The sequence below is a fragment of the Desulfothermus sp. genome (assembly GCF_053993635.1).
Genome location: NZ_JBMYBT010000073.1, coordinates 1 through 43987, shown reverse-complemented (window position 1 = coordinate 43987; position 43987 = coordinate 1). Strand labels below are relative to the sequence as shown.

The window sequence follows — 43987 nt, the reverse complement described above, 5'->3', positions numbered from 1 at the left end:
GCTGTGTTGAGAGGAAAAGAGCTAATAAAGAGTGCCAAGGAGAAAAACTTTTTTTCTAAATTACAAATGGTAGCCTCAGCCCAACTTACCTATTTAGAAAGAATGGGAAGATATGCAGGGGATATCTCAAATCCACCAGATGGAATCATAGATGATAATGATAAGGCTTGGGATGAATTAGAAAAACAGCAACTTGTCCAGGAGAATGATAAAAGACATATATTTAATGGGGAATTTTCCTTTGAAGGAGGTGCTAGACCTTATCAAAATTATAATAGAATCGTTGCCACCAGAGTTCCAGCCTGGGTAGCCCAATCAATTGACCAAAAAATTGATGATGGTAATGCCCAAAAGGGAAACGTAAGATGGCAAGGAGGCAACTATGATTCTGTTAGAGACGTAAATAATGCAAATACACTTTATTGGTGGTTCGATAGATAAAAAATTAAGTTATGGATGTGATTATGGTATCTTGTAGGAATAAAGCTGGTTTTAGCCTTTTAGAAATGGCCTTAGTGTTGGTTGTAGTTGGGCTATTGCTTAGTCTTTCGCTCAACTTAATGTTTAATCTCTCAAAAACAAATCGCATTAAAAGGTGTGAAAACAAACTAGAGCTTGTAAAAGACGCTCTTGAGGGATTTCTTATAAAAAATGGACATTTACCTTATGCTGATAGTAATGGTGATGGAAAAGGAGACACATTTAGTGGCTTCGTTCCTTATCACGACCTAGGGCTCCCAAGGGCAGATGTTTCGGATCCCTTTGGAAAAATATTCCACTATGACGTTGCAGGAAGTCCTAGTGCGCAGGGCAGTCTTACCGATACCACTCCTCAAAACATCTGTCACCAATTAGGCGCATATATGAACCAGATTAATACCTCCACAACCCGAATTAGTGTTGATAGTGGATCTAACTGGACAGAAGTGCCCTTTGTGATTTTAGCATCAGGCATTAATAAACAATTTGATGGCGAAAATAATGATGGAGATAGAGATTACGAGACCCAAAATCCAGATATTGACGATATAGTAAAATGGGAAATCTTTGCATTTTTATACAATAAACTCGGGTGCGGCAAAGAATTTTATCGTCTTTATAATAAAAGCGGTGTTGATATCTGGGTGTTAGGTGGAGATAATTATACATCTTGTACAAAAATCCCAAATGGAACAGGAGCATTTGTTCAAAAAGCAACCAAGGGTTATTTAGATAATGCTTGTTCAACCTCACCTATATTCTCTTTTTCAGACTGCGAAAAGGCAGACTTTGGAGGCGGTAATAGAGATACATGTGTTGAATGGAATGGCTTAAGTGTTAAGGACTCTCAATGTCATTCCTAGGGAGTCCCCAAAATCCTGTACACGGTAACCTCTAATGAAGAGGATGCGGCAAATGTAGATAGATAGTAAGAGTGACGAACTTAACCATAATTAAAATTGAAAATTTCTCTAAATTTATCTATTTTTTGTACACCATCTTCTATTTTTTATTTCATCACATTTTACACATCCTCTTAAGAGCTGACAATTAATAATTGCCTTTTAACGGCCATTTTGTTATTTTTGGCTAAAAATTTGGAGGGGACCTAATGCAGGAAGTAACTCATGGAAAAGTTAAAGAAAAAGAAAGGTCACCCAAAAGATTAGGGGATGTTCTTTTAGCCAGGGGACTGATTACACCTGAACAGTTAAAAATTGCCTTGGAGATTCAAAAATCTACCAATAAATTACTGGGTGAAATCTTATTGGATTTAGGTTTTGTTGATCAAGGAAGTATCTCGTCTATTTTAAGCGATAATTTAGAGGTAAAATATCTATCCTCTTTAGAAGACATAGTACCAGATCCCCAAGCCTTATCTTTAGTGCCTCAAGATATAGCACAAAAATATAAAGTAGTTCCCCTCCATGTTGAAGAAAATGTCTTAACAGTAGTTGTAGCTGATCCCTTTGATATTGTATCCGTAGATACCCTTAGAAACTTAACAGGTAAAACAATAGAAACTGTTTGCGCTCCTGAAGAAGAGATAAATAAGGCCATTGATCTCTGGTATACTGAAACAGAAACATTTGATGATGTAGTTAAAAAGGCATTAGAAGTGGCTGGTGTTGCAGATTTAGGACTTGAGGAACCTCCAGTGATTAAGCTAGTTAATTACATCATTGTTACCGCCATAAAAAAGAGGGCAACTGATATACATCTAGAACCTGAAAAAAATGTCTTGATGGTGCGCTACAGAGTGGATGGTATCCTACATGTTTGGAAATTGCTTCCAAGAGAACTTACAAGGAGTATTGTATCCAGGATAAAGATAATGGCCAGTTTAGATATTTCTGAGACCCGTGTTCCCCAGGATGGAAGAATTGGATTTTACTTTGCTGGAAGACATATAGACCTGCGTGTTTCTACCTGCCCAACTGCTGAAGGGGAAAATATAGTATTAAGGATTTTGGATAAATCCAAACTTATTACAAAAATTTCAGATATTGGGTATTCCCCTAAGCAACTGGAAACATTTCATAGGATCTTGTCCCATAATTATGGACTAATACTAATTACAGGCCCAACAGGGTCAGGTAAAACCACCACTCTTTATGCAGCGTTAATGGAAAAAAATTCCACACAAATTAATATAATGACAATAGAAGACCCAATTGAATATAAACTTCCATTTATAAGACAATCTCAAATAAATCCAAAATCAAATTTTACCTTTGCTAAAGGGCTACGGGCCCTTATGCGCCAGGACCCTGACGTAATTTTAGTTGGTGAAATCAGAGATAGTGAAACTTTAGAAATTGCTTTGCATGCTGCATTAACTGGCCATCTAGTCCTTTCTACCTTACACACCAACACGGCCATTTCTGCTATTTCAAGACTTCTCTATATGGGTGCGAGTCCATATATTCTTGGCTCCTCATTGGCTGGTATTGCTGGCCAAAGACTTGTCAGGATGATATGCCCATTTTGTAGAGAACCATATAAACCATCTGAACATGAAATAAAGGTCATAGAGCAATATATAAAATTGGAATCTGATTCAGAAATTACCCTTTATAAAGGAAAGGGATGTGAAAAATGCAATCATACGGGATATCTAAAAAGAACGTGTGTGAGTGAGATATTTGAAGTTACTCCTGAAGTAACTGACCTGATTGTAAAAAGAGAAGAAGAATCAAAAATTGAGGCCTTAGTGAGAGAGCAGGGATTTATCTCAATGCTAGAAGATGGGCTTTTAAAAGCTGTCAAAGGAATTACCACTGTTGAAGAAGTCTTGAGGATAGTCTAATGGTCATGTTTTCTTATCAGGCCATAGATAAAGATGGAAATTTGATAAAGGGCATAGCTGAATTTCCAGATGAATATTCCCTTTATAAGTGGGTACAAGATCAAAACCTGCTTTTAATTAAAGTAGGGCGCTCTTATCTTAGGTCTCTATTTAAGCCACGCATAGGTCTTGAAGACCTTATAGAATTTTCTAGACACATGAACTATATCTTAAGAAGTGGAATCCCTCTTTTTGAAGGATTAAAAGACCTTGAAGAAAATTTAAAAAATCACACATTTAAAAAGGTCTTACAAGCAGTAAGAAGGGAAGTGGGAGCAGGACTTTCTCTAACTGAAGCCCTATCCCATCACTCATACGTGTTCCCAAAGTCTTATACATCTATTATTGCAGCAGGAGAAGCCTCTGGTAGTTTAGATAAGGTATTTTTAGAATTGGCAAAATATCTATCCTGGGTACATGAAACTCAAAATAAAATAAAGCACGCATTACTATATCCCATTATTGTCAGTGTCCTTATCATCATTACATTAATCATTTTCATTGTTGTAGTTATTCCCCAATTAACTAAATTTTTGACAGAACTTAACATGCCTCTGCCTCTACCAACACGATTACTTATTAAATTTAACAATGTTATGACACACTATTGGTATATCTTTATCGTCCTGCTATTTTTATTCATCTGCTCTATTTTTTTTGTTAGATCTTCTCCAAAGCTCCTCTACTATTGGGATAAATATAAGTTAAGAATTCCTTATCTAGGAAAGATATTCTTAAATCTTATTTTGGCAAGATTCACCCAATATATTGGACTTCTTTATCAAGCAGGAATTCAAATCTATCAAACATTAGATGTAGTAAAAGAAGTGGTAAGTAATCGATTTTATGCAAAAAAAATTGAAAGGATCAAATACCTTTTAGAAGAAGGAGAACAATTGGGCACAGCCATAGAATTAGCTAAAGATTTTCCATCTTTATTAGTGAGGAGCATTAAAATAGGTGAGACAACTGGTAATCTGGAAGAAACATTTAAGGAATTAAATACATATTTTAATGATGCATTAGAAAGGGATGTAAAAAATATTACAACCATTATTGAACCTGCTCTTCTTATATTTGTAGCTTCGATAATTTTAATTATTGTTATATCTGTTCTATGGCCAATCTATAACATGCTTGGAAAGATTACATAGTGATTTAAAGTTCAATGTTCAAGATTCAAAGTTCAACGTTAAAAAAATATTTTATATTAAGATATCTCTCTAAGATGGAGGGTATTTTTTCTATTTTTAGCAAAAAAAAGAACAAAAAAATAGACACACAAAGATATCTTTTATATTGGCAAAAAGATAAAATATTTATACAAAAAAAATCACAAATAGAAGTAATACCATTAAATGAATTTTTAAAGTCTCCACCAAAAGGAAAGGGTTATTTATTAATTTCTGAAGAAGATATAAAATCAAAAGTGGTGTCTCTAAATAAAACTAAAGGTATGAAGATTCCTCGTATCATGAGATACGAGGCATTGGAATTGGTCTCAGAAAAGAGTTTAGAGTCGTTAAAAACAGATTATATTGTTAACTGGCGAGCTTTATGGAAAAAACAAGATGGACCAATAACACAAATAGCATTTCTTCTCTTTGTTGCCAGACGAACTCCTATTGAATCATTTTTAACTACACTAAAGACAAATGGTCTAGAAATTTTGGATGTTTTTCTAGATATTGATTTGTTAATCAAAATCGGTGAAGACTATGCAACACATGATGAAGACTTTGTTCTATTTTTTTTCCAAAATAAAGTCTATTTTTTGGCCTTTCAAAATAAAATATATACATTTCATCGCAAATTCCAATTAACCACTTCATTTCTTGACTCTGAAGAATTCCAGCAAACCAGTTGGCAATCAGAGTTGGACATGGAATTTAGAAGATCAATATTTTACGCAAAACAAAAATTTAAACTAGAAGCAAAATACATAACTCTTTTCTCTGATTCTGAAGAGGTTTATAATTTTTTTAAAGAACGTAAACAAGAACTTTATCTTGATCTAAATTTACCTGCCTTAAAATTTAGAGAAAAAGATAGATGTCTTATCTTAGATCTCTGGTCTATTCATCATTATCTTGACATAACTTCTCTTCTTCCTCCTGAATTTGTCTTTGAAAGACGTATAAAAAAAACTTCTCTTTTTTTTCAAGGTATTGCCTTAATTCTCTTTTTGATTACTCTTAATACCATTTTAAAATATTGTTCAAATTATAATATAAAAATGGACAATTTAAATAAAATACTCTATCAGGCAAATCTTGTAAAAAAAAGAGTAATAAAATATCCTAGAAGCGAAATAAAAAAGGCAATAAAAATGATGATAACACCAAGGTATCGACGTGAACAGCTCTCAACTAAAAAAAATTATGAGCTATTTTTCACTCTAAAGGTCTTACCATATTTAGTACCTTCTAAAATAGTTCTTACTCGACTGTTTTGGGAAGATTCTCCTGGAGCAAATAATATTTTAATTGAAGGAAAGGTCTTAACTCCTGACGTATTACAGAGAAACAAAATTTTTGAAAAATTTATCTATAATTTAGATCATTGTATATTAATACAAAAAATAAATGATATGGATACCTCTAATCTTCTTGAAAAAGGCACATTTATATTAAATTTAAATTTATCGCGTATATTAACTGCAAAATCAAAAAATATTAAAAGTAAGTAAATTTTATGAAAAGGATCCAAATCTTTCTAAGACACTTTTATATAGTCATCTTTCTCTTTATTATCTCTATTTTCAATATTTTTTTTATTTTTAATATTCAAGATAAAATCTGTAAAATTTCCAATATTGAAAAAGATATTGAAAGAGAACTTAAAAAACAGAATAATTTACTGCAAAAATTGAAATTATTAGATAAAATTAAAGAAAGAAATAGTATCGAAGGTTTTAAAAATAGCATCGAAGCAAAGGCATCTTTATTAAATTATCTCAATTTAATAGCTAAAAAACACCATGCAAGACTCATACGTTGTCAATTAAATCCTATAGTAAATCAAACCAATAGTATGAATAGAGGACCTTCATTAAATCCATCTTCTTTAAACAAAACTTCCAAGATGGGTATATTAATGGAGACAAGATTTACTAGATATGCATATTTACAAGATTTTTTAAATGAGTTATTCCCCCCAATTAAAAAACAAGAAAATGATATTATAATGTCAGATAAAGGTAAAATTGGATTTTGGAACATAAATGAAATGAGAATCCAAAAATCAGGTATGAATCTCTTGGTATTTTTAAAGTGTATTTACTATTATCATATTGAGGAGCAATAATTTGAAGCTCTTGTTAAATAAATTAAATATATCTTATCGGTCCATACTTTGTGTATTTCTGATGACTTTAATTTGTGTAATTTATTATTATTTTATTAAATTCTTTAACCATTCTATTATTGTGGAAGAGATGGTTAAAGAACCACTTTCTCTATTTGAAACACCCATTCCTTCAAAAAAAATTGAGTCTGGCACACATATGTTAACTTTTGCACAAGTAAAGAAATATCTTGATTCTCTTAGAAAAAGATCAAAATATAGAGAACCATTTCTTTCACAAAATGAGGTAGAGATAAAAACTGCTCTTTTTAAGACAACTCTTCCAAGAATACATGGTATTATAAAAATAGGAAACATATGGATGGCTATCATAAATGGAAGAACAGTTTTTGAAGGAGAAACTATAAAAGGATATTTAATACAAAAAATAACACCTAAAGTCGTTATTATTAAAAAAGGGAAACAAATTTATCACCTTTCGCCTTAGTTAGGAGTTAATATGCGATATCTAATTTATTTTTTAATGCTTTTATTATTAGGATGTGCTACTTCCCAAAATTTTCCTAAGGATATGGGAAATAAAAATAAAGTTCGAATAAAAAAACAGAAAATAATACATAACCAACCAAAAAAAAATTTATGGGTTCCACCGCCTGTAATCGAGGCCAAAAGACCATCAAATTATCCTAATCTAAGTACACCAGTTTCTCTTACCCTTAAAGATGCCAGTCTAAAAGAAGTTATTCTTTCCTTGGCTAAACAAGCCGGAGTGAACATTGTTTTTGATGAGGATGTAGAGGATTCAAAGGTAAGTGTAAATTTAACAAATGTCCCTCTCTCTCACGCCCTTCGAGCTATCCTTACAGCCCATGACCTTTATTTTAAGCCTTATCCTTATTACATAAGGATTTCTAGAATGTGTACTAAATTCTTTCATATTGATTATATAGTAAGTGTTAGAGAAGGTAAGAGTAATACTAACATTTCTCTTAGTTCTGGCTCTGGAGGTGGGACATCAGAAGGAAGTAGTAGTGTATTAAAACAGTCTTCAAACAGTGGAAATATTTCCATTGCCAGTAGCGAAGTAATCAATTTCTGGGAAAATTTTGAAAAAGACCTAAAAGAAATACTTAAAGATCCTTTATATAACGTACTCCAGAGTGAATACAACCGCAAAGTGCTTAAACAACAAATAGACCTATTACCTTATCAAACTCAATATCAAAAGGAAATTCAAAAGCAACAACTGGAAATGCTCTCCATTCACAAAGAAATTTTAAAAAAAGAGCTTGCTGAGGGAAATGTGCCTAATTTCTCAACTTTCTCCACTACTCAAGGACAGACTACTACATCTACATCTTCAACAACGAATGGTAATACTGGTGGAACTTCTGAAACTACAAATCAGCTTATTGGGACATATACCATCAATCCTCAAACAGGCACTGTAGTAGTAACTACTACACCTGAGCTAATGAAAAAGGTTGAGGAATTTATTTCCAAAGTAAAAGAAAACCTCTCCCTGCAGGTGCTTATAGATGTCCAAATCTTTGAAGTAACTTTAAACAGGGGACATGAAGTAGGAATTGATTGGAGCAAATTTCCAGGTTTATTAGAGATTTATAAAATGCCTCAACTTCGTCAAATAATAAATACCCAGATGACATCCCAGGCAACACAATCTTCTTCTGGTGGCTCCACGTCTACTTCAGGTCAAGGCGTTACCTCGCCCTTGGCAACATCACCTTTTCCTTCTGTCCCTGGAGGAAATCTCCAGGTAGGGATTTTACATTCACTTACTTCCACTGTTGCTTATCAGTGGAATATTGACTCGTTAATCTCCTTTTTAAAGACTCAAGGAACAGTTAAAGCAATATCCAGGCCACAACTTATGACTTTAAACAATCAACCTGCTATTGTTTCTGTTGGCACAAATGATTTTTATATAACCTATGAACAGACCACTACATCCGCTCAAGCAGGACTAGCTACCAGCAGCGTTACCAGTAAACTTAATCCCTTATTCGTAGGAATTACTTTAAATGTGACACCCCAAATTAGTTCATCAGGAGAAATCATCTTGAAAATCGTCCCTACAATTAACAAAAAGGTAGGAGAAAAAAGCGTCCCTACAGGCATTCCCTCGGCACCTTTACAAAATATACCAATTATGGAAACAAGAGAAACGAGCACTATTGTTAAGGCCCAGGACGGACAGCCTATAATCATTTCAGGACTCATTCAAGAAACAACAAATAAAACAACTAACAAGGTTCCTGTTCTAGGGGATTTGCCTATCTTAGGACATATTTTTAGCTATAACTCAGACTCTAAAAATTACTCTGAACTAGTTATGGTAATTGTTCCGCACCTTACAGGAAAAAAAGACTTGAAAAGTCTAGGTTATAAAAATATACAAACAAATATCAAATAATACCGAGCACCAAATTATAAGAGAGTAAAAATGTATAAAGAATTTTACGGGTTAATAGAAAATCCCTTTAAATTATCTCCTTCTGTCCAAAATTTTTTTATTACCCCAAAAATAAAAAACATTATTACAACTCTACATTATGGATTAAACCAAAATATAGGTTTTATGGTGATAACAGGTGAAGTTGGAGTGGGCAAGACCTCATTACTGCGCTATTTTATGTCTCTTCTAGATTCCAATGTAGAAAGGGCTTACTTGTTTCATCCTACATTTACCCATTCTGAAGACCTTCTTAGATTTTTATTGATGGATCTAGAATTTAATAAGGAAGTTGGAGAAGACATAGACAATATAAGTAAGGCACGCCTCCTCCAAAAAATATACCAATTTCTACTCAGAAAGTCTCAGGAAAATAAAAAGGTATTACTAATTGTTGATGATTCCCAGTCCTTATCTCCAAATATGTTGGAAGAACTGCGACTTCTATCAAATTTTGAAACCAATGAAGAAAAATTGATCCAGATTTTATTAATAGGTCAACCAGAACTAAGGCAAAAGCTAAAACAAAAATCTTTAAGACAACTTGCGCAACGAATTGGAATTCAAATTGAAATGAAACCCTTTAGTCTTGATGAAACTTGTGCCTATATTAATCATAGACTGCTTAAAGCAGGAACCCAACACAATCTTTTTGACCAGAAAGCTATAAAACTTATTCATAAAAAGAGCAAAGGACTTCCAAGGGTCATTAATTTACTTGCAGAGAGGTCATTGGTTGCAGGTTATCTAAATTCTAAAGCAACCATAGGAAAACAAGAAGTAAAACAGGCGATTAAGGAATGTAACTTATGAGTCTTATTGAAAAGGCGCTTACTAAAAAGGAATCTGAATCTCAAGGGAATAAATTTGAACCTGCAGAAAATAAAAAAGGAGGAAAATTTAGTGAGTTAGAGCCAGATTCCCAAATATTTCATTCAATAAATAGTAAAACTAAGCGGTGGAGAAAGATATTAATAATCAGTCTGGGAATATTTTTGATTTTAGGGATTTCACCTTTTATCATAGGCCATTTAAAAAAAATCGTCTCTACAGGGAAAACGGTTCCATTAGTTACCAAATCATCATCAAAGCAAGTAATTACAAAAAAGGATAAAGATAGACACATAGCACAGTTAAAAAAGGACAATCATACTAAAAAAACGATTGTTACTAACAATAAAGAAACCAACATAAAAACAAGCAGAGATATAAAAAAAACAAAGGTAACACCTTCTTCTAAAAGAAAGTCCTTAACTAAGAAAAATTCAACTAAAAGCAAAAATTTTTCTAAATTTCAAAACTACTATACTGTCCAAATTGGAAGTTTCAGATATCTTAAAAACGCAAAAGCTTTTTTAAAAACAATTTTTACTTCAAGAAAGGATATTTGCCCTCACGGCCGAATAGAAAAGATAGGAGGTATATATGCAGTGAGATGCGGTCTCTATAAAAAAAGACAAAAAGCAATTTTACTAAAAAAGACATTGCTTAAACAAGGAAGGCTTAGCGGCATTTATAATGCATTGGTTATTTCAACTCTATCCCCCACAGAGATAAATAAAAGGGTAATTCCCCCCTTAAAAACCCCAAACAGGGCCAAAACAATTCCTAAAAAAAATATAAAAAGGAAAATAAGAAAAAAAATAGACCATAAGCCAAAAAAAAATATAGACTTTTCTTTTCTTTTAAAAGAGGCCTACTCTTATCTAAAAAATGGGGACCTTAATAGGGCCCTTATATTGTATAATCAAATCCTGGAAACAGATCCATCTCTAGTAGATGCATTAATCAACAGAGCTATTATTTGGCAGAGAATAGGAGAACTGGAAAAGGCCAAAAAAGACCTTAAACTAGCTCTAAACATTGAGCAAAATAAGAAAGATCCCATAGTATTAAATGCGCTGGGAGTAATCTATTTCAAACAGAATAGGTATCAAAGGGCAAAGGAATATTTTCTAAAAGCAGGCGACACCAAGGCCATGATTAACCTTGCCATTCTTTTCTGGGAAAAGGGTGAATTTAAAAAGGTCATTGAGTATTTAAATAAGGCATATTTACTAACTCCTGATGACCCTTACGTTCATTACTACCTTGGACTATATTATCAACAACAACATGAAAATTCAAAGGCAAATAAAGAATTTGCTATCTGCAAACAACTTGCAGAGGAAAAGGGAGCATTTGATATATTAAAAATGTTGAAAAGATAAAAAGGCACAAAATGTTAACTAAAGTCTCATTTAAAGGCAACAGAAAAAATTTATTATCAGGTATTTTAATAGGAAATAACCAGCCATCTAAAGACTCAACGGCCTTAATTGTATGTCATGGATTTTCTGGGACAAAAGAAGGTGGTGGAAAGGCCATATCCATGGCAAAATACTTTTCTTCCCACAATATAACCACCCTGTTATTTGATTTTTCTGGAAATGGTGAGAGCCAGGGGAGATTTGAAGATATAACTCTAAGCGGACAGATACAAGACCTAAATGGCGCTGTTAATTTCATAAAAGACCTTGGCTTTAATAAGATTTTTATCATGGGAAGGAGTTTTGGGGGCACCACTGCAATATGTTATACTGGATATCACAAACCTGACTATGTGAAAGGGGTAATCTGCGTAAATTCCGTAGCCAGACCTTATGAATTATTTTCTAAGGTTAAGACCAAAAGGCATGGAGACAAAGTCATTCTAATGGCAAATGAAAAGGAGGTTATTATTAAAAATGATTTTTTTAAAGATTTAAAAAAATGGGATGTATTATCCATGGCAAAAAACATATCACCAATACCTCTATTGATTATACAGGGAGATAGAGATGAGGTAGTTGATCCAAATGAGGCACATATGTTATATAAAAGTGCAAGATGTCCAAAAGAAATAAAAATAATAAAGGGTGGCGACCATACACTTACTGATAACTATAAGCCCATGTGGGAAGCAACCCTTAAATTTATTTTAAACGTTACATAAACATAGCTTCCCTGTTACTGACATAAATAAAAGACAAAACAAGCACAAATACAGTATGCACTCCAAAAGCTCCTACAATAGGTGGAACTACTCCATGTTTTCCTAAAATTGTTCCTACTACAAATAGCCCATAAAATACAAAGGTAATAACCAATGAGATTGCAAGATTTACAGGAAGGATTTCACATCTTCTACCAATATACACAGATAAAATTCCCAGAACAATCAAAGACAAACTATATGATATTTTAGAGTACCACACTGTAGTTATTGATTCAACATTAGTACCTGTTATTTTTAATTCTTTAATAAGTCCCCTTAATTTCCATAATGGAATTGATTCAATATCCTTAGATGTTATATTTAATATAATGTCCATGTCTTTGTCATATATCACAAAAGAATCTCTGTTCTCCACAAAAAATTCATTGGGACGAGATAATAACACCTTTGATAAAGCTAATTTATCTTTTAATATTTTCACTTTTTTTGCTAAAAAAGCAGTTTTTATATTTGAAAAATATGGATCTATTTCATAGATTTCTATGTGGGTACCCTTTCTTTTATTTAAATCTAAGATACCAATATGTCCTATATACTTATCTTTTCTAAACCAAAAATCTTTTATAATCTTATTTTCCCTGATTTTCTTCTTCCCAAGATTATCCCATATTGCATTTGTTTTATTAGCTGCAATTACTCCAACATACTGGGAAAAAAATATATGGATCATAGAAAATAAAAATGAATAAAATAGAACAAATAAAATTATATTCCCAATAAAAACACCTCCCCCCTCTAATGCATCCCATTCCCTGTTCTTTTTCATCAAAGTAAATTGAATAATCAATGTTATGAAAAACACCAATGGAAATATCTGGGATATTATTAATGGTATTTTCCACAAAAAATATTTTATAATAATTTCAAAAGGAGCAGATTTGTTTAAGAAATTATCCAATCTATCAAATATATCAACTAAAAGATAAATTGATAGGCAGGATAAAAGACATATACCAAGATAAGAAAGGTTATTTTTAATAAGGTATTTGTGTATAACTCTCATCCAAAAAATCAATCCCTAGTTGAAAATTTAACTCTCTCTTTTTCTGCAAAATAAAAAAGTAAAATAGTAAATACAAAAAATAAGACATTCGGCGTCCAGATTCCAACTGAGGGTATTAAAACACCTCCTTCCACCAGACTCTTACCCAGGGCAAAAAGTGCATAATAGATAAAAAATACAAATACAACAATTATAGTTCCATAAAACTTCTTTATCCCCTCTAAAATCCAACCAAGGGGTATTGCCAAAAAGCCAAGTATAAAGCACGATACTGGAATTGCTATTCGCTTATGTTTTTCTTCTATAAGTTCAGTGTAATAACTGGATTTACTCTTGGAATATTTTGATATCTTTTTTTGCAATATATGATAAGACATGTATTTTGGCTTATCTGTATGGATCTTAAAGGACTTTAGCACCCGGTTTAAATCCAGCCTGATCTCATATTTCCCAAATGAAATATATGACGCTTTCCTATCAAATAGTTTTTCATATATCTTACCATTTAAGATAGAAAAATATAAGACCTTTTTCTTGGGAAACCACTTTAAAAAGCCATTTGGAGCAACAATTATTACTTTTTTCTCATTATTCAGTCCCTGTTTAATAAATATATTTGTCAACACCTCGCTGTCTTGTGAGACATTTTGGGCATATATAACAAAACCTGGCAGTTTTAAATTAAACATCCCTGGTTTTATAGAGAGCTTTGTCTTTTTCTGAGCAAGGTCTAATAAATAGGAATTAAATCTATCCATACCCCATGAGATGCCGTAAAAAGAAATATAGAAATTGATCCCTGTAAACAGCAGCAGAATAAAAATAGGACAGGGCAAGATATTGTAGAGGGATACCCCGCCACTTCTAAGTGCAACTAATTCATTCTCTGTGCTCATGCGCTGGAATGTCAAAAATAGGGCAAGCATGCCAGCAACTGGCATGAGCACAAACAAAAAAAATGGAGATAAATACATTATCAAAAAAAATACATCTTTAAATGAAATATCTAGAGAGATAAGTATCTTCCCTAGCTGAATAAGCCTTCCAATTAAAATAATTGAAATAAATACCGCAAGACACACAAAAAACACCTCCAATATCTCCAAAGACATCTTGCGGTATAGAAGCTTTAACCCCATAACTATTTATCTTGTTTGTCCTGTTTTAAAAAGACCCTTATTAAATATTCTTCTTCTTTTGGATTTAGATTAAACCTAAAGGATGCCTCTTTGATCAATTCTTCATCCTTCTTATTCCCTTTGTTTTCAGAAATCCAGGCAATTGCATCCCTTAATTTTTTTTCTTCAGGTATAATAGTAGACATATTTTGAACCTCCTTTAAGCAGAACCTAATGTCTCTACTTGTTTTTTAATTAAAATTTATATGGCACGTAAACAAAAACCTTTATTAAAAAATTTGGCCACGCCTTGTTAGTTATTGATAAAAACAATTAATCCATATAATTCAAATTGGCAACCTCTACCTAATTATTTCAAAATTTTTTACAAGGTTACCAAATATTCTTAGCCCAAGCTGATGAACTTAAGGGAAACCAGATAACAGATGGGGAAGGGGCAACCTTAATCCTTGACCTATCAACACTTTGAGGTTAAATATGTTTTTTGCTTTTTTAGGTTATTTATAATCAATAAAAAATAACAGGAGGTATTGTTATGAAAAGGACCTATCAACCAAGTAAAATTAAGATGAAAAGGACCCATGGTTTTTTGGTGCGCTCAAGGACAAAAGGAGGGAGAAGGGTGTTAAAACGCCGCAGGGCCAAGGGTAGAAAGAGACTTACAGTGTAAGTTCTGTTTAATGCTAAAAATCACAAAATCCAAAGAGTATCAAGATTGCTATCTAAGAGGAAAGAAAGTTACCACAGAACACTTCATAGTGTTTGTAAAACAGAGGATCCCAGACCACCTGGGGCCAAAACTTGGGATAACTGTTACTAAAAAAGTGGGGAACGCAGTTTTTAGAAACAGAATTAAAAGGCTTATAAGAGAGGGATTTAGACAATCAAGGTTTGTGAAAAGTGGCGCAGATGTGGATGTTGTTGTAGTTGCAAAAAAAGGGATAAAAAAAGAGGATATAACCTTAAGTTCAGTCATAAAGCAGCTTGATTTCTCATCAACCCTCGTAAATCCATAATCAGAATATATGGCTAAATTTATTAGAAATTTTGTAATATCTGTAATTTTACTCTATCAAAAATTGATTTCTCCATACCTTCCGCCTAGTTGCAGGTATCAACCTACTTGTTCTGAGTATTTTATTCAGGCAATTTCAAGGTTTGGCCTGTGTCGTGGCCTCTTGCTTGGCATAATGAGGCTGTGTAGATGCCATCCCCTAGGTGGCAAGGGACTAGATGAAGTACCAGATACCTTTTCCTTAAATCCATTTAAAATGAGGAGTAGTGGAAGTGGACATGAATGAAAACACAAGGCTCATGTTGGCACTGGGACTTACCATATTGGTGCTGTTGGTCTGGAATACATTGTTTCCACCGCCAAAACAAAAGACCCAATACAATTCCACAAAAAAGGTGGAAAAATCTCAAAGCAGCAACCAGATTAAAAAAGAATCAAACACTGTATCAATTCCAAATCAAACTAATGTTAATTATAGTTATTCAAAAGGTGAGACCATAACCATTGAGACACCTTACTATATTGCTAAGGTAAATTCGCAGGGTGGGATCTTTGAACAATTTGAGCTTACCCGTTATAAAAACTCCATAAAACCAGATTCCAAAAATGTCTGTCTGATTACAAAAAATATAATGGGAAAAGGTCCACTTGGTATTCTTTTTAATTACAATCCAACTTGGAAAGTAGCTAAATGGGAATATTCTGGTAGTTCTGCTAAACTCTCAAAAAACGATTCAACAACTCTTACCTTTAAAGCACAATTTGAAGGTACACTTATCTCAAGGAAACTCACATTCTATGGAAACAGTTATAAAATAGAAGAAGAATTAGTTGTTTACAACACATCTAACCACCCTTTGGCTGGTATTTTGGGGGTATGTATTGCTGCTCCATCTGAACCTGAGCATTCATCTAGATTTAACAAAAAGCAAGTTGTCTATTATACAAAGGAAAATAAGCTTGAAAAAGAGAGTAGCGAGAAAAAACTTGGACCTGGTATTGAGTTCAAGCAGCCAATTAATTGGGCTGGAATTGAGGACAATTACTTTCTTTTATCCATTGTTCCAATCTCTGCTAACTACACATTAAAGGCAAAACTAGAAGATGAGACGTACAGACTAGCAGTTGAATCCAAGCTCAATCTACCACCAAACAAGGGTACATCTTTTAAAAACCTGTATTACATTGGTCCAAAAAAAGCAAAATACTTGGAAAAGCTTCCCAACCATTTGAGCGCTGCTATAAACTATGGATGGCTGGACATACTGGCCAAACCACTGGTTATAGCACTTAACTTTTTCTACAAATACACCCACAATTATGGAATTGCTATAATCATCCTGACAATTGTCATAAAGATCTTATTCTGGCCCCTTTCCCATAAAAGCTATAAGTCTATGGAACAGATGAAAAAGATTCAACCCTTGATGCAGCAGCTAAAGGAAAAATACAAAGACGATAAGCAGAAGCTCAATGAAGAACTGATGAGGTTGTATAAGACCTATAAGATCAATCCAGCAGGTGGCTGTATACCTATGCTACTACAAATTCCTGTATTTATAGCACTTTATGAGGCACTTTTAGGGGCAATTGAACTTAGACATTCACCATTTATCTATCATCTACCTTTTACAAACATAATATGGCTTGCAGACCTGTCTGCAAAGGATCCCTTATATATCACTCCAATCTTAATGGGTGTTACCATGTTTTTACAACAAAAGATGACACCTAGTGCAGGGGATCCAACCCAGGCAAAACTCATGCTACTTATGCCAGTATTTTTGACGTTCCTGTTTTTAAACTTTCCATCTGGCCTGGTTATTTACTTTATAACAAACAATGTCTTATCAATAATTCAACAATGGTGGATGTTAAAGAAAAATTAACCACAAAAGTCACTTTTAGTAGGAGAGCTTATGGAAACAAAAAAAATATTTGAAGGTAAAAACCTTGAATCAGCAATTGAAAAGGCATGTGAATACTTTAAAAAAGACAAAAACGAACTTGAAATAAAGGTAATAGAAGAGGGCTCCAGTGGAATCTTTGGAATTGGAGGAAGAAAAGCAAAGATTGAGGCATCAATAAAATATGATGTAAAAAAATTAGAAAACATGGTAAAAGAGATGGTTGACCACATCATATCTTATATAACTCCCTCTTCTGAAATTGACGTAACCATTGAACAAAAAAACATAAATGTATCTATTGCTGATTCCCCAAATTCTGGACTAATTATTGGAAAAGAAGGGCAGACAATATCAGCCCTGGAATATATCTTAAATAAAATGGTATCTAAAAAATGGCCAGATAAAGTATATGTTCATTTAGATGCCGCAGGATATAAGGAAAGACAGGAAAATAACCTCAAGAAACAAGCCATGGAACTTGCCAAAAGGGCAAAGACCATTGGAAGACCATTTAGCACAAGGCCCCTTAGCTCGTATCATAGACGGGTTGTGCACATGGCCCTTAAACATGACAAGGATATAATTACCCAGAGCCGTGGAGAAGGGCCATTAAAAAGGGTGCAGATAGCACCAAGGAAAAGACTCAGGAGGAAAACAGGCTAGATATATGACGCAAGATACAATCTGTGCCATCTCTACCCCCCTGGGTCAGGGGGGTATTGGTATAATTAGAATAAGTGGTCCATTGGCCCTATCAATCGGAACATCCCTTTTCAAATCATCCAAAAACATCACCCGCATAAAACCCTATAGGTTATACCACGGATATATCAAATCATCTAAAGGAGTTATTTTAGATGAAGTCCTAGTGAGCTATATGCCAGGGCCTGGTTCTTATACTGGGGAAGATGTATTTGAGATAAACTGCCATGGTGGCCCTGTTGTGGTAAAAGCTGTACTTGAGGAAGTGGTAAAAAAGGGAGCACGGCTGGCCAAACCTGGCGAGTTTACAATGAGGGCATATTTAAATAATAAAATTGATCTGTCCAAGGCAGAGGCTATTTACGAAATCATATCGTGTAAGGGAGAAAAAGGGCTTTTTTTTGCATCTACAAAACTTGGCGGTGCCCTAAAACAAAAGATAGATTTTATCAAAGACAGGTTAAAACACATAATGGCCGAAGTTGTAGCTGAAATGGATTTTGATGAAGAGGTAGAAGAATTTGATCCTGATAAAATTCAGACGGAGATTGGTTCTATTTTAAAGGAAATAGACTATTTAATTGAAAACAACAAAAGATATTCCCCTCTAGTTGAAGGAGCTAAAGTTGTTTTGTGTGGAGAGGTAAATGCTGGAAAATCCTCTATTTTAAATGCCATCTTAGGAAAAGAAAGAGCAATTGTCACACCAATTCCAGGCACCACAAGGGACTTTATTGAAGACACTATAAATATTCAAGGCATACCAGTTAAGATTATTGACACTGCTGGTATTAGAAAATCTAAAGATGAAATCGAGATAATCGGAGTAAAAAAAGGGCTGGAGCTAATAAAAGAAGCTGATCTAATGGTGCTTGTATTTGATATCTCTAAAAATTTATCCAATGAGGTCAAAGAGGTTATATCGTTAAAAGAAAAAAACAGGATTATCTCAGTTGCAAATAAAATTGATATCCCAAAAGATGGACATAAAACAGAACAAATAGACTTTTTTAAACAAAATGGTATTGAAGTTATATATGTTAGCGCAAAGACTGGAGAAAATATAAATGGATTAATAGAGGCAATTGCAAAAAAAATAATGGGGGATAATATTGAGCCACCAGCAAATGAAATAGTCCCAAATCTAAGACAGACACAAGAGTTAAAACACGCCAAAAAGGAGCTAACAGCTATTTTAGATTTATTATCTTATAATCCTGAGACAGACCTTATCTATTCCCACCTTGAAAATAGTGTAAAGCACCTAAAGGAAATAACTGGAGAAGTAACTACTGAAGATATTTTGGACAGAGTATTTTCTAATTTTTGTATAGGGAAATAAGTATATTTTTGCAGCTTCCTTTATACAATTAAGCCAATTTATTTGCCATCTCTGCGAGTTTTTCCACCTCCTCAGTTAAAGAAACACACTCTTTCAAATTTTCACCAAAGACAATTAACCCATGTTTTTTTAAGACTATCATCTGTTTTTTAATGGATATTTTGCCAACTGCATCTGCAAGCTCAATAGAGCCTGGTTTTATTGGATCAACAAATCCAATTTTTTCTAAAAAAATCTCCTTTTCAAATACATCTATTTTTTCCAGAAAATTATCAAACCTATCGGATGCCAAAATTACATTTAATGGATGTGTGTGCAAAATAGCCCTTGCCTTGCTTTGATTTTTGTAGATATTAATATGCATCCTGTATTCAGATGAAGGACTGCCTGAAAGCAATTTATCCTTTGATATATCATAAACTGCCAGATCACCTGGTTCAATCATTCCCTTGTTTACACCGCTATTTGTAATAACCATGCGTCTTTCACTATCTAGTGCGCTGATATTTCCATTGACTCCAGATATAAGCCCTCTTATCCACGCCCTCTCTCCTGTCTTTTTTATCTCCTCTGCAACTACCGTATCAATATAAGGTCCAAAATTAATCTTATATCTTTCATAGGAGACAATCTTTATGTCAATAACAGGGGTATTATCTATTACTTCTATTGGATGAATTGTAAAAACATTGTCATGGATATTTAGTATCCGTACCCTGTGCAGGCCAATTGGATTTGGTCTATCAGGTGACCTTGTTGCAAAAACTCCCTTCTTTGGTATTACTATATTACCCCTGGGATGACATTTTAGGACATTTCTATCTCCCTGATGTAACCAGGTAAATACATAAATCTCATCACCAATATGAAGACCATGTGTTGCATCAAGGAAATCTTTCTCAATTATTAGTTTAGCAGGTTCAAGGTCATAAGTTGCCTGCCTAGGACACTGAGACCTGGTTTTTAAAACTGACCTTATTTTCCCAATAAATTTAATCTGTGTATCCACTGAAATTTCTCCCTTTGATTGATATTTATACTTTTCATATAAAAAGCGTTAATCCCGTGAGGGTATGTAATAAACAATACAATGCTAAATCAATGGGGCTGGACACCAATCCTTTTGTTTCAGCTTCCGGCATAAACTTCATATAAGAGCTTGTAATACTCGCTCCGCTAAAAGTCGCAAGGCAGGCATTCGCCTGCTGGTGCGACTTTTTTTAGCTCCGCTCGTAAACAATCTCTAAATTTGTTCATAGTCGCTTCAACAAAAAAATTGGTATCCAGCTACCCCTAAACCAAAATATCCCCTTAATCCTTCCAACTTGTTTTTTTCAAAATCATAATAAGTATAACTGCATAAATCTTAACCCAAAAAACTTTTGGGTTTATTAATCAATTGTCTACAAAAAAAATATACTTATAACAGAGCTATAAAAATTCCTTTACAGCTGCTATGCCTATCTCAGATGGAAGGGAAAAGGAGTATTTTTTCATTGAACGACTATGGGCGAGTATTAGGGATTGTTAGCGAGCGGAACGAAAAAAGTTGCACCCTTGCCGGCGTTAGCCGGCTTTGCAACTTTTAGTGAAGCGAGCTTTACAATCCCTTACTGTGAAGCTCATCCTGGAGTGGAAATGAAAAAATACTCCTTTTCCCTCACCAATCCTTTTGTTGCTTTTCAATCTCCTCCAAAATAGCAAATAAAACTTCCCTAATAGAAGGATCAACTGTTTCCAATTTTCTAAAAAGGGCTACACTCATTGACATATTTTATAACCTTCCTGTTTCCATTTTCTTAAATTTTTATCCCATACCATGGAATTTGTAAAGCTGAATGACTCCTCTAATATGTCTCGGTATATCTAAAATGATCAAATCCCCCTTGAATTTTCCTGCCATTTAACAAAAATTTTCCATCATCTGTAACCTCTCCAATTACTTTAAATCCTGAAATATCTTTATTTAGTTCCCTTATTCCATCAGGCTTAATAGTTCCCATTAACACATAATCTTCTCCACCTTTTGCAGCAAAAACAGCCGGGTCCTCACCTAAAATCTCAGCCATTGAAATCACCTCTGGATGGAGCATTGAATTATCTATTTCCAAATTTGCACCCATTCCCTCTGGAACAAGCCTTACAATATCTTTTAACACCCCATCTGATACATCCATAAGGGAATTGACAAATGGATTTTTTGTAACAGCTCTGGATTCATTATACGATATTTTAGGCATTAAATGAGATTTAGTGGCTATTTTAAATCTATCCTGAATACCCATTTTAAATGCATAAAGACCTGCCCTGGACAAACCAATATCCCCAGTAATAAAAATAAAATCTCCAACATTTGCTCTTTTTCTATAAAGACACCTTTTGCCCTTTTTCCCAAAAATAGTAATATCAATCCCCAAAAAATTTGAAAAGGATATATCTCCGCCTGCAAGATAGAGGTTATATTCTTTGCATAATGATGCCATACCGCTAAAAAAATCCCTAAAAAAAGTTGTATTAGCAACTTTTTTATTTATCATCAAACACATGGTAAAGCCTATAGGGATACCCCCCATGGCAAGGATGTCAGAGATATTTACTGCAAGGACCTTATATCCAATTGCATAAGGGGGGAAATATTTTATATCAAAGTGAAATCCCTCTAAAAACAGATCTGAAGATATGAGCATCTCATTTTCTGCTTTTATAATTGCACAATCATCTCCCCTACCTAAAACAAGACCTTCTCTTTGTTCAAAAAAACCATCTAAAAAATTTAGAAAATCCTCTTCAGAAAAAAAAGTATCTTTATTTTTTGACATACACATCAAACCTGTGTCCCCTGCCTTTTATTTGAAACCCTAACTTGAACTTTTTTGTACAAACAACACCTGCATGGGGTGGCCTTTTTACAACTATCCTGGACTTTGTAATCTTCCATGCCTCTTCAAACAACTCATCTAAATTATCCTCTTCCCCATGTGCCAAAAGTTTTATAACCTGCATATACTTTTTTTCTTTTGTTCGCCTTATCTTGTGATCTGGGAAAAAGGGATCTAAATACACCACATCTGGGTATGGTATCTTGGTCCCAATTTTATTTAATACATCTTTTGAATCTCCAAAAATTGGCCTTATCCTCGTTGCAACTTTAATATCAAATATCCCAATTCTACCTATGTATTCTTTTAATATAGAAAATATAGCCAGATTTTTTTCAACACATATAACTGATATTCCATATATAGCCAGCTGAATTGCATCAAACCCAAAACCTGCAGTTAAGTCCAATACAATATTTGGCCGAAATCTCTTGGTAACAATTGCAGAAATAAGGGGTTGTTTTCTTGAGACCTGTTTTTTTAAATCAAAATATCTTCTCTCATCTAAATAAAATGTCTTTAATCCTATAGAGTTATCAAAATTGAGTTCAATTCGTCCATTTTTGTATTGGAAAAAAACCCCTCTGTCCTTATATTTTAATAACTCATCTGCAATTGAATATCTCACCTCTTAAACATCCTATCCAGTTCTTTTCTGGAAAAAACCAACGAGGTAGGACGACCATGGGGGCAAAATTCTTTATTTTTGCATCTAAGCCACTGTTTTATAAGCTCCTTTGCCTCCCATGTTTCTAATTTGGTATTTGCTTTTATGGCCTTTTTACAAGATATCATTTTAATTAGAGAATCCACGCTATCTTTGTCTGAATTTATGTATTCCTTTATTATCTCTTCTGCCTCACCACCACTTAAATATGCTGGAATCCCAGAAATAAAAATATGGTCCCCAACTGTTTTATACTCAAACCCAAGGTGATTTAACTCATTAATAAAAGCTAAGTCTCTATCTCTAGGAAGTTTAATCTTAATTGGAGTTAAGAGACTCTGCGTTGACCTGAATTTTTTCTCACTATATCTCTCATAGAGTATCCTCTCATGTGCTGCATGCTGATCCAAAATAATAAGTTTACCGTCTCTGTCTTTAACAATTAGATATGTATCTTCTATTTGACCAAGATAAATAAATTCTAAAACATCCTTATCACTTTCTTCTATTGGCTTATCTTTAGGAATATCAATGTGAGATACCACATAATCTTTTTCAACTATGTCTAAATCAAATCCTTTCTCCTCTTCAACTCGATATTCAGCCAGGGCCTGTGAGAGATATTTTTTTTCTTTGTGGTGTTTTTTTTCTTCTGGACATACAGATTCAAAATATTTTTTTTCAATTGCACTTTTTACTCCCCTATAAACGGCAGAAAAGACTAATGATTCGTCCCGAAATCTTACTTCCATCTTTGCAGGATGGACATTTACGTCCACAAAATCTGGAGCCATTTTTAAAAATAAAATCCCTGCAGGATATTCCTTTGACAAAATCATCCCAGAATATGCCTGTTTTAATGCTTTTAAAAGGATCCTGTCCTTAACTGGCCTGTTATTTACAAAAAATATTATCCTATCACCCCTATTCTGGGAATATTTTGGATCACAAACATACCCTAAGACAGCCACATCTCCAATTTTATAATCAACAGTCCGGAAGTTATCTACAAGCTCCTGTGGCCAAATGGACTTTATCCTGGAAAGCACGTCCTCATTTTTTGAGAACCTAAACCTTTCTTTTCCATCCCTTTTTAAATAAAATTCTTTATCAATGTGACATAAGGCTATCTTGTAAAATACTTCTTCACACCTTTTTGATTCAACAGGTGTGGATTTTAAAAATTTCAGTCTCGCTGGAACCTGCAAAAAAAGATCCCTGACCTCCACTTTTGTTCCCCTATTTAGGGCACATATACCTAGATCTTCTTGTTTCCCATATCTTATTTCAAGAAAATAACCAAAATCTGCGCCCTGTTTTTTTGTACAGATCTTCATATGGGAGACAGATCCTATGGATGGAAGGGCTTCTCCCCTAAAACCAAAGGACTTTATTGCAAAAAGATCATTCCGCTCCCTAATCTTACTTGTTGCATGCCTTTTTACTGCTAATAAAAGATCCTCTTTGTCCATCCCAGAACCATTATCCTGTACCATTACAAGCACCTGCCCCCCTCCTTCTATCTCTGCAAATATCTCATCAGCTCCAGCATCCAAGCTATTCTCAAGAAGTTCCTTTAAGACATTTGCAGGCCTCTCTATAACCTCACCTGCTGCGATCATATTCTGGATATTTGGTGGAAGTATTTTTATATTCCCCATATGCGACCTCATATTATATGCTATTCTAGATTAAATCCCTGTGACACCTCTCCAAGGGATCCAAGGGTAATTGTCACCATTATCTTATCTTCGTCCCTTGTGTGGGAAAGCTCTGTTGCAATACTCCAGCACTGATGTCTATAATTTATGGTGAGTTTTCTCTCAATTGTCTTGGCCAAATTTAAATCTCTACTATCTGAATAGCTGATCTGCCACCTGTTATTTGGATAAATATTTGTTCCAAATTCTAAAACTGATAACTTTTCCTGACCTTGTCTATGTATATCGTCTCTAAGTTCCCTCTTGTAATCATGGGATATGTATCCATCTATTTGTCTAAAAAATTTTATATTCAATTTGTTTTCAGCTTCAGTGATGCCTAAGATATACGGAGAAAACCAAATATTTCCACTTACATCCAACTTATCTAAAGGAATAAAGTTATATTCTGTTCTAATATCAGTAAATGGCCTTTTTGGATATTTTTTTAAATTCTGCTCCCTTCCTGCTTCCTTTATATCATAAGTCTGAGACAACTTTAACCTAAGTACATCCCTGTATATTGATGCATTGTCTTCGTTAAAATACTTTAATGTAAAGTGGTTATCTATGCTGTATGTTATTTTGTGCTCCCTTGTAATAGAATCAATTGAATCAAAAGATGGTATATCGTCTCTTCTCCTCATTGGCCTATAGAAATATTCAACTTCAGGAGTAACCATATGTCTTATAAAATAATCCTTTTTATCAAAGGAAATATTAAAAATCTTATAGAGTTGAGTAGATGTATCTAAATCAAATTCAAACAAATACCTGTTCTCAACAGGATCTGTGAGTTTTGGGTTCCTGTCCTTTAAAAAATATGCTGTATCCCTAAGTGAGATCTTTGGGATAATTGTGGCTATATTAGTTGATATGGTCTTACTCATTGAAGGATAAATATCCACCCTCATACCCTGGACCCCATACCTTCTATAAAAATAAGACATGGAACTCTCTGACTCAAAATCCAACAAACCTCCAAAAACTGACATTTTGTAAACATTAAAGCCAATCTCAGGAACACGCTGGGCTGTAGGATCTAAAACAGGATCAAGGTTGTGATTTTTATATCTTAAATTTTCATAATACTCAGCCTTCAGATATAAATCGCCAATATCGAATCCCTTATTTAATAAGATTGTATTCTTCCTTAAAAGATCGTCTTTATTATTTATATCCCTGCCAAATACATCCAGAAATTGATCCCTACTCTTGTCAAAGCCAAGATATCCTGAATCAAACTTACGCAAAAAGTCCTGGTCAGATACATAATCAATATCCAATTTAAGCTCTAGATCAGGCGATATAACATAGCCATCTAATTTACCCCTTATCCAATATCTATTTTTATTGGGTCTTATCAATCCATCGTCACCATAACCAGCTGGGGAGTCTAATTCTGTATCATATTGGATTTTATCTTTTAAATAGCTGACCATAAAGTACCCTCTGGTTTGAACATTGGGCGTAAATCTATATTCCATTCCCATATAGTTTCCCCTCTTGCTTAAATAACCTGGATAAAAGGTGATGTCCTGTTCTTGGGATAAAACAAGATAATATGGAAGAATCAGACCAGTTCCATCTATGGACGAAGAAGAATATTCAGGAATCAAAAATCCTGATTTTCTCTTTATAAGTACTGGTAACTGCAAATAGGGAAAATATAATATGCTGTGATCCCTTATCCTAAATTTTATATGATATAGACGCGCTTCTCCATTATTTTCTATATTACCTCTTTTAATAAAGAATGACCAATCTGGTACATCTGAATCACAACCTGTTACTTCTATATTTTTAAATGCAAAGGTATTTTTCCCTGTCTTATCAATTTTTTTCCCCCTAAAATATAAATGGGGCACTGCATAAAATATATCACCACCTTTAATCCAACCTGTTGAATTTGATACATATACTAAAAGTTCTTTTGCATATATATTATTTTTATCCCAGGTTGCAAAGACATTACCTTTTAAATATACCTTTTTTTCTTTTTTTTCGTATCTTGCATAGTCTGCACGTATTTTATACTGTGATGATGAGAGATATACATTACCAAAAGCCTCTACAATATTTTTATTGTTATTAACTTTTATCCTTTTTGCTGACATATTAACAGGTTCCTTTGGCAAGCTAAGCTCCATTATTCCTTTTTTTGCATATACCTGAGCCACAAACATAAACAAAATAAATACAAAGCTAAATTTCTTCATAATCTAACTCCACAAATCTTCTTTTATTCCATCAAAAAAGAGCTTTACCATATCTTTATTATAACAACCAACTTCAACAGGATTTTCCTTCCCTCTTACAAGGGTGTATAACCTTTTCTCCTTAAAACACCTTTTTATAAGTTCAGCATAAAAATTATCTAAATCCTTTCTCTTGGTTAAATTTACAAGCCTAACTAATCTAAATAAGGTTATCATATCTTCAGTTGAGAGAGAATTGTTCCAGGGCCAAGCTGAAGATGAACAAAGGAGAATTGGGCTTATTTTTTTAAATAGGTCTTTGTTTTCAAAACCAGGAATTCCTGGTATTGGATAAAATAAAGACAACCCTATCCTTACATTTTCCCCAAGTCCACTTAATAAAATCAAATTAGAAATAGCATCTTCTATACTTTCTCTGGGAAATCCTGATATAAAATAAACAATTGCATGTATCTGTTTTTTATCCAGGATCTTAGTTAAAGACATAAGTCTAGATAGATCAACAGTCCTGTTCTGCTCCAGTGCAATTTTTTTTGATGTTGTACCAATTGAAAAATTAAATTGTCTAAATCCAAGATTGATAAGTTCATTTAATCTTCTCTCATCTAACAGCCTATAATCTATTCCATTTTCACAGGAAAACATAATATCTTTGTTGATTTTCTTTATTTTTTTTAAAAATTCAATAAAAAAATCCCACTTATACAATACATTGTCATCTTCAAAATTTAAAAATATCCCTTTTTCAGAATCAATTTCTTTAATCTTATTTTCTAAAATATATCTATCTATTGTCTCAAGCTTTCTTCCATGCAACATGGGGACTGAACAAAATTTACAATTTCTTGGGCATCCCCTTGTTAAATAAGAAGAATAATATCTCCACTTCTTTGTTGTTTTTGTTTTAACCAATGCTGGCACTGGTTTATCTTTTTTTGGAATACCCAAAAAGTTCGTAAATGCATGCTCTGCTAGTCCGATTAATATATCATCAAAACGACCTGTGTCTTCATAATATTCAGGGAAAACAGACGCCCCTGTACCACCTAAAACAATCTCAATCCCAGGATCAATCTTCTTTATCTCTTCTGCAAGATATATACTGGACCTTGCATAACAAAAGGCAAAACAAGAAATAAATACAATATCTGGTTTATAACTATTCACAATATGAGCTGCATCTTTATAATCTGGACCAAACCTTTTATAAGAAGAAAAAAAAGATATTGGGCCAGTTTCTTTATTAACAATAAAATCTGACAAATATGATAGTTCTTTTGGAAGGGATATTTTTTTTGGTTTTTTATAAAGATTTGGAAAACAAATTAAATGAGATTCATATCCATGCTCTTTCAATATAGAATTAACTATATGTGCACCTAAAAAACTCCCCCTATGGGGCGTATAATAAAAATCTTCTATTGGCGGAACTGCTACTACACACCTCATGCAAGGAAAATAGCCTATATTTCAACGCCTCTCAAGCTAAAATAACCAGATTAAATTTGGCTTAAGCACCTTGACTGTAACTATACTGTATGAAAAAATATCTCTGGTGATAAAAAATAGCAATGGATTAAAATGAGGAGGGAATATGACTCCAGCAAGACTATGGAAGGAAATTCAAGGGAAAAAAGGTGTTGTTCAGTGTGAGCTATGCAACCACTTTTGTGTATTAAAACCAGGTGAGCGGGGAAGATGTGGAGTAAGGGAAAATCGAGATGGAGAGCTCTATACTTTGGTGTACGACAAAGTAGCTGCGATAAACATAGACCCAATTGAAAAAAAGCCCCTTTACCACTTTCTCCCAGGAACTAAGACCTTTTCCCTTGGCACAATGGGATGTAATTTCTCCTGCGTATTTTGTCAAAACTACACCCTTTCCCAACCTCCTAAATTAAATCAATTAATTCAAGGAGAAAATGTATCTGCAAGAAAGTTAGTGAGTGCTGCAATCTCATACAATTGTAAATCTATATCTTTTACCTATTCTGAGCCCACAATATTCTTTGAATTAGTCGAAGATACTGCTAAAGAGGCAATTAAAAACGGGCTAAAAAATGTCATTGTCTCCAATGGATTTATGAGCGAGAAGGCCATATACAGATTAAAGGATCTAATCCATGGAGCAAATATAGATCTAAAGTCTTTTTCTGATGATTTTTACAAAAATCTTTGTGATGGAAGATTAAAACCTGTTTTAAAAAACCTCGTTCTTATGAAAAAATATGGCTGGCTTGTGGAAATTACCACCCTGATAATTCCAGGGAAAAATGATTCTAAACAAGAGTTAACTAACATTGCCAAATTCATATACAAGGAGCTAGGAGACGAAGTGCCCTGGCACTTATCTAGATTTCATCCTGATTATAAGCTCTTAGACACCACCATCACTCCTATATCTACCCTGGAGATGGGATATGAAATTGGCAAAGAGATTGGGTTAAAATATGTATATCTTGGTAATGTCCCACACAATGACAGAGAGAATACCTATTGTCCAGAATGTGGAGCCCCTCTAATTAGAAGGATTGGATTTAGTTGTGAAATATTAAATCTATACAAAGGCAAATGCAAAAAGTGTAATGGAACTATTTCAGGAATATGGGAGTAAATTGCAGTGAAAGAAAATTCTCCTCCCCTGTATGAGAGACTTAGACCCAGCAAATTGGAAGACTTTATTGGACAGGAACAGATAAAAAAAAGCATAGAGACCTTTCTTAAGGCAAGTGTTCCTCCCAACATACTTTTCTTTGGCCCACCAGGTTGTGGAAAAACCACGTTAGCTACAATCCTTGCAAAAAGATTTTCTTCTAATGTTGTACACCTAAGCGCCCCAGAAACAGGAGTATCTGAAATAAAAGGCCGCATCCAAGATGCAGATATACTCATACTTGATGAAATCCACAGGTTTTCTAAGACGCAGCAGGATCTATTTTTACCTATACTTGAAAAGGGTAAAATTAGACTCTTTGCAACAACCACAGAAAATCCTTCCTTTTCAGTGACAAGACAACTCTTATCTAGGCTTCATGTGCTAAAACTAAACCCCCTAAAAAAAGAGGACTTAAAAAAAATTGCTAAGAAGGGAATAGAAGAACTATCCATTGAAATCCCTGAAGATCTCATTGAGTATCTGGTTAATATCTCAATGGGAGATGCAAGGAGCCTTTTAAATATACTGGAATTTGTAAAAGACATTGATCCATCTGATCTAGCAATTGATAAAATAGAAGAGGTCCTTCCCAAAAGGGTTATACAGGGAGACAGGCAGGGAGATCAACACTATCATCTGGCTTCTGCACTTATAAAATCCATTAGGGGAAGCGATCCAGATGCAGCAGTATATTACCTTGCCTGTATGCTTGAATCTGGAGAAGACCCGAGATTTATTTGTAGAAGACTCATAATTTCTGCATCAGAAGATATTGGGCTTGCAGATCCTTATGCACTTACCTTGGCAACTTCATGTTACCATGCAGTGGAATTAATCGGCATGCCCGAAGGGTTTATTCCCATGTCTGAAACTGTTATTTATCTTGCACTTGCGCCTAAGAGTAACTCATCTTATAGGGCCTACTTAGAGGCTCAAAGTTTAATAAAGGAAAAAGGGATATTGGATGTCCCCCTGCATCTTAGGAACCCATCAACACCACTGGATAAAGATTTAGAATATGGCAAAGGCTATAAATACCCCCATGCATACAAAGGATCGTGGATTAAACAACAATATTTACCAGATGATATAAAGGAGAAAAAATTTTACAGACCCCGCTCACAAGGTAAAGAACCATATCTCCTCAATTGGATTAGAAGTAAAGTAAAGAAAAATTCTTAAACTTAAAATTATTTTTTGTTCAAAATTTTATTTAAAACTTTTTTCGGTAACTCGTAATCTGGATTTGCTTTTAAGGACTTTTTAAAAAATTCTACAGCTTTCTCTATCTCTTTTGCCTTATAGAAAATCATGCCCATATTATATAGCACCACCTCATTGTCCTCGCCAAAATCAGAATTTTTCCTAAGAAGCACATTCAGTATTCCTTTAGCCTTTTCCACGTCCCCTGCCTCTAAATATGCCATTGACATATTATACATAATCCTCTCATTAGTGGGATCTATTTTTAAAGCCTTTTTGTACTCCTCTATTGCCAATTTTGGCTTTTTCTGTTGTCTGAGACAAATTCCAAGCCTATTAAAAGTCTCTATGTCACTAGCATCAAGGGTCTTTTTAACATCAAGTGCCGTTCGGTAATATTTTTCTGCCAGAGATGAATCTATATTCATAAGTGTATCTGCGATTTTTAAGGCGAGAGTTCCTATTTCTTCCTTTAGTTGTTTTGTGGCAAGCTTTATGGCACTATCTAAATATTTCTCTCCTTGTTCCCTATCTCCTAATTCCAGAGAAACAGTTCCTATCTCCACTTTTCTCTCCACATTGAGGGGGCTAAGTTTGTCTAATTTTTTTAGATAGTCTAAAAGGGACTTTTTATCACCTGTCTCTTTACTTATTTCAACTAGTCTCTTTAAAGGTTCTAAATAAAGTTTCCAATCATTATGTGCTGTTAAATAACACTCTTTGGCCTTTTCTACTTCACCCATTTTCTTGTAAATATCCCCCTTGATCATCAAGGCCGCTGCACTATTTGGTTTTATCTTGAGTATCTCTTCACATTTATTTAAGGCTTCTTCTAATTTACCTTTCCTTAAATAGTTCTTTGCCTCTTCTATCATCTCCCCAAGTTTAGTTGGTGGCTTCACTGTAAAGGCAATCTTTTCTATAAGGGTATTCATGCTATAAGGTCTTGTTATAAAATTATTGACCCCCATTTCGTAAAATTTTATTAAAACTTCTTTTTCCACTTCATTGGTCAACATTATAATAAGCACTTTTTCTTTATAGGTCTCTTTTACAAAACTCAATAAATTTGTAGTTTGAGCCCCATCAAAAATCCTATCTAAAAATAAGACCACTCTATGTTCTGCCTTAAGTTCCGCATTAATTCTGGAAACAAGTTCTTTTTTTGAATAACACGATATTAAACAATTCTTTTTTACCCCTAGATGCTTGTATAATAATCTATTAAGGATTTTGATAAGATTATTGTCTCTAGAATAAGTTATTAAAACTCCTCCTTTTTCTACAAAGCCTATAATTATGTTTTCGTACTGACTATATTTCATTCTCTCTTTTATATCCACACCACTGACCTCCTTACTGAGTCAGTTCTTCAACTGGATTTATGGTAACTAAGGTGTACTTTCTCTCCATAAGAGCAAGGGGAATAGGCATCATAGGTAATATAACCACAATATTATTATGAAAATTATACGGCCTAAGTTTGTATATAACAAACCCAGGCCATCATACTGTTACTCTATATTTTCTGCTATAATTTCCCCAAACTTTTTACATCCTACCACCTTTGCCCCATCCATAAGCCTTGCCAGATCCTGAGTTACTTCTTTTTTAGAAATAGCCCTTTCAATAGCTTTTTGTATTTTAAAAGAAGCATCATTCCATCCCATGTATTCTAACATCATTCCACCAGATAATATCAAACTGCATGGATTGGCTGTATCAGTCCCAGCTCTTTTAGGGACTGAACCATGGGTGGGTTCAAACAATGCCAGATCATCTCCAATATTTGCACCAGGCGCCAAACCAAGTCCTCCTACCTGAGCTGCCAGGGCATCTGATATGTAGTCTCCATTTAGATTAGTTGTAGCAATTATATCATATTCCGATGGACGAGTTAAAATCTGCTGAAACATATTGTCAGCTATCCTATCTTTTATTATAACCTTGCCATCAGCATTACCCTCATCACCTTCTTTAACACAAAATCCTTTAAACTCATCTTCTTCCATAACCTCATAGCCCCACTTAAAAAATGCCCCTTCTGTAAATTTCATTATATTACCCTTGTGCATAAAGGTAACGCTTTTTCGCTTATTCTCTATAGCATATCTAATAGCCTTTCTAATAAGCCTCTTTGACCCCTTTTCAGTGATGGGCTTTATACCTATTGCTGCACTACCGTCAACATCGACTCCTAATTCATGTTTCATAAACTCAATTAATCTCTTTGCCTCATGGCTTTTGGCTTCCCACTCAATCCCAGCATACACATCTTCTGTATTTTCCCTAAAAATAACCATATCTACCAGCTCTGGATGTTTTACAGGTGTCTCGAGTCCTTTAAAGTAACGAACAGGTCTAATACAGGCATATAAATCAAATGTCTGTCTAAGTGTCACATTTAGACTCCTAAAACCCGTGCCTACTGGGGTGGTTAAAGGACCTTTTATGGCTACTTTGGCATCTTCTCCAAGGGTTTTTAAGGTATCATCAGGCAGATAAGAACCTGTCTCTTTATACGCCTTTTCACCTGCAAGTAATTCTATCCACTCAATCTTTTTTGTCCCCCCAAAGGTTACATCAACCGCCCTATCAATTACCATCTTAGCTGCCCTAAATATTTCAGGACCTATTCCATCGCCTTCAATATAATAGACCTTTTTTACATCCATCAGGGACTTTTCCTCCTTTTTTAAAGATTTCTCGATATACCAATTAATTTATACACAATCATGCCAGATAGCCAGGCAACATCTTCAGGAGAAAGGATATTTGATATACTCGCATCAAAGAGTATATTTCCAGATGGGGGGAATTCTTCATCTCCTTCCCACAAGATCAATTTAACAGGCACAAAAGGAAAAAAGTAATACAGAAATCCAATATCTCCTTCATTTATCCTTTCTCCGCCTAAGACATTAAAGCTTTTTTCAAAAAGTTCTAAATTATTTCCAAAGACCTTTACCATTGGAGTTATTGCCCTGGCAGTAAATGGCCCAAAATAAAAACTGGCGCCTGGTATTTCCCTATAAGATATCCATTCATCGTAAATATCAAGGGGCTTTTTCCCCTGTAAATAATGTAATATTAATACCTGCTCAGGTAACGGAATTTCCCGATCTTCATCTTCTCTATTCTTGAATATAAAATCAGGATATAAAAGTTCATATGTATTCCCAAGAAAAGGTATCTCCATTTTATTTTCGTCAGATATATTAAATCCACTTCTATTTGCCAGGTATTTAAAACTTTCATTTTTTAGCTCTTCAATGGCTTTTGCCCTGGCCATTTTATAATCATCTATTCTAGGCATAAAATTATCCTCCCAAAAAAAATTCATAAAAACTAAAACTACACTAAACAATTACATGCATGCTAAAGTGGGTTGTTATGAGTTGACAATTTTTTCATATTCTGAGTGCTTACCAATCCAAAACCAGATAATCCCTTCCTTAATTTCTATTCCAATAGCTCTATATTTTTTACCCACTCTGACTGACCAATATCTACCAACCTTCTTTAAATGTAATGAGGGATGATAAGGATTTTTCTTTAAAAGTTCAAAATTTCTGTTTGCCAATTTTTTTACATTTTCAGGTAATTCTTTAAAGTTCTCCCAAAAAGTAGGGTTTGCATAGTGGTTTAGAGTTTCATACATTTACCAGCTCGGAAGTCTCCAATGGCTTGTTCAGCTAATTTATCCAATTTTCCTAGTTTTACATCTCCCTCAAATTCTTCATCCCAAAACTCTTGTTCAAAATTTTCTATCCATTCTAAAAAAATTTTTAAATCATTTTTTGGCAACTTCTTTATGTTTTCAATAAGTTCATAAACAAGCATAAAAATCACTCCCAAAAATTCTCAAAATTTTAACCTGTTATTGACAATAGTTCAAATATTTTTCTTCCTAACCGGATATTATTAAAAAATCTTCAGAAAATCTAGTTATAAAAAAACCCTATCCTTAATGGAAATTAAGGACAGGGTTTTAATTTCTTTTGTAAAGTTAAAAAACAAATCTATAGTTCTAACCAGGAATCAGAGTATAAAGTCTTTCCAAGGAGGACATTTGTGGTCTTTACATAGTCCTGAAGCTCTTTTGGAAGATCATCTAATTTAGGCTCATTTCCATCCATTGTCTGATAGATAACATCTACTATATCCTGGCGTTCACCCTTGGCTATGGCATTTAATATATCGTCTTTTGGGTCAGTAATAATTGACTGCATTCCGTTTTTCATGAGCATTACAGCATAGGTCTGATTCAAGATTGGACGTAAGTGGTCTGGGGCACCATTGGATACATTGGAAAGACCACAAGTGGACCTCACTCCTGGAAACATCTCAGCGACCTCGCCATACAACATCTCATAAAATTTAAGGAGCTTAAGAGCATGGTCTTGTTGAACATTTACAGGGGTTACAACTCCGTCAACCCAGATCTTTTCATTGGGGATGCCAGCTGCATTTGCTGCTGTTAAAAGCTCAACACAAAGGGCTACCCTTTCATGTTCATCCCTTGGAAGTCCTTCAGGTCCCCACATAAGGGCCACAAAATCTGCATTATGTTCAGCAGCCAGGGGTAACATCTTTTCATATCTTTCTGGTCTGCACATAATTGAATTAATAATTGGTGGCTTGTCACAAACCTTTAGGCCAGCCTCGATTGCATCAACATTTGTAGTATCTAAAAGAAGAGGCAAATCTACAACTTCTTGAACTGTCTCAACAACCCACTGCATAAGATCTGGCCCATCCTTTTTTGCAGGGCCAATATTCAAATCAATATAGTCCATGCCCTTTTCTTTTTGAAAAAGGGCTTCTTCCTGGATGGGTTTTTTATCCCTTTCTTTAAAAGCCCTGCCTATCCTTTTTACCATTACATTTAAACTCTCCCCAAAAAGTAACATTGTCATATCAAAACCCCTTTACCTATTTATTCTGTTACAAAAAAGGGCAACCTTTTAATTTGGTTGCCCTCAAATCATACCAACTTACTGCCTTGCTTTTAAAAATGCTGGCAGATGTGCGGCCTCTCTTGGTCCAACTATTATCTTCCAATCAGGCAGCTCTTCCTCTAATTCACCGACTATTGCAGCTGCATAACCAGGAATAATTAGTTCCTTATGCTTTACCTTTTCTTCAATTCCAGATTTCTTTACAAATATTCCCACATCATCACCAGAAAATTTACCCGCAGCCCAAGCAGTAAGCACTGATAGACCTTCTGTATCTTTGATAAGCAACCAGCTTGGTACCTTTGACGCCTCAACTTCACCAGATACAATAAAGTAAGTAAGGGCAAAGTTAGAGGTAACAAGTACTGGGGAATTCTCATCTGGCTTACCAATTTCATAAATACCCTGTGTAACTGTCATTGGTCTCTGTGGATCTGTAAAGATGTTTAAACGCTCCAAGAGTAATGGGAATAAGGATTCTGGTTGAAAATCTGAAAGTACCACAATACCCCCGTATTTGGCTATAAATGTAGCTGCTATAATAGTCTCTACATCTAAGTTTGAGGCCATTTCACATGGAAATGTGATGGTTGGGTATCCAAGTGCCCTATTTTTTTGTCTTACTGCTGCACGCCTAATTGCAATCTGATCTATAAATGCCTGCTTTGGCTCTCTCGTGCCCGAATCAATTACTATATCCTTAAGCCCCATTTCTGTCAACTTTTCTGTTAAAGAAATCAAATCTTCAACAGAATCTCCCTTCACAGCAAGGGGTACATTATTTTCCTTTGCCAAATTACCATAATCTTCTACATTATCCTTTGTTGCTGCATAAATAAGAGGTCTTTTAAACTTTGTAACCTCTAACGCAGCTTCCATAACTTCTTTGTTTTCAGACATCAATATCAAGTTAAATTCTGAGGTCTCTGCGATTAGCTTGGCTTTTGCAGCGAATTCATCTTTGTTTCCATTTACGTCCTTTAATGCAATCAACTCAGGACGCAAATTAAGACCTACCCTTTCATATTGAAAGGCATTCCACACCTTTAACTTATTTTTAAGCTCATCCTCTGCAATATCAGAATTTACCAGAGCTGCTATTGCAGTTGGCCCTACAAATGTCTTTTCATGTCTATATTCAACAGTTTCACCTCCAATTTTTACCTCCCTCACACCTTTACCTAGCATTACGGGACGTACTGGAGGTGCTGATGCTTCAGCTAATTTTTCCCTGGCCTCATCAGATACATATGGACACTGATCCAACTCAGCCTTACCAGCTGCCAGATTCATGGCAAAGGCAAGACATGTAGCACACCCACATTCCTTACAATTCGTCTGTGGAAGAAGCTTAAATATTTGAATTCCTGTTAGACCCATTTTACTCTCCTTACAAATATTATATTATATCAGGGTGTTAACCCTTTTTTATTCGGTATAAACAAGGGGGCTATTTTGCCCCCTTTATCCACCCCCCATTAGCCAGCAACCATTGGCTCAAGCTCTAAAGCTGGATGTTTCTTTTCTTTCAAGAATGGCAGGATCTCTTCTTCTGTTGTCCCAACAGTCTCATCTGCAATTCTATCTATTAAATCAGGAATACCTAGCTCCTCTCCTCTTTTAATGAGCCTCTCTCTGAGCTCTTCCTTTAACATCTTTGGCATCCATACAAGCCTTAAAAGTCCGCCGTCTGGTTTATCTTTTGGACCATCACCACGCAGGAATTTTCTCTGGGTAATATTAAACTTGGAATGTCCAACAAAACCTGGAGTTTGGGCTCCACCACCAACTGTCCCTGCCAATGTAGTAAATGGCATACCACATGGAGTTTGACCTTGATATTCCCTGTTCACAGTCATTACACCATTACACTGTGGCAAGACTGCTGCAATACACTCACAACAACCACAGGTGGTCATTGGTCTGTCTAAAATGGAGTAAAAAGTATAACTGGAAATACCACCTTTTGATGCCTTATAGACAAATTCATTAACACCCTTCCATTCACCTTTCCATGGATCTAAACACTCACCCTTTTCAATGGGCTGGTTTGGTCCAGTTGGATTGATTTCATAAGATGCCTTACAGTCCATCCAGTTATAAGCGCCACAAAGTCCTGTCCTCTCTGGAGATACTGTACATACATGGTTTGGAGCAAAGGACTGACACAATGTGCAGGAGTAAAAAATTTCTACGTCTTCATCTCTCATCTTCTCAACACGTTCATCACGATATTTGTAAACCGCCCTGGCCTTAGCAGTTAATTCATCCACATCTTCCTTATTTGTGTATAAGGTAACCTGGACCTTGTCTAAAATCTTACCAAAATCTTGATGGAATTTTGCATGTAAGACCACACCAATATCTTTTAAGGTAAATCCTTTTTCAACTGCTGCTTTTGATACCCTTACCCAGGAGATATCCCTTTGACCTATATGCATTACACCCTGGATGTAGTTTACCAGATGATGGATCTGTCTTTCTAAAATAGGTTCAAAGTCTTCCTGAAATTCTCTACCAGCAACCTGTACATAAATTCCAAGAGGGAGTACGTCCCCTTCTTTTAAATCTGGAATATCCTTACCAACAACCTCTACTTTACCGTCTTCAATCTCATTCATATTTGCCATCTGGACAAGCTCAGTACACTGGGTCTTACCACCGCCCATCTGACAGAAAAGGTCTCCCTTTCTTACCCTCTCACCTTCATAGGCAGGACCAAATGCGCATGGGATATCCACCTTGGATACCGTGACCTTAAGTCCCCTGACTTCAATAGATTTTTGGACGATCTGGTCATGAGGAACATTGGCAACCACGTGCTCATAGGTACATACACCATAAGGCAACACTTCAGGTATATCTGTATCAGCTATTGTTGGAAATCCCCAGTTGATTGCTCCACCAGCTGCTGCAGCCCATTCTGCATTTACATCACCAAGGGCATTTACAAATGCAAATACACGGTTTTTATTATAGAGCAAGATTTTTTTATAATCACCAGGTTGAACGCCACCAAATGCCATTGCCACCCTATTGGCAAAACCAAGGGCAAAGACTGCTGCTGAAATCTCAGGACCAAATGGAACAATACGTGTATTCCATCCAATCTGTACCCCTGCCTCAAGTAATTGTTCAGCAACTGTGGTACCATTTTGATTTGCAGCCAAGAATATGTAGAGGTTTTTCTGCTGATAATCTTCAACAATCATCTTGGCAGTCTCTGGATCTGGAGCAGCACCAACTATTGCTGCAAAACCAGGTGCAGAACCATCAACAAACTCAACACCCCTTTTTCTAAAGATAATATCGTCAGCTGCACCTAACCATATCTTTCCATTTTCTTCGTCTATTTCCTCAGAATGTAAGTAAAAATCTGGTTTTTCCAGGTAATTTAATGCTTCATCAATCTCAAATGCAAATACTGCAGCCATACCTGCATCTAGTAAGGGACCTAAATAAGGCACATGATGGTGTCCCTTAACATGAGGGGGAAGGAGTTGCCTTGCAAATTCTAAAGGCTTTTTCATATCTTCCAATTTCTCAACCTTATGTCCTGTCAAAGAATAAATTACTGGTAGATAATATGCTGTATTTGGAAATCCAACCTTTGTGGATGCTTCGTATGATTCAAGGACTTTTTTATAACGTCCCTCTACCTTTGATACTATATTATATGCACCCTGTATAACTGCAAATGCCACTAATTTAGACATATTACTCTCCTTTTTTTTATTTTATTTATTTTATGCAGCCCTTTTGTGAATTAAATTTAATTCATAAAGTTGCCTTTCTGGGCCGCTTGTGGGTACATTTTCTGGATATACCTGTTTTTCTTCCTCTTTTTGTCCCTTTTTGAGTTCTTCATATTTCTTTCTAACTGCCTCAATATCCTGTTCAATCTTCTTTTTATATTCCTCTTCTTCTTTTTTCTTGGCCTCTTCTGCCTTTGCCTTTTCTTCTTCTATCTTCTTTAATTTCTCTGCTTTTTCAGCCTCTTTATCTACTTCTGGTTTAATGATATTAAGCTCTTTTAACACCTCATGTACTCCTTGTTTTATCATTTCAGCCAGTTTTTCTTCATCAACTGCTACACCAGTTGCTGGTGCTGCACCAGGTTCCTTTTCCTTTGGTTCAACAGCTTTTTCTTCTTTCTTGACCTCTTCTTTCTTTTCTTCTGCCTTCTCTTCTTTCTTTTCTTCTACCTCTTTCTCTGGCTCTTTTTTCTCCTCCTTCTTAGGTGGGGCAGCTTCTTCTTTCTTAGGTGGTGCAGCCTCTTTCTTAGCTGCTGGTGCTCCAGCTTTTTTCTCTCCTTCTATTTCTAGATTTGGCTCTGGTGAATACTCTGCATAATCAACACTTACCCCTGGGAGTAACTTTTCTATTGGTGCTATTTCAGTCGCCATCCCGCCATCAATCATTAAATCAATATATGCTCTAACCAATTTGACTGTTTCGGGGTGACGTAAAATAAGAAGAGAGGATCCTGCAATCAAATAACATACTGCCGCCACACTCTCCATTAATATTCCCCTTCTCTCTGGATCTCCTAAAAGCGGGGCAGTGTCTACTGTATCTTTTGCCTCTTTACACTTCCAGACTTCAAATGAAAGATTATTTATAATGGGATTTTGTAACTTATCATCACCAAAGGTCATGGCAGCAAGCATGATCCTTTCCATAACTGAATAAGAATACTCTAAACCATAACCCAGACCACCAGTTGTTGGATCAATAATTACCTTATCAAGGGACAAACCCAAATTTTCCAGCAAAATATTAATCTGCTTGGCGAGATTAATATCAATTGGAGAGGACGCAATAGCTGTATGGTTAAAACCCATTACAGCAGCACCAATTTGTTTGTGATTTGCATCCTCAATTGGGCCTAATGCCAAATTCTTTCCCTCGCACTCTTCACCTATCTTCTTTAAGACCTCAGCATCCTTTTCCACATTTGCGCATCCCCACACAATTACCGGTACATCAACTGCGTCTAATACACTTTTTACAGTTGCAACTGCATCTTCAGCTGGTGCATTTTTGTCATTTGGATCAATGGATCTAAGCAGCAGGGCAATGGCATCTGCCCCATACTCTTCCACACACTTTTTGGCCCACTTTGCTGGATCATTTAAACAATCTTTAAATGGTTCCTTTGCTGAATCAGGCCACTCTGGGGGTTCCATATCCCAAACTTCCATGGCAATTTTGGGTTTATTGGGCATGTCTCCCTCAAAGGTATAAAAGGGCAGACATGTCTGTCCCCCCAATTTCAGGGCCTTGTCACCAGTCCCAATGGTGACTTCCTTGATCGCTCCTGAATAGTTTTCTTTAATGATCTCAAAGCCCATAAGCACTCCTTCCATTTTAAAAATATTAATAAAAAAATTCTAACTTATTAAAAAAACTTTTATCTGCAAATTTTTGATATGGAATTAGCTTTAATTTTCTAAATTGTCAATATATAACCCGAGCAGACTTACAATAATTTTATTTTTTTCTTATTTGCCCAAGAATCTTCCTAGTTTCCTTTATCCTTTCACTAACCTTTGGAAATAGCTGTAGATCTGTATGTGGCAAAAACAAAGATGCCACGTAATTATCCATATAAGACGGTGTTTCTGAAAGTTCAAAATTAGTCATTTTTTTAACGACTTCTACCACATCCCTCCTGATTTGATTGTTTAAAGAACTCATCTTTGCCCCAAGCAAAGAACCATTTCCAAGATAGGTAATCTTACTTGTATCCATCTCAGGCAACAGACCTATGGTAATGGCCTTTTCTAAATCAATGTAGCTCCCAAATCCACCAGCTATTATTATCCTATCTAAATCAGAGATTGACAGGCCAACTTCTTTGAGTAAGGTCATACAACCGCTATAAATTGCCCCTTTGGCACGTATTAGATTGTCAATATCAGGTTCCTGAAGGGTAATATCCCTATCAATACCACTCTCATCAGCCCAACAAAGCACATATTCCCAGATACCATCTTGTTGCCTGATCCTTGGTGTATCCAAATCCCTATTGAATTTTCCCCTATTGTCTATAACCCCAACTTCAAACAAAGTGGCAACTGTGGTAATGAGGCCAGATCCACATATCCCAATGGGCTTTTTATTGCCAATTGTAAAGACCATTGGTTCTAACGTAACTGGATCAATAGAAAAATCTTCAATGGCTCCTTTTTCTGCCCTAACACCAAATTTCATTCCTCCACCTTCAAAGGCAGGTCCTGCAGAACAGGCAGCACATGCCATCCAATCCTTATTACCAATTACAATCTCAGCATTTGTTCCAATATCAACATACAGAGTAAGTTCAGGTTCTTTATAAACCAGTGACCCCATAATCCCAGCAACTATATCCCCACCTACATAGCTGGATACTGAAGGGAATAAAAGGGCAATTACGTGTTCACCAACCTCTAAACCAAGTTCTCTGGCATTTAGAGGTGGATACAGGGTACATGTGGGTACATAGGGTGCCCGCCTAATATACCTGGGATCTAGCTTTAAAAAAAGGTGGGTCATGGTGGTATTTCCAGCCAGGGTTATAGTTGATATCTCATCATGAGATACCCCTGATTTTTTCATTATCTTCCCGATTACCTTATTTATTGTCCTTAAAACTGCCTGATTTAACTCTTCTAAACCATTTCCTTTTTCTGCATAGACAATCCTGTTTATAACATCTTCTCCATAACTCATCTGAGCATTAAAATCCCCATATTCTGCAAGCACATCTCCACTATTTAAATCCAACACCTGTCCATAAATAGTGGTAGTCCCGATATCCACTGCAATTGCAAAATTTCTATTAGTGGTATCCCCTGGCTGAACATTCAAAATTCTGGTCTTTCCATCCTCCCTAACAGACCTTGCAAGGGTGGCAGTCACTTTAAAATCTGACTCTCTCAGGACCCTGGCTATCTTTTTGATAACAGAAAAATCAACTTCAAGTCTATGTTCGTTGTGCTTAAGTTTTAAAAAATTCACAAGCCTTGTTACATCTGCAGAATTGTCTTCATGGGTTGGCGGAGGGAGTTCTAAATATCGCTTTTCAACAGGAGGCAAAAACATGCCCTTTTCTTTAAAATCAATCAAGTCAAGCTGCTTTATTGCTGCCCTTTTTCTAGGGGCTGCCTGGATATTTAAGACACTCTCATCTATCTCTGACTCAATTGGAACCCGGATCTCTAAATCTTCTAAAACCTCTGATAAACAAGCAAGTCTATACCCTTCCTCTATATCTTCCTTACTCAACTTTTCACTAATTCCACCCTTAACACTCCCTTTTTCAATTTTGACCCTGCATTTTCCACAAACCCCATTACCACCACAAGATGCATTTATGTGCACCCCTGCAAGTAGTGCTGCCCTGATAACAGGCGTGCCTACATCTACCTCTACTTCCCTCCCGTGAGGAAGAAATTTTACCTTAGGCATATATACCCCCTTTTTCGTTGTAACAAGGGAAATACCCTTTTTAAAAAGAAATTTTTTATATTTTATTGCTTAACTTCACTGATGGAAATTTTGTTAAATCTGTATGGGGCAAAAATTTTGCTCCACTAAATTTATTCATAAATTCCTGATTTACATTGAGCTCAATATAAGTGATTTTTTCTTCTAACATAAAAAGTTCATCAAAACAGTCAGGCTCCATTAATAATTTTTTTGCACCCTTAAGAGACGTATTTCCAAGGGGTACAAATCTCTCTAATGGCAGATCAGGAAGCATACCAATGGTAATAGCTGATTTTGGATTAATAAAATTCCCAAAGGTGCCACCTACATAGAATTTAGATATTTGAGATAGGGAAATCCCCACGGTCTCTGCCAGGGTCTCTAAAATTGTGTACATAGCAGCCTTTGACCTTATTAAACTATCTATCTCAGGCTGGGATATGAGCAAATCTTCTCCTGTGCCAGATTCATTTTTATCTACTAACTTGAGATAGAGTATCTCATCTTTTTCAACAAACAGGCTTTTCTCTCTATCCCTTACAAATTTTCCCCTGATATCTAAAAGACCATTTACAAAGAGCTCAGCAGCCAGATCTATCATTCCAGAGCCACAAATCCCAATAGGAGGCCTATTTTCAATAGTGGTATATTCAAATTTTTTCTTAATAGGATCATATTTTACCTTATCAATCACCCCAGGTGCTGCCTGTTTTCCTATCTTGCTAACACCTCCTTCTAAGGCTGGTCCTGCAGCGCCAGCACACGCAACAAGCCACTGGGAATTTCCTAAAACCACCTCAGCATTGGTGCCAACATCTACAAAAAGAGCTATCTCCTCATTTTTATGCATCTGACATTCAATAAGACCAGCTAAAAGGTCTCCTCCAAAATAACTTCCAATATTTGGAAACAAAAACACCTTTGTTCCTCTGCCAAGGCCTAATCCAACCTCCTCTGCTGAGAAAAGATCCAAT

General features: G+C 35.1%; 39 protein-coding genes. 19 read left to right on the top strand and 20 right to left on the bottom strand.

Features of this window, described 5'->3' with window-relative positions:
- The 11 genes from ACY2V1_RS06090 to ACY2V1_RS06040 all read left to right on the top strand — a co-directional run.
- On the top strand, positions 1–441 hold a 441-nt coding region (locus ACY2V1_RS06090; protein WP_461833909.1), incomplete at its 5' end, for a hypothetical protein.
- Positions 442–464: 23 nt separating this feature from the next.
- Entirely contained in the window at positions 465–1343 is an 879-nt protein-coding gene (locus ACY2V1_RS06085) for a prepilin-type N-terminal cleavage/methylation domain-containing protein (protein WP_461833908.1), read from the top strand.
- 248 nt (positions 1344–1591) lie between these two features.
- Positions 1592–3289 carry a GspE/PulE family protein gene (locus tag ACY2V1_RS06080; protein ID WP_461833907.1) on the top strand — a complete coding sequence of 566 codons (1698 nt, stop codon included), beginning with the start codon at positions 1592–1594 and terminating at the stop codon, positions 3287–3289.
- On the top strand, positions 3289–4482 hold the full coding sequence (locus ACY2V1_RS06075; RefSeq protein ID WP_461833906.1) for a type II secretion system F family protein: 1194 nt from the start codon (positions 3289–3291) through the stop codon (positions 4480–4482). The genes ACY2V1_RS06080 and ACY2V1_RS06075 overlap by 1 nt, the downstream gene beginning before the upstream one ends.
- Before the next feature lie 74 nt (positions 4483–4556).
- Positions 4557–6017 carry a hypothetical protein gene (locus ACY2V1_RS06070; protein WP_461833905.1) on the top strand — a complete coding sequence of 487 codons (1461 nt, stop codon included), beginning with the start codon at positions 4557–4559 and terminating at the stop codon, positions 6015–6017.
- A gap of 5 nt (positions 6018–6022) precedes the next feature.
- On the top strand, positions 6023–6634 hold the full coding sequence (locus tag ACY2V1_RS06065; protein WP_461833904.1) for a hypothetical protein: 612 nt from the start codon (positions 6023–6025) through the stop codon (positions 6632–6634).
- Position 6635: 1 nt separating this feature from the next.
- Positions 6636–7121, top strand: coding sequence for a hypothetical protein (locus tag ACY2V1_RS06060; protein WP_461833903.1), 486 nt, complete (start codon positions 6636–6638; stop codon positions 7119–7121).
- 12 nt (positions 7122–7133) lie between these two features.
- Positions 7134–9068 carry a secretin GspD/PilQ domain-containing protein gene (locus ACY2V1_RS06055; RefSeq protein ID WP_461833902.1) on the top strand — a complete coding sequence of 645 codons (1935 nt, stop codon included), beginning with the start codon at positions 7134–7136 and terminating at the stop codon, positions 9066–9068.
- A gap of 30 nt (positions 9069–9098) precedes the next feature.
- Positions 9099–9920 (top strand): ExeA family protein, encoded by an 822-nt coding sequence (locus tag ACY2V1_RS06050; protein ID WP_461833901.1) that lies wholly within the window; start codon positions 9099–9101, stop codon positions 9918–9920.
- A complete protein-coding gene (locus ACY2V1_RS06045) occupies positions 9917–11317 on the top strand; it encodes a tetratricopeptide repeat protein (RefSeq protein WP_461833900.1) in 1401 nt (466 codons plus the stop codon). Before ACY2V1_RS06050 ends, ACY2V1_RS06045 begins: the two co-directional genes overlap by 4 nt.
- Positions 11318–11328: 11 nt before the next feature.
- On the top strand, positions 11329–12081 hold the full coding sequence (locus ACY2V1_RS06040) for an alpha/beta hydrolase (RefSeq protein WP_461833899.1): 753 nt from the start codon (positions 11329–11331) through the stop codon (positions 12079–12081).
- On the opposite strand, the gene ACY2V1_RS06035 is transcribed toward ACY2V1_RS06040, so the two are convergent.
- Genes ACY2V1_RS06035 through ACY2V1_RS06025 form a run of 3 tightly spaced genes read right to left on the bottom strand, consistent with a single transcriptional unit; the run spans position 12074 to position 14471 of the window.
- A complete protein-coding gene (locus ACY2V1_RS06035; protein ID WP_461833898.1) occupies positions 12074–13147 on the bottom strand; it encodes an LptF/LptG family permease in 1074 nt (357 codons plus the stop codon). The genes ACY2V1_RS06040 and ACY2V1_RS06035 overlap by 8 nt on opposite strands.
- 8 nt (positions 13148–13155) lie before the next feature.
- Positions 13156–14286 carry an LptF/LptG family permease gene (locus ACY2V1_RS06030; RefSeq protein ID WP_461833897.1) on the bottom strand — a complete coding sequence of 377 codons (1131 nt, stop codon included), beginning with the start codon at positions 14284–14286 and terminating at the stop codon, positions 13156–13158.
- Between the two features lie 2 nt (positions 14287–14288).
- Positions 14289–14471 (bottom strand): hypothetical protein, encoded by a 183-nt coding sequence (locus tag ACY2V1_RS06025; RefSeq protein WP_461833896.1) that lies wholly within the window; start codon positions 14469–14471, stop codon positions 14289–14291.
- Positions 14472–14821: 350 nt separating this feature from the next.
- On the opposite strand from ACY2V1_RS06025, the gene rpmH reads away from it, so the two are divergent.
- From rpmH to mnmE, 6 genes are read left to right on the top strand one after another with little or no spacing between them, the layout of a single operon-like run.
- Entirely contained in the window at positions 14822–14956 is a 135-nt protein-coding gene (gene rpmH / locus ACY2V1_RS06020; protein WP_461833895.1) for a 50S ribosomal protein L34, read from the top strand.
- Positions 14957–14966: 10 nt separating this feature from the next.
- Positions 14967–15302, top strand: a complete 336-nt coding sequence (rnpA, locus tag ACY2V1_RS06015) for a ribonuclease P protein component (RefSeq protein WP_461833894.1) — start codon at positions 14967–14969, stop codon at positions 15300–15302.
- Between the two features lie 9 nt (positions 15303–15311).
- The gene (gene yidD, locus ACY2V1_RS06010) at positions 15312–15587 is read left to right on the top strand and encodes a membrane protein insertion efficiency factor YidD (protein WP_461833893.1); all 276 of its coding nucleotides are present in this window, start codon (positions 15312–15314) and stop codon (positions 15585–15587) included.
- A complete protein-coding gene (gene yidC / locus ACY2V1_RS06005) occupies positions 15580–17190 on the top strand; it encodes a membrane protein insertase YidC (RefSeq protein WP_461833892.1) in 1611 nt (536 codons plus the stop codon). Before yidD ends, yidC begins: the two co-directional genes overlap by 8 nt.
- A gap of 30 nt (positions 17191–17220) precedes the next feature.
- Positions 17221–17874, top strand: a complete 654-nt coding sequence (gene jag / locus ACY2V1_RS06000; protein WP_461833891.1) for an RNA-binding cell elongation regulator Jag/EloR — start codon at positions 17221–17223, stop codon at positions 17872–17874.
- A gap of 4 nt (positions 17875–17878) precedes the next feature.
- On the top strand, positions 17879–19255 hold the full coding sequence (mnmE, locus tag ACY2V1_RS05995) for a tRNA uridine-5-carboxymethylaminomethyl(34) synthesis GTPase MnmE (protein WP_461833890.1): 1377 nt from the start codon (positions 17879–17881) through the stop codon (positions 19253–19255).
- A gap of 28 nt (positions 19256–19283) precedes the next feature.
- On the opposite strand, the gene tsaA is transcribed toward mnmE, so the two are convergent.
- The 6 genes from tsaA to ACY2V1_RS05965 all read right to left on the bottom strand — a co-directional run bounded on the left by tsaA (position 19284) and on the right by ACY2V1_RS05965 (position 28169).
- Positions 19284–20264, bottom strand: a complete 981-nt coding sequence (gene tsaA, locus ACY2V1_RS05990) for a tRNA (N6-threonylcarbamoyladenosine(37)-N6)-methyltransferase TrmO (protein ID WP_461833889.1) — start codon at positions 20262–20264, stop codon at positions 19284–19286.
- An 838-nt stretch (positions 20265–21102) separates the two neighbouring features.
- Positions 21103–22074, bottom strand: coding sequence for a thiamine-phosphate kinase (thiL, locus tag ACY2V1_RS05985; protein WP_461833888.1), 972 nt, complete (start codon positions 22072–22074; stop codon positions 21103–21105).
- A complete protein-coding gene (locus ACY2V1_RS05980; protein ID WP_461833887.1) occupies positions 22061–22762 on the bottom strand; it encodes a class I SAM-dependent methyltransferase in 702 nt (233 codons plus the stop codon). Before ACY2V1_RS05980 ends, thiL begins: the two co-directional genes overlap by 14 nt.
- On the bottom strand, positions 22759–24462 hold the full coding sequence (gene mutL, locus ACY2V1_RS05975; protein WP_461833886.1) for a DNA mismatch repair endonuclease MutL: 1704 nt from the start codon (positions 24460–24462) through the stop codon (positions 22759–22761). Before mutL ends, ACY2V1_RS05980 begins: the two co-directional genes overlap by 4 nt.
- Positions 24463–24482: 20 nt before the next feature.
- Positions 24483–26720 carry an LPS-assembly protein LptD gene (locus ACY2V1_RS05970; RefSeq protein ID WP_461833885.1) on the bottom strand — a complete coding sequence of 746 codons (2238 nt, stop codon included), beginning with the start codon at positions 26718–26720 and terminating at the stop codon, positions 24483–24485.
- Between the two features lie 3 nt (positions 26721–26723).
- Positions 26724–28169 carry a B12-binding domain-containing radical SAM protein gene (locus ACY2V1_RS05965; protein ID WP_461833884.1) on the bottom strand — a complete coding sequence of 482 codons (1446 nt, stop codon included), beginning with the start codon at positions 28167–28169 and terminating at the stop codon, positions 26724–26726.
- 145 nt (positions 28170–28314) lie between these two features.
- Between ACY2V1_RS05965 and amrS the strand changes: the two genes are divergently transcribed.
- Entirely contained in the window at positions 28315–29334 is a 1020-nt protein-coding gene (gene amrS / locus ACY2V1_RS05960; RefSeq protein ID WP_461833883.1) for an AmmeMemoRadiSam system radical SAM enzyme, read from the top strand.
- Positions 29335–29340: 6 nt separating this feature from the next.
- The gene (locus tag ACY2V1_RS05955) at positions 29341–30558 is read left to right on the top strand and encodes a replication-associated recombination protein A (RefSeq protein WP_461833882.1); all 1218 of its coding nucleotides are present in this window, start codon (positions 29341–29343) and stop codon (positions 30556–30558) included.
- Positions 30559–30566: 8 nt separating this feature from the next.
- Here the strand turns inward: ACY2V1_RS05955 and ACY2V1_RS05950 are convergent, their stop codons facing one another.
- The 11 genes from ACY2V1_RS05950 to ACY2V1_RS05900 form a co-directional block, all read right to left on the bottom strand.
- Positions 30567–31922, bottom strand: a complete 1356-nt coding sequence (locus tag ACY2V1_RS05950) for a tetratricopeptide repeat protein (protein ID WP_461833881.1) — start codon at positions 31920–31922, stop codon at positions 30567–30569.
- Between the two features lie 171 nt (positions 31923–32093).
- Positions 32094–33254 carry an isocitrate dehydrogenase (NADP(+)) gene (gene icd / locus ACY2V1_RS05945; RefSeq protein WP_461833880.1) on the bottom strand — a complete coding sequence of 387 codons (1161 nt, stop codon included), beginning with the start codon at positions 33252–33254 and terminating at the stop codon, positions 32094–32096.
- A gap of 20 nt (positions 33255–33274) precedes the next feature.
- The gene (locus tag ACY2V1_RS05940) at positions 33275–33895 is read right to left on the bottom strand and encodes a DUF3786 domain-containing protein (RefSeq protein ID WP_461833879.1); all 621 of its coding nucleotides are present in this window, start codon (positions 33893–33895) and stop codon (positions 33275–33277) included.
- 75 nt (positions 33896–33970) lie between these two features.
- The gene (locus tag ACY2V1_RS05935) at positions 33971–34240 is read right to left on the bottom strand and encodes a ParE family toxin-like protein (RefSeq protein ID WP_461833878.1); all 270 of its coding nucleotides are present in this window, start codon (positions 34238–34240) and stop codon (positions 33971–33973) included.
- On the bottom strand, positions 34225–34422 hold the full coding sequence (locus tag ACY2V1_RS05930; protein WP_461833877.1) for a hypothetical protein: 198 nt from the start codon (positions 34420–34422) through the stop codon (positions 34225–34227). The genes ACY2V1_RS05935 and ACY2V1_RS05930 overlap by 16 nt, the downstream gene beginning before the upstream one ends.
- A 179-nt stretch (positions 34423–34601) precedes the next feature.
- Positions 34602–35498 (bottom strand): dihydropteroate synthase, encoded by an 897-nt coding sequence (locus tag ACY2V1_RS05925; protein WP_461833876.1) that lies wholly within the window; start codon positions 35496–35498, stop codon positions 34602–34604.
- A gap of 78 nt (positions 35499–35576) precedes the next feature.
- Positions 35577–36920 carry an acetyl-CoA decarbonylase/synthase complex subunit gamma gene (gene acsC, locus ACY2V1_RS05920; RefSeq protein WP_461833875.1) on the bottom strand — a complete coding sequence of 448 codons (1344 nt, stop codon included), beginning with the start codon at positions 36918–36920 and terminating at the stop codon, positions 35577–35579.
- Positions 36921–37018: 98 nt separating this feature from the next.
- Complete coding sequence (gene acsB / locus ACY2V1_RS05915; RefSeq protein ID WP_461833874.1) at positions 37019–39256, bottom strand: acetyl-CoA decarbonylase/synthase complex subunit alpha/beta; 2238 nt, start codon at positions 39254–39256, stop codon at positions 37019–37021.
- Between the two features lie 30 nt (positions 39257–39286).
- The gene (locus ACY2V1_RS05910) at positions 39287–40894 is read right to left on the bottom strand and encodes an acetyl-CoA decarbonylase/synthase complex subunit delta (protein ID WP_461833873.1); all 1608 of its coding nucleotides are present in this window, start codon (positions 40892–40894) and stop codon (positions 39287–39289) included.
- Between the two features lie 139 nt (positions 40895–41033).
- Positions 41034–42992 carry an ASKHA domain-containing protein gene (locus ACY2V1_RS05905; RefSeq protein WP_461833872.1) on the bottom strand — a complete coding sequence of 653 codons (1959 nt, stop codon included), beginning with the start codon at positions 42990–42992 and terminating at the stop codon, positions 41034–41036.
- A 55-nt stretch (positions 42993–43047) separates the two neighbouring features.
- On the bottom strand, positions 43048–43987 hold a 940-nt coding region (locus ACY2V1_RS05900; protein WP_461833871.1), incomplete at its 5' end, for an ATP-binding protein.

Coding starts and splice junctions, on each gene's coding strand:
- ACY2V1_RS05905 (WP_461833872.1), bottom strand. CDS start 42,992: ATGCCTAAGGTAAAATTTCTTCCTCACGGGAGGGAAGTAGAGGTAGAT.
- mnmE (WP_461833890.1), top strand. CDS start 17,879: ATGACGCAAGATACAATCTGTGCCATCTCTACCCCCCTGGGTCAGGGG.
- ACY2V1_RS05970 (WP_461833885.1), bottom strand. CDS start 26,720: ATGAAGAAATTTAGCTTTGTATTTATTTTGTTTATGTTTGTGGCTCAG.
- ACY2V1_RS06035 (WP_461833898.1), bottom strand. CDS start 13,147: ATGAGAGTTATACACAAATACCTTATTAAAAATAACCTTTCTTATCTT.
- ACY2V1_RS05965 (WP_461833884.1), bottom strand. CDS start 28,169: ATGAGGTGTGTAGTAGCAGTTCCGCCAATAGAAGATTTTTATTATACG.
- ACY2V1_RS05910 (WP_461833873.1), bottom strand. CDS start 40,894: ATGGGCTTTGAGATCATTAAAGAAAACTATTCAGGAGCGATCAAGGAA.
- ACY2V1_RS06080 (WP_461833907.1), top strand. CDS start 1,592: ATGCAGGAAGTAACTCATGGAAAAGTTAAAGAAAAAGAAAGGTCACCC.
- ACY2V1_RS06025 (WP_461833896.1), bottom strand. CDS start 14,471: ATGTCTACTATTATACCTGAAGAAAAAAAATTAAGGGATGCAATTGCC.
- ACY2V1_RS05935 (WP_461833878.1), bottom strand. CDS start 34,240: ATGTATGAAACTCTAAACCACTATGCAAACCCTACTTTTTGGGAGAAC.
- ACY2V1_RS05930 (WP_461833877.1), bottom strand. CDS start 34,422: ATGCTTGTTTATGAACTTATTGAAAACATAAAGAAGTTGCCAAAAAAT.
- thiL (WP_461833888.1), bottom strand. CDS start 22,074: ATGTCAAAAAATAAAGATACTTTTTTTTCTGAAGAGGATTTTCTAAAT.
- acsB (WP_461833874.1), bottom strand. CDS start 39,256: ATGTCTAAATTAGTGGCATTTGCAGTTATACAGGGTGCATATAATATA.
- mutL (WP_461833886.1), bottom strand. CDS start 24,462: ATGGGGAATATAAAAATACTTCCACCAAATATCCAGAATATGATCGCA.
- rnpA (WP_461833894.1), top strand. CDS start 14,967: ATGCTAAAAATCACAAAATCCAAAGAGTATCAAGATTGCTATCTAAGA.
- ACY2V1_RS05940 (WP_461833879.1), bottom strand. CDS start 33,895: ATGCCTAGAATAGATGATTATAAAATGGCCAGGGCAAAAGCCATTGAA.
- rpmH (WP_461833895.1), top strand. CDS start 14,822: ATGAAAAGGACCTATCAACCAAGTAAAATTAAGATGAAAAGGACCCAT.
- ACY2V1_RS06040 (WP_461833899.1), top strand. CDS start 11,329: ATGTTAACTAAAGTCTCATTTAAAGGCAACAGAAAAAATTTATTATCA.
- ACY2V1_RS06070 (WP_461833905.1), top strand. CDS start 4,557: ATGGAGGGTATTTTTTCTATTTTTAGCAAAAAAAAGAACAAAAAAATA.
- amrS (WP_461833883.1), top strand. CDS start 28,315: ATGACTCCAGCAAGACTATGGAAGGAAATTCAAGGGAAAAAAGGTGTT.
- yidC (WP_461833892.1), top strand. CDS start 15,580: ATGAATGAAAACACAAGGCTCATGTTGGCACTGGGACTTACCATATTG.
- ACY2V1_RS06030 (WP_461833897.1), bottom strand. CDS start 14,286: ATGGGGTTAAAGCTTCTATACCGCAAGATGTCTTTGGAGATATTGGAG.
- ACY2V1_RS05925 (WP_461833876.1), bottom strand. CDS start 35,498: ATGACAATGTTACTTTTTGGGGAGAGTTTAAATGTAATGGTAAAAAGG.
- ACY2V1_RS06085 (WP_461833908.1), top strand. CDS start 465: ATGGTATCTTGTAGGAATAAAGCTGGTTTTAGCCTTTTAGAAATGGCC.
- ACY2V1_RS06055 (WP_461833902.1), top strand. CDS start 7,134: ATGCGATATCTAATTTATTTTTTAATGCTTTTATTATTAGGATGTGCT.
- acsC (WP_461833875.1), bottom strand. CDS start 36,920: ATGGGTCTAACAGGAATTCAAATATTTAAGCTTCTTCCACAGACGAAT.
- ACY2V1_RS06065 (WP_461833904.1), top strand. CDS start 6,023: ATGAAAAGGATCCAAATCTTTCTAAGACACTTTTATATAGTCATCTTT.
- jag (WP_461833891.1), top strand. CDS start 17,221: ATGGAAACAAAAAAAATATTTGAAGGTAAAAACCTTGAATCAGCAATT.
- ACY2V1_RS06075 (WP_461833906.1), top strand. CDS start 3,289: ATGGTCATGTTTTCTTATCAGGCCATAGATAAAGATGGAAATTTGATA.
- ACY2V1_RS06045 (WP_461833900.1), top strand. CDS start 9,917: ATGAGTCTTATTGAAAAGGCGCTTACTAAAAAGGAATCTGAATCTCAA.
- icd (WP_461833880.1), bottom strand. CDS start 33,254: ATGGATGTAAAAAAGGTCTATTATATTGAAGGCGATGGAATAGGTCCT.
- ACY2V1_RS06050 (WP_461833901.1), top strand. CDS start 9,099: ATGTATAAAGAATTTTACGGGTTAATAGAAAATCCCTTTAAATTATCT.
- yidD (WP_461833893.1), top strand. CDS start 15,312: ATGGCTAAATTTATTAGAAATTTTGTAATATCTGTAATTTTACTCTAT.